Origin of the sequence: Pantoea sp. CCBC3-3-1, from assembly GCF_007981265.1 — a bacterium.
Classification (GTDB): Bacteria; Pseudomonadota; Gammaproteobacteria; order Enterobacterales; family Enterobacteriaceae; genus Erwinia.
This window is the reverse complement of sequence record NZ_CP034363.1, coordinates 575,270-632,200: the sequence shown is the minus strand read 5'-3', so window position 1 is coordinate 632,200 and position 56,931 is coordinate 575,270. Positions and strand designations below refer to the sequence as shown.

The 56,931-nt window shown below is 51.4% G+C and carries 53 protein-coding genes and 5 pseudogenes (2 of these 58 only partly in view); 33 read left to right on the top strand and 25 right to left on the bottom strand.

Translation table 11 applies throughout. From position 1 onward, the window contains the following. Window positions 1–359: the 5' portion of a phage virion morphogenesis protein gene (locus EHV07_RS02825; RefSeq protein ID WP_147194809.1), read on the bottom strand. 73 nt of this gene lie to the left of the window's left edge; the window shows 359 of its 432 coding nt (coding positions 1–359); the start codon lies at window positions 357–359; its stop codon lies beyond the left edge, outside the window. Between EHV07_RS02825 and EHV07_RS25105 the strand changes: the two are divergent. Both EHV07_RS25105 and EHV07_RS02815 read left to right on the top strand, forming a co-directional pair. After that, window positions 358–513: pseudogene (locus EHV07_RS25105) on the top strand (terminase); the annotation flags it as partial. The gene EHV07_RS02825 and the pseudogene EHV07_RS25105 sit on opposite strands and share 2 nt — an antisense overlap. Next, window positions 513–1,537: pseudogene (locus tag EHV07_RS02815) on the top strand (phage portal protein). The pseudogenes EHV07_RS25105 and EHV07_RS02815, both read left to right, overlap by 1 nt. A gap of 168 nt (window positions 1,538–1,705) precedes the next feature. Here the strand turns inward: EHV07_RS02815 and EHV07_RS02810 are convergent. The 6 genes from EHV07_RS02810 to EHV07_RS02785 all read right to left on the bottom strand — a co-directional run bounded on the left by EHV07_RS02810 (window position 1,706) and on the right by EHV07_RS02785 (window position 7,615). After that, a complete protein-coding gene (locus EHV07_RS02810; RefSeq protein ID WP_147194803.1) occupies window positions 1,706–2,449 on the bottom strand; it encodes a hypothetical protein in 744 nt (247 codons plus the stop codon). A 304-nt stretch (window positions 2,450–2,753) separates the two neighbouring features. Beyond that, window positions 2,754–3,104 (bottom strand): DUF1493 family protein, encoded by a 351-nt coding sequence (locus EHV07_RS02805; RefSeq protein ID WP_147194800.1) that lies wholly within the window; start codon window positions 3,102–3,104, stop codon window positions 2,754–2,756. After that, window positions 3,095–3,541, bottom strand: a complete 447-nt coding sequence (locus tag EHV07_RS02800; protein WP_147194798.1) for an STM2901 family protein — start codon at window positions 3,539–3,541, stop codon at window positions 3,095–3,097. The genes EHV07_RS02805 and EHV07_RS02800 overlap by 10 nt, the downstream gene beginning before the upstream one ends. 384 nt (window positions 3,542–3,925) lie before the next feature. Continuing rightward, a complete protein-coding gene (locus EHV07_RS02795) occupies window positions 3,926–5,893 on the bottom strand; it encodes an AAA family ATPase (protein ID WP_147194795.1) in 1,968 nt (655 codons plus the stop codon). 2 nt (window positions 5,894–5,895) lie between these two features. Beyond that, complete coding sequence (locus EHV07_RS02790; protein ID WP_254446300.1) at window positions 5,896–6,405, bottom strand: ABC-three component system middle component 4; 510 nt, start codon at window positions 6,403–6,405, stop codon at window positions 5,896–5,898. Further along, entirely contained in the window at window positions 6,398–7,615 is a 1,218-nt protein-coding gene (locus EHV07_RS02785) for an ABC-three component system protein (RefSeq protein WP_147194792.1), read from the bottom strand. The genes EHV07_RS02790 and EHV07_RS02785 overlap by 8 nt, the downstream gene beginning before the upstream one ends. Window positions 7,616–7,807: 192 nt before the next feature. Between EHV07_RS02785 and EHV07_RS02780 the strand changes: the two are divergent. Together EHV07_RS02780 and EHV07_RS02770 are read left to right on the top strand one after the other, a co-directional pair. Then, window positions 7,808–8,107: pseudogene (locus EHV07_RS02780) on the top strand (transposase); the annotation flags it as partial. Window positions 8,108–9,025: 918 nt separating this feature from the next. Beyond that, entirely contained in the window at window positions 9,026–9,736 is a 711-nt protein-coding gene (locus EHV07_RS02770; RefSeq protein ID WP_168199586.1) for a hypothetical protein, read from the top strand. A gap of 196 nt (window positions 9,737–9,932) precedes the next feature. On the opposite strand, the gene EHV07_RS02760 is transcribed toward EHV07_RS02770, so the two are convergent. The 6 genes and pseudogenes from EHV07_RS02760 to EHV07_RS02740 form a co-directional block, all read right to left on the bottom strand. Then, window positions 9,933–10,124, bottom strand: a complete 192-nt coding sequence (locus EHV07_RS02760; protein ID WP_147194785.1) for a hypothetical protein — start codon at window positions 10,122–10,124, stop codon at window positions 9,933–9,935. Window positions 10,125–10,362: 238 nt separating this feature from the next. After that, a pseudogene (locus EHV07_RS24825) lies at window positions 10,363–10,928 on the bottom strand (replication endonuclease); the annotation flags it as partial. Window positions 10,929–11,058: 130 nt separating this feature from the next. Next, on the bottom strand, window positions 11,059–11,250 hold the full coding sequence (locus EHV07_RS24820; RefSeq protein ID WP_254446299.1) for a hypothetical protein: 192 nt from the start codon (window positions 11,248–11,250) through the stop codon (window positions 11,059–11,061). Window positions 11,251–11,406: 156 nt separating this feature from the next. Further along, on the bottom strand, window positions 11,407–11,880 hold the full coding sequence (locus EHV07_RS02750; protein WP_147194779.1) for a DUF943 family protein: 474 nt from the start codon (window positions 11,878–11,880) through the stop codon (window positions 11,407–11,409). Then, window positions 11,870–12,745, bottom strand: a complete 876-nt coding sequence (locus EHV07_RS02745) for a YPO3983 family protein (protein WP_254446298.1) — start codon at window positions 12,743–12,745, stop codon at window positions 11,870–11,872. Before EHV07_RS02745 ends, EHV07_RS02750 begins: the two co-directional genes overlap by 11 nt. A 198-nt stretch (window positions 12,746–12,943) precedes the next feature. After that, a complete protein-coding gene (locus tag EHV07_RS02740; protein ID WP_371419661.1) occupies window positions 12,944–13,858 on the bottom strand; it encodes a LysR substrate-binding domain-containing protein in 915 nt (304 codons plus the stop codon). 152 nt (window positions 13,859–14,010) lie between these two features. Here EHV07_RS02740 and EHV07_RS02735 point away from each other — a divergent pair, with 152 nt between their 5' ends. The 3 genes from EHV07_RS02735 to EHV07_RS02725 all read left to right on the top strand — a co-directional run bounded on the left by EHV07_RS02735 (window position 14,011) and on the right by EHV07_RS02725 (window position 17,167). After that, the gene (locus tag EHV07_RS02735; protein ID WP_147194776.1) at window positions 14,011–15,093 is read left to right on the top strand and encodes a Gfo/Idh/MocA family protein; all 1,083 of its coding nucleotides are present in this window, start codon (window positions 14,011–14,013) and stop codon (window positions 15,091–15,093) included. A 144-nt stretch (window positions 15,094–15,237) separates the two neighbouring features. Then, window positions 15,238–15,570 (top strand): GNAT family N-acetyltransferase, encoded by a 333-nt coding sequence (locus tag EHV07_RS02730; RefSeq protein ID WP_147194773.1) that lies wholly within the window; start codon window positions 15,238–15,240, stop codon window positions 15,568–15,570. A 709-nt stretch (window positions 15,571–16,279) separates the two neighbouring features. Next, window positions 16,280–17,167 carry a LysR family transcriptional regulator gene (locus EHV07_RS02725; protein ID WP_147194770.1) on the top strand — a complete coding sequence of 296 codons (888 nt, stop codon included), beginning with the start codon at window positions 16,280–16,282 and terminating at the stop codon, window positions 17,165–17,167. Window positions 17,168–17,320: 153 nt separating this feature from the next. Here the strand turns inward: EHV07_RS02725 and EHV07_RS02720 are convergent, their stop codons facing one another. The 5 genes from EHV07_RS02720 to EHV07_RS02700 all read right to left on the bottom strand — a co-directional run bounded on the left by EHV07_RS02720 (window position 17,321) and on the right by EHV07_RS02700 (window position 21,334). Continuing rightward, window positions 17,321–18,535 carry an acyltransferase gene (locus EHV07_RS02720; RefSeq protein WP_147194767.1) on the bottom strand — a complete coding sequence of 405 codons (1,215 nt, stop codon included), beginning with the start codon at window positions 18,533–18,535 and terminating at the stop codon, window positions 17,321–17,323. A 166-nt stretch (window positions 18,536–18,701) separates the two neighbouring features. Next, window positions 18,702–19,541 carry an MBL fold metallo-hydrolase gene (locus EHV07_RS02715; RefSeq protein WP_147194764.1) on the bottom strand — a complete coding sequence of 280 codons (840 nt, stop codon included), beginning with the start codon at window positions 19,539–19,541 and terminating at the stop codon, window positions 18,702–18,704. Between the two features lie 10 nt (window positions 19,542–19,551). After that, window positions 19,552–19,878 carry a hypothetical protein gene (locus tag EHV07_RS02710; protein WP_147194761.1) on the bottom strand — a complete coding sequence of 109 codons (327 nt, stop codon included), beginning with the start codon at window positions 19,876–19,878 and terminating at the stop codon, window positions 19,552–19,554. Window positions 19,879–19,904: 26 nt separating this feature from the next. Next, complete coding sequence (locus tag EHV07_RS02705) at window positions 19,905–20,468, bottom strand: peptidylprolyl isomerase (protein ID WP_147194759.1); 564 nt, start codon at window positions 20,466–20,468, stop codon at window positions 19,905–19,907. A 92-nt stretch (window positions 20,469–20,560) separates the two neighbouring features. Next, window positions 20,561–21,334 carry an alpha/beta fold hydrolase gene (locus EHV07_RS02700; RefSeq protein WP_147194756.1) on the bottom strand — a complete coding sequence of 258 codons (774 nt, stop codon included), beginning with the start codon at window positions 21,332–21,334 and terminating at the stop codon, window positions 20,561–20,563. Between the two features lie 440 nt (window positions 21,335–21,774). On the opposite strand from EHV07_RS02700, the gene EHV07_RS02690 reads away from it, so the two are divergent. The 5 genes from EHV07_RS02690 (at window position 21,775) to EHV07_RS02670 (ending at window position 28,221) form a co-directional block, all read left to right on the top strand. Continuing rightward, window positions 21,775–23,202, top strand: coding sequence for a bifunctional 2-methylcitrate dehydratase/aconitate hydratase (locus tag EHV07_RS02690; RefSeq protein WP_147194749.1), 1,428 nt, complete (start codon window positions 21,775–21,777; stop codon window positions 23,200–23,202). Between the two features lie 48 nt (window positions 23,203–23,250). Then, window positions 23,251–24,393, top strand: a complete 1,143-nt coding sequence (locus EHV07_RS02685; protein WP_147194746.1) for a hypothetical protein — start codon at window positions 23,251–23,253, stop codon at window positions 24,391–24,393. Further along, the gene (locus EHV07_RS02680) at window positions 24,390–25,370 is read left to right on the top strand and encodes a hypothetical protein (RefSeq protein WP_147194743.1); all 981 of its coding nucleotides are present in this window, start codon (window positions 24,390–24,392) and stop codon (window positions 25,368–25,370) included. The genes EHV07_RS02685 and EHV07_RS02680 overlap by 4 nt, the downstream gene beginning before the upstream one ends. 28 nt (window positions 25,371–25,398) lie before the next feature. Further along, window positions 25,399–26,781, top strand: coding sequence for a DHA2 family efflux MFS transporter permease subunit (locus tag EHV07_RS02675; RefSeq protein ID WP_147194740.1), 1,383 nt, complete (start codon window positions 25,399–25,401; stop codon window positions 26,779–26,781). Window positions 26,782–27,012: 231 nt separating this feature from the next. Then, window positions 27,013–28,221: an FAD-dependent oxidoreductase gene (locus EHV07_RS02670; protein ID WP_147194737.1), complete on the top strand. Its 1,209-nt coding sequence runs from the start codon at window positions 27,013–27,015 to the stop codon at window positions 28,219–28,221. Between the two features lie 109 nt (window positions 28,222–28,330). Here the strand turns inward: EHV07_RS02670 and EHV07_RS02665 are convergent, their stop codons facing one another. From EHV07_RS02665 to EHV07_RS02655, 3 genes are all read right to left on the bottom strand, one after another. After that, window positions 28,331–29,440, bottom strand: coding sequence for an AI-2E family transporter (locus EHV07_RS02665; protein WP_147194734.1), 1,110 nt, complete (start codon window positions 29,438–29,440; stop codon window positions 28,331–28,333). 369 nt (window positions 29,441–29,809) lie between these two features. Further along, window positions 29,810–31,279, bottom strand: a complete 1,470-nt coding sequence (locus EHV07_RS02660) for a SulP family inorganic anion transporter (protein WP_147194731.1) — start codon at window positions 31,277–31,279, stop codon at window positions 29,810–29,812. Continuing rightward, complete coding sequence (locus EHV07_RS02655) at window positions 31,276–31,899, bottom strand: carbonic anhydrase (RefSeq protein ID WP_147194728.1); 624 nt, start codon at window positions 31,897–31,899, stop codon at window positions 31,276–31,278. Before EHV07_RS02655 ends, EHV07_RS02660 begins: the two co-directional genes overlap by 4 nt. An 886-nt stretch (window positions 31,900–32,785) precedes the next feature. Here EHV07_RS02655 and EHV07_RS02650 point away from each other — a divergent pair. The 4 genes from EHV07_RS02650 to aroQ are packed head-to-tail and all read left to right on the top strand — an operon-like array spanning window position 32,786 to window position 36,706. After that, window positions 32,786–34,165 carry an aromatic acid/H+ symport family MFS transporter gene (locus EHV07_RS02650; RefSeq protein WP_147194726.1) on the top strand — a complete coding sequence of 460 codons (1,380 nt, stop codon included), beginning with the start codon at window positions 32,786–32,788 and terminating at the stop codon, window positions 34,163–34,165. 15 nt (window positions 34,166–34,180) lie between these two features. Beyond that, window positions 34,181–35,440, top strand: a complete 1,260-nt coding sequence (locus tag EHV07_RS02645) for a gallate dioxygenase (protein ID WP_147194723.1) — start codon at window positions 34,181–34,183, stop codon at window positions 35,438–35,440. Next, entirely contained in the window at window positions 35,440–36,264 is an 825-nt protein-coding gene (locus EHV07_RS02640; RefSeq protein WP_147194720.1) for an amidohydrolase, read from the top strand. Before EHV07_RS02645 ends, EHV07_RS02640 begins: the two co-directional genes overlap by 1 nt. 10 nt (window positions 36,265–36,274) lie before the next feature. Beyond that, the gene (gene aroQ / locus EHV07_RS02635) at window positions 36,275–36,706 is read left to right on the top strand and encodes a type II 3-dehydroquinate dehydratase (protein ID WP_147194717.1); all 432 of its coding nucleotides are present in this window, start codon (window positions 36,275–36,277) and stop codon (window positions 36,704–36,706) included. A 69-nt stretch (window positions 36,707–36,775) separates the two neighbouring features. Here aroQ and EHV07_RS02630 read toward each other — a convergent pair whose 3' ends face one another. Continuing rightward, the gene (locus EHV07_RS02630) at window positions 36,776–38,014 is read right to left on the bottom strand and encodes a LysR family transcriptional regulator (RefSeq protein WP_147194715.1); all 1,239 of its coding nucleotides are present in this window, start codon (window positions 38,012–38,014) and stop codon (window positions 36,776–36,778) included. A gap of 127 nt (window positions 38,015–38,141) precedes the next feature. On the opposite strand from EHV07_RS02630, the gene galB reads away from it, so the two are divergent. The 12 genes from galB (at window position 38,142) to EHV07_RS02570 (ending at window position 49,191) form a co-directional block, all read left to right on the top strand. Next, on the top strand, window positions 38,142–38,879 hold the full coding sequence (gene galB / locus EHV07_RS02625) for a 4-oxalmesaconate hydratase (protein WP_147194712.1): 738 nt from the start codon (window positions 38,142–38,144) through the stop codon (window positions 38,877–38,879). Beyond that, window positions 38,876–39,589, top strand: a complete 714-nt coding sequence (locus tag EHV07_RS02620; protein WP_147194710.1) for a 4-carboxy-4-hydroxy-2-oxoadipate aldolase/oxaloacetate decarboxylase — start codon at window positions 38,876–38,878, stop codon at window positions 39,587–39,589. Before galB ends, EHV07_RS02620 begins: the two co-directional genes overlap by 4 nt. A gap of 1 nt (window position 39,590) precedes the next feature. Continuing rightward, complete coding sequence (locus EHV07_RS02615) at window positions 39,591–40,733, top strand: 4-oxalomesaconate tautomerase (protein WP_147194707.1); 1,143 nt, start codon at window positions 39,591–39,593, stop codon at window positions 40,731–40,733. A 15-nt stretch (window positions 40,734–40,748) separates the two neighbouring features. After that, window positions 40,749–41,633, top strand: a complete 885-nt coding sequence (locus EHV07_RS02610) for an NAD(P)-dependent oxidoreductase (protein ID WP_168199585.1) — start codon at window positions 40,749–40,751, stop codon at window positions 41,631–41,633. Between the two features lies 1 nt (window position 41,634). Continuing rightward, a complete protein-coding gene (locus EHV07_RS02605) occupies window positions 41,635–42,075 on the top strand; it encodes a heme-binding protein (RefSeq protein ID WP_147194704.1) in 441 nt (146 codons plus the stop codon). Between the two features lie 23 nt (window positions 42,076–42,098). Next, window positions 42,099–42,614 (top strand): sugar dehydrogenase complex small subunit, encoded by a 516-nt coding sequence (locus EHV07_RS02600; RefSeq protein WP_147194701.1) that lies wholly within the window; start codon window positions 42,099–42,101, stop codon window positions 42,612–42,614. Continuing rightward, window positions 42,607–44,220, top strand: a complete 1,614-nt coding sequence (locus tag EHV07_RS02595; protein ID WP_147194698.1) for a GMC family oxidoreductase — start codon at window positions 42,607–42,609, stop codon at window positions 44,218–44,220. Before EHV07_RS02600 ends, EHV07_RS02595 begins: the two co-directional genes overlap by 8 nt. Beyond that, window positions 44,217–45,512, top strand: a complete 1,296-nt coding sequence (locus tag EHV07_RS02590) for a cytochrome c (protein ID WP_147194696.1) — start codon at window positions 44,217–44,219, stop codon at window positions 45,510–45,512. Before EHV07_RS02595 ends, EHV07_RS02590 begins: the two co-directional genes overlap by 4 nt. 102 nt (window positions 45,513–45,614) lie before the next feature. Further along, window positions 45,615–45,869, top strand: a complete 255-nt coding sequence (locus tag EHV07_RS02585; RefSeq protein ID WP_147194693.1) for a type II toxin-antitoxin system Phd/YefM family antitoxin — start codon at window positions 45,615–45,617, stop codon at window positions 45,867–45,869. Beyond that, on the top strand, window positions 45,866–46,294 hold the full coding sequence (locus EHV07_RS02580) for a type II toxin-antitoxin system VapC family toxin (RefSeq protein ID WP_147194690.1): 429 nt from the start codon (window positions 45,866–45,868) through the stop codon (window positions 46,292–46,294). The genes EHV07_RS02585 and EHV07_RS02580 overlap by 4 nt, the downstream gene beginning before the upstream one ends. Window positions 46,295–46,413: 119 nt before the next feature. Continuing rightward, window positions 46,414–48,420 (top strand): NADPH-dependent 2,4-dienoyl-CoA reductase, encoded by a 2,007-nt coding sequence (locus tag EHV07_RS02575; protein WP_147194687.1) that lies wholly within the window; start codon window positions 46,414–46,416, stop codon window positions 48,418–48,420. A gap of 60 nt (window positions 48,421–48,480) precedes the next feature. Next, the gene (locus EHV07_RS02570; protein WP_147194683.1) at window positions 48,481–49,191 is read left to right on the top strand and encodes a polyphenol oxidase family protein; all 711 of its coding nucleotides are present in this window, start codon (window positions 48,481–48,483) and stop codon (window positions 49,189–49,191) included. 30 nt (window positions 49,192–49,221) lie between these two features. Here EHV07_RS02570 and rlmG read toward each other — a convergent pair whose 3' ends face one another. Continuing rightward, window positions 49,222–50,349 (bottom strand): 23S rRNA (guanine(1835)-N(2))-methyltransferase RlmG, encoded by a 1,128-nt coding sequence (gene rlmG, locus EHV07_RS02565; protein ID WP_147194680.1) that lies wholly within the window; start codon window positions 50,347–50,349, stop codon window positions 49,222–49,224. Between the two features lie 91 nt (window positions 50,350–50,440). Between rlmG and EHV07_RS24815 the strand changes: the two are divergent. After that, window positions 50,441–50,572, top strand: a pseudogene (locus EHV07_RS24815) (nucleoside triphosphatase NudI); the annotation flags it as partial. Window positions 50,573–50,699: 127 nt separating this feature from the next. On the opposite strand, the gene EHV07_RS02555 reads toward EHV07_RS24815, so the two are convergent. Continuing rightward, entirely contained in the window at window positions 50,700–51,203 is a 504-nt protein-coding gene (locus EHV07_RS02555) for a thioredoxin family protein (protein WP_147194677.1), read from the bottom strand. A gap of 190 nt (window positions 51,204–51,393) precedes the next feature. Between EHV07_RS02555 and EHV07_RS02550 the strand changes: the two genes are divergently transcribed. Beyond that, on the top strand, window positions 51,394–51,894 hold the full coding sequence (locus EHV07_RS02550) for a M48 family metallopeptidase (protein WP_147194674.1): 501 nt from the start codon (window positions 51,394–51,396) through the stop codon (window positions 51,892–51,894). A gap of 4 nt (window positions 51,895–51,898) precedes the next feature. Here EHV07_RS02550 and EHV07_RS02545 read toward each other — a convergent pair whose 3' ends face one another. Next, window positions 51,899–53,590, bottom strand: coding sequence for a chloride channel protein (locus tag EHV07_RS02545; protein WP_147194670.1), 1,692 nt, complete (start codon window positions 53,588–53,590; stop codon window positions 51,899–51,901). A gap of 185 nt (window positions 53,591–53,775) precedes the next feature. Between EHV07_RS02545 and EHV07_RS02540 the strand changes: the two genes are divergently transcribed. From EHV07_RS02540 to sstT, 3 genes are all read left to right on the top strand, one after another. Continuing rightward, window positions 53,776–54,771 carry a Gfo/Idh/MocA family protein gene (locus EHV07_RS02540; protein WP_147194667.1) on the top strand — a complete coding sequence of 332 codons (996 nt, stop codon included), beginning with the start codon at window positions 53,776–53,778 and terminating at the stop codon, window positions 54,769–54,771. Window positions 54,772–55,021: 250 nt separating this feature from the next. Next, window positions 55,022–55,990, top strand: a complete 969-nt coding sequence (locus EHV07_RS02535; protein ID WP_147194664.1) for a TerC family protein — start codon at window positions 55,022–55,024, stop codon at window positions 55,988–55,990. 187 nt (window positions 55,991–56,177) lie between these two features. Next, window positions 56,178–56,931, top strand: the 5' portion of a protein-coding gene (sstT, locus tag EHV07_RS02530) for a serine/threonine transporter SstT (protein ID WP_147200499.1). The gene runs 479 nt beyond the window's last position; 754 of the gene's 1,233 nt are visible here — the first part of the coding sequence; the start codon lies at window positions 56,178–56,180; its stop codon lies off the right edge, out of view.

Sequence of the window (56,931 nt, the reverse complement as noted above, 5' to 3'; positions counted from 1 at the left end):
ACTTCTTTCCCTCCACGGGCAGGACGGTCGCGCAGCCCGTAGTGATGTACGCGCGCCATGCGCTGCACGTTTCCGGTAAATTCCACCACGGCGTCGTCGGCGGTCCCTTTTGCCTTCATGTATTTGGCCGTGCGCAGCTTTGCAAACATCTCGCGCTTTATCCGGCCTTTCTTTTTACGCGCCGGTGCCTTGCGTGGTTTGAACGCCGCGCCTGCTGGCGCCTGCTGGCGCTTGATATTCTGCTGCTGCCCGGCGCGCAGGCGCTTTGCGATGGTGCGGGCCATTTCCTTACGTGCGGCCGGTGACAGATTGCCGATCAGCGCGTTTAACCTGGCGTCGAACGCCTCCAGCCCGTTCATGACCGCCAGCGGCAACCGCTCAACCTACGAGGCGAGCCGCAGCGAAGACGCCAGCCACGCGGACGTTGCCAGGGCAATCATGCACGCGCTGTTAAACGAACCGCTTACCGCTGCCAGCGGCGGGGCTAACCCTTCAATTCTGGAATTTTACTGATGAGCAAACGCAGCCGTAAGGCATTTAAAGCAGCACCGGCCGCGCCCCAGCAGGTCGAAGCATTTACGTTCGGCGAGCCGACGCCGGTAATGGACAAGCGCGATATTCTGGATTATGCCGAGTGCATCGGAAACGGGCGGTGGTATGAGCCGCCGGTCAGCTTTCACGGGCTGGCAAAAAGCCTACGCTCGGCGGTGCATCACAGCTCGCCGATTTACGTGAAACGAAACATTCTGGCCTCAACCTTTATCCCGCATCCGATGATGAGTCAGCAGGAGTTCAGCAAGTTTGCGCTGGATTATCTGGTATTCGGGAATGCGTTTGCCGAACTGCGCCGCAACAGCCTGGGCAGGCCGTTCAGGCTGGAAACCACCCCGGCCAAGTTTACCCGCAAGGGTGTGAAGGACGGCGAATACTGGTTTGTGAACGACTGGAAGGAGCCGCACCAGTTTATGCCCGGCAGCGTGTTTCACCTGATTGAGCCGGACATTAATCAGGAGCTTTACGGCCTACCGGAATACCTCAGCGCGCTGAACTCCGCCTGGCTGAATGAAGCGGCCACGCTGTTTCGCCGCAAGTACTATCAGAACGGCGCGCACGCGGGCTACATCCTGTATATGACCGACGCGGCGCAGAGTTCCAGCGACGTGGATCGGATGCGTCAGGCAATGCGCGACACGAAAGGCCTGGGCAATTTCCCAACCTGTTTATGTACGCGCCGAACGGCAAGCCGGACGGAATCAAAATCCTGCCGCTCAGCGAAGTGGCGACGAAAGACGATTTCTTTAACATCAAAAAGGCCAGCCGCGACGACCTGTTAAGCGCGCACCGCGTGCCGCCGCAAATGATGGGGATTATCCCGGACAACTCCGGCGGGTTCGGGGATGCGGTAAAGGCGTCGCAGGTGTTTGTACGAAATGAGCTGACGCCGTTGCAGGAGCGGATGAAAGAGATTAACGACTGGATGGGGGAAGAGGTGATCGCTTTTCGTTCCTACTCACTGGAAGTGACCATAACGAACTGAAAATGCATTTCTGACGGCCTGACAGTGCTACTGGTCAGGCCACGCTCATACTTGACAATCAGTTAAGAGCAAAACGGGCATTAAGCCGAGCTTTGGCGACATTTATTTAGTAGCATATCTTCTGTGCGTTGCTTTTTGGTCTTTCCCATTTAAAAGACTTTAATGCTTTTATAGTTTATCTACGTCTGCTATCACTGCTCGCACCCTTTTCAATCCTTCATCAGGATTTGCATACACGCCTTCGCGCTTGAGTATCTTTCCTGATGGTGTCATTACGACCCACAGGCAATTTTCTAATGGATCATCACTAGGAACTAATCTCGTAACTTCTTCATGTGAGGCTTTCAAAATAGCTATAACAAAATACTCATCTACAAGCTTCTTAGTAGTGTGATACTCCATAAAGTAGCCAAGAGAATATATAAGCTTGCTCAATTTAGGGTGGGTTTCGTCATAGATCACAGCAAAAACTAATTTCTGCGTTTTTTGAGCTTCCTTCAAAGCATCTTCCAAGCTTCGATGAGGAATAGATAAAAAGAATGAATCAGCATTAATCACACCTGTTGAACTTCTATCAAAAACTTCACTATTTACAGAAGCAGGATTGTTCGTTGCTGGTTTGGTTTGTTGAACTGGTACCTGAACCGTTTTGCTACGACTTTGTAAGCAATCGGTAAGTTCATCTTGCAGTTTTGCAACTGTGTCAGACTCATCTTTTTTGGCCTTCTCAAGACGTGCCGCATCATCACGCGCAGCCTCCAGACGCTCTTTGGTTATAGTGGCAATAGTTCCATAAACCAACTTACCTATAAAAAAACCAACCCCACCAAATGCCAGGGCATTGGTAACAAAGAAAACTGGATTGGCTGCAATAACATCCCAGTATTTACTAAATAATACAGCTAGATTCACTGTCGGCTCCGGCTCAGTTGTATTCAAAGTAGCTTAATCGAAGACAATGCATCAGTAAACCTAGCCTTCTTCTTCTACAGACTTAACAAGTCGAAGATTAGTGCTTAGATGCCTATCTTTATAAGAAATTCACATAGATTATTAATGCCCAGCTCAGCTAACCTGTCTACCGCATAAGAATTTTGAAAAAATTATTATATTTGGCAAGGGATGCTCCTGATGGCCAGGTCATTTTTCCACACAAAGGAACAGTAGCAGGTCGAGGGTGAGGTCTCATGCGTTTACCTTTTAGACGTTATGCCCATCAATAAATCCAGCGGCCCGCTTTAGCTGATTCTATCAGCATGCCAATTGTTAGCGGCTCAGCTCGTCGGTTCTCAACCTTAAGCTCCTTCGAGCGAAGGAAATTAGGGATAAGGCCTTTACTGGGCGGCCAGTATTTAAAAAAATCGAAATCTAATTTATCTACGTTAAACCGTGAAAAATACTCTTTCATAATTTCGTCACCAGTTTCCCTCGCCCACGGGTAATCGCCGGTAGAAAGGCTGGTTTCAAGAGTCAGGACAGGCTTTTTTTTTGCAAACAAAGGCTTCTGGTTATAGTTCTCTTCATACCAGCTCATCACACTGGCTGCGATATCATCTTTTAGTTCCATAGCTTATCATCGCCTCTGGCAATAGTGTTATAGCTGCGGGTTGCCTTCCAGGATATCTGAATAACGTCGCTCATAAGATATGCGATACCTAGCATAGGCACCCACCTTCCCACAAAAGCGCCAAGATTATTTACGTAGCTGAACCGTAGATGTTTGATGCTTTCGTTAGTCAAAGTAGGCCAACGACTCACCCGAACATTCAGCCACTGGCGAAGATTTCGGCTTAAAATGGATGTGCCATCAGTTGTGCCGCCAGGCTTTGTCCTGGTTGTAAGATGAGGCTGGCCAATTATCACTAATGCGAGCGTGGCGATATCTTTAACGCCGAATTGTTTCTGCGCTTCCTCCAGAAAAATCCAGAAAAAAAGCTCACCTGCCGAAAGGTTATGAAACCCTTTATAGAAGTAAGTTCCTTTAAGCTGTTCAGTAGTATCCATGCCATTCCCTTGATTTAGTTACTATGCAGATCTTAACAGTACCATAATATTCCTTAACGGTTCCAGATGCTTTCAACGGCATTTTGCGCAGTTTTTCATATTTCAGAATCCTGCTTGCTCTTTCTGCTTTCAACGCTTCTCAGCGCTTACAGGAGGTGCTCTGCCATACATGTTTACCTCTTCCGCGCGCAATGCTATCCCCGCCACGCCTGCCCGCTTTGTGTATCGCTTTTAATGCAGTTGCATACCCCCCTTTTAACGGCACCCAGCAAGGCACTGCGCAGTATTTAGGTCTGGGGTTTTGCATGCAATTTCATGAGAGCTAGGCATGCATGACCCAAGCTAAAAGAGAGAATACAATTTCTCTCTTTTTTCACTGGTAAATCAAATGTCATCAATTAGACCTAACGGTAATCCATCCTCACCAATCGAGCTATAATGAGCAACTATGTGTAAGAGTTCATTATCAGAAAAATAATTTGGTAAGTCATTATCAACTAAGATTATTTGGCATGGGGAGTTTTTTGCTTGAGCCTTTTTAACGGTATCTATTAACTGCGCATAGATATTTTGGTATTTCATAGGATCGGCCATGCCTTCGCTCTCATCTTCAAAACTAGGAGCTTCTCCGGTACTTTCATCTTTAGTTTGTTTACCTAAGTATTTCCCTACAGTATCGAAAATTAAAAACAAAGGATGATTAATATCATGATCCAAAGCATAATCCAGGATTGAAAGAAGGTAACCTATAGAGGATATAGTTCTAAGCCCTCCCGAAGTAATATTGTGATATTCCTTACCTCTGATTACAGGGATAAACTGACTTTCAGACATCTTTATCCCGATCCTATTTTTTATGTTAATACCTTTCAAATAACTATCGAATCTATCTCCTAACCCTTGCAAAATCCCTTGCATACTAGGTGCACTCGATTTCAAAACCTCAAGGCGCTCATTCAAAACTTCGATAGCTTTTAAAAGTTCTTGATGCTTTTCAAGCAAAGCCTCTTGCTGATTTCTTACCTTCAGATTCTTAACTAATTGCTCTCTGTTCTTTTCATTCTTTGAAATTTCTTTTATAAGCGCATCCCTTTGAGTCAGAAAGGGGGTAATCATTGATTGGCTTTCTTCATCAATCAATTCTCTAAGCTCGTTTAACTGCTCACTTAATTCTTTTTTATCAATAGTTTTATCTTTAAATTCTAATGACAACTCTGAAACCATATCATTGATATTTTTTCGACGCCGTGTTAGAGACACTAACTCCTCGTCTAGTTCTTTCTCCGTTGATATCTCAAATGGCAAGCTGACATCATCAACTTTAATTTGGCTATCACAAATAGGGCAAGAATAAACCTCTTCATCTAAAGAACCAATGCGCGAATTGGCTAGCTGTATAGCTTTTATTTTATTAATATCGTTATCATAATCATTTTTCAATCGAGAGTACTTCTCAATCTTGTCCTCTAGAACATCAATCCTTAATTTACAATCCTTGAACTTAAGTGAAATGAATTTATGTGCATCTTTCAATTGCGTATATTGCGTAGAACTCGCCTTCATAACCTTGTCAATCGAATTGAGATCATGAGAAAGCGCTTCCAAAACAGCGTCTAATTTATTTAGCTCCTCATCAATAGCCTCAATAGTTTCATAATTAGTCTCACGCAAAAACTCAGCTATTATTTCATATTTTTTATTTAATTCTTTTACCAACGCAGCCTTTGATGCTATTTCACTCTGCAGCCTAGTAATGCTTTCATCAAGAACATTAAACATGTACTTAAAGACTTCTTTAGTAAACGGATAAACTGCCCAGTTACCTAAACCTAAAAAGGACTTACTACCAATATCATCTTGATTTATATAGACATATTTATATATATTTCTGAAGCTTAACCTGCGCATTTTTGAGTTTGATTGAGAGGGAGAAACTTTGATTTCAACCTTTGGAAAATTAAGGCTATCAAGCAAAAATTCAGAAAAAATACCATCTGAATTATGTGTAGGACTGTAATTAGGTGCGTACTTTTTCGGGAAATGCTTATCTTTATCACTAAACTTACAACGATAGACTTCAATCAGTTTTTTGTTATCATAAATGTCACGTACTATAGTATAGGGCACATCATTTATAACTACCTCCAGTGAAGCATAATTAACGGAAGATTTTATTTCATCTGCTAAGTCTATCGAACTTGCACCTAAAAGATAATTAACAAACTCTAAAACACTAGACTTTCCTGTATCGGAGTCCCCATATATAACATTTAAGCCTTTATAGAAAGGAATGATGTAATTTTTACGCACACCCACAAGAATTAGCGAATTTATATTGAGATAAGACTTCATCACTACCCCTTAAAGACCTGATTAATTATAGAGTTTAACTTTGAAGCAGGAAAAGATTGCAATGGTAAAAGTGCTTTAGAAAGGATTCTTATTTCCTTGAAGAACCCCTCATCAAATCCCGCCGCAAAAGCCACGCCCTTTTCAGATAAAAATAACTTAACACTTTCCTCACTCTCTTTCTCAGCCAAGAGCAATCCAAAGCTAGAAAGTTTTTTTATGAGGCTCTTAACTTTCGCATTGTCAAACAAAACATCAACATTCGATGAAAAACTTTTCATTGTGTAAGTCAATTTCTTTTCTACGAAAACTGGTTTTTTCCCAGACAACTTAAGCGCTAAATCTATCTTAGAAGGATTCTTTAACAAATATATAAAAATCTGTAATTTATTTATATCAAGGCAAAGCTTTTTATTCTTGTTGTGCGACAAAATTGAAATTGCTACAGTAAGCATAGCTACGTTCAAACTATACTCTTCATCAAGGGGTATATATGGTAAATTAAATCTACTCATACTCACCTCGCCGCAATTTTTCTAGCTTATCCATATTAGTTTCTGAAGACCACACTATGTCTTTGTCATTACTGTTAGCTAACTGATGTAACATTCCTTTTTTATGAACTGTTTCAAGGCTCTTAAGAAGAGAGCTTAATGAGGTCTTATCCTCTTTACTGATCCTCGCATGAACAGTTGCTATAAATTTATCTGGCGAAACACTACTAGCAATATGCTGTTCATATTCCTCTTGGTAAATCTCCCTTATCTTTGAATATAAATGGCTTAAAATCAATTGATCGTGGTCACTTGTAAATACATTCCTTATTAACTCAGCATTGTAATAATATTCTTTTGCATGCATAGTTATATCCTGATGAATATCAGCAACGATCATTTTTAAAACAAAATACTCGTTGTTGTACTGTTGCTCATCAGTAAGACGCTCAATAAAAATTTTTTTGGGAGCTTGAGCATTTATAAAATGAATGAATTTTTTCACCGCAACAAAAACTGTAGACTGATTATTGTTAGGCTTACAAATAGAGCTATGGGACTCATTAACTGCAAATGAGTTTTTCCTCTCACTATCCATTGGTAACGCGCTTTTCTTGTCTACAACTGAATCATGCGCACCATAAATATATCTTGTAATTGGTACGTTATTGATGCAATTTAACCATTTTCTATTTAATTCATCCGTAGCATTGCTTAATAATTTGAGATCGACGAGCTGAGCATTTGAGGACACTAGCGAAGTTATATTCCCTAAAATTGCGCCAGAGTGAGGTACGGCTAATGAAATAAAACCGATTATTTTAGAATCTTCTTCATGCTCAATTTTTTTTAGTATTACGTTTTTTGATATCAACCCACCCATACTGTGAGCCACTATTATTATTCTTGAGTAACTGTCTAAGTTGATCTCTATTTCGGTATAAAGCAGCTCTGCTATTTCGTCTGTTGGCAGATTCTTTTCTATTTTATTTTTCCCTGAAAATATTCGAGCAAGAATACCTGATGTTTTTGCATAAGTTTGCGTAAATTTTGTGAAATAGTTAAAGCAGGCAATATCGAATACATTACTGATATCCTCATCTAGTGCTAAAAGTTTTGGGAATGATATGTCGGCATCAAAATCCCATGTATCCATACCACCTTTCAGCCCATGAACGAAGAGAATCAAACTGTCCTTTTTCTCTTCGCTTATCCATTCAACCATGCTCATATGCATACCTGTGAGTTAGTTCAAAATAGTCTAAGAAGGACAATGGCATCCCTCACAAAACCATATCATCATCTTCTCTTATCAATTTTTCAACTAACACTTACAGTAACGCATGTAAAATAAGGCCTGTATCAATTCTCGCACTATGGATTCGTTATGAAAAAGCAATGAGCTAGCAACTTTTTTGCCCTAACCTGCCACGCGCTCGATCAGTGGGCCTTTGAGCATGGAGTGGAGCTGCGACTTATCCAGCCCGGCAAGCCGACGCAGAACGGATTTATTGAGAGTTTTAACGGACGCTTTCGCGATGAATGCCTGAATGAACACTGGTTCAGCGACGTCAATCATGCCAGGAAAACCATCAGCGAATGGCGTCAGGATTATAACGAATGTCGCCCGCACTCCACGCTGAATTATCAGACGCCGTCTGAATTTGCAGCGAGCTGGAGAAAGGGTAATTCTGAGAGTGAAGGATTCGACATTACTAACTGAGCCTTGTATCTAATCCTGGGGAGCAGGTCATCATAATCAGATTATGGTCAGTATATTACAGTAAAGTTTATATAAGTGTTGAGTATGAATAACCATTTAAAATCATTTTCAAATCAAAAAAACAGGATATCAGACTAAGCATTATCAGCAATAAATACAATGTTTACAGTAACATGCAACGAATGCGTGAGGTCCAAAATCTTAATGAGGGTATGAATAATCGTAACTTGTTGAATTGCTTATGAATCATTGTTGGCTGACTTTTTTCAAGAGTTACGCTAGCTTTACTCTCTTAGCAGGTTCAATCTAAGCGCTCAGATTCAATTCTCCTATCTTCACTTACGGTGTCGGCCATACATGTTTGTGGCCTTAACATAGCCTGCCACATACATGTTTACCCCCTCCGCGCGCAATGCTATCCCCGCCACGCCTGCCCGCTTTGTGCAGCAATTATCATGCAGTTGCATCCAGCCACAGCAACCGCGCCAGAACAGCTCGGGAACATCAAAAATGAGGGGGCGGAATGCATGCAGAATAATGCACTCAATGCATGCATAGCTTTGATGAAGCTGATTATCGGTAATGCCAGGCTTCACTTACTCTCTGAGCGTGATCCTGAACGATAGATTTTGCTTACAGCGGAGACAGTGAGAAAAGCCAAGGCGACGGAAAAAAGGCCCAGAACAATTATTAGCGAGAGTAAAGGGTTCATCACTCCCCCTAAGCTCGTAAAATCACTCATCCTCGCGAGCTGTTCAGGCGTCAATATACGAAGAATGATCTCTGGTATAATTAGAAAGAAAATAATAACAACCGGTACATAAATCAGCGTTTTTTTTGCTTTTCTCATCTTCTTTCTTGCCCTTATTGGCCAACATGATCAAAAATTGGGTAAATGATACAACAAGGACCTAAGGTATGTCACAACCCTATTTGCAATTGAAGATGCAGGCTAATAAGCAATTAGCAATTGCATTAACAAATTCACTTAATGACATCCATGCAGATCATATATCTACTATTGAAAAAGTAAAGTTGGGTGGGCAGCGGCTTATCAATTATGGTTCATGCCTTGTCCCGAATGAATATTATCGTAGTTCATGCCGCGATACGTGGAGAGAGGACAGACGGTTAGTGCTTTCTTTAGGTGAGATATATAGAAGAAATGATGTAGCTCTGGATATGGTTGAAATTTACTTCCGTAAAACTTTAACAAGGCTTGGCAATGAAAAAAGCAATAATCTTGTGTCTCATATCCAAAAATTGTCAGGCAAAGCGGCAGAGCATGCATCTGCTAAAGCCAGTAAGCTGGCTCTATCCTTCACCATTGCCAACTTAGTGCTTGGCAGCGCCGACTTCAAAAAAAACCATATCAAACTTGTTAATTCTTTCTCAACATGGTTTGTGAACGCAACAACACTTTATGCCAAAGCACAAGTAGCCGCATCAGCCGCAAACAGGCTTAAATTTCAGGATTCTTCATATTATCAGGCTCTGTGCAAAGAAAACCTTGAAATGCTTTACTTTCTTATTGAACCCCAAATGTCTGAAATAATTTACCAGGTGAACTCTGGAGATAATAACGAAGAAAAAATCGCAGATGCTTTGTATGAGATTTTACGTAAATGAAGCGTGCAATTTTATGGTTAATCCAGTCATTTTTCTATTTGATACCTGCCGCAATCATTGTGGCAGGCGTGTATTTCTTTATACGGTTTATCCCGAGCTATGCAGCACTTCTTAGCTTATCATGGATAATCGTTGTTTCTTTCATATATATTAAATATAACAAATGGTATTAATAACATTCTGGCACCAGTAAGGCTTAATTTACAAACGAAACGGTCGAAAAAGCGACCGAAAATTGATTGTCAGATAACGTGTGATTAGCCGCGATTTCGGCGATTAAATTCAGCGCGATCTCTCTGTCCCGCTCTTTACAAACACCTTCCGTAGTCAGGCGCGCTATCAGCTCGACCCGCTCAATCATCACCCGTTCTTGTAAATCGTCTGCCATTTTTACCCTCCCCATCCCAAAATACTGCACATAAACACAGTTTGGTTTTTCTGACAAATTGTGAAAGGCTTTTTTACCTTACGATGGGCTTAATCTTACAAAACCCTTTCTGTAAAAATCATAGGCACCAACAGGTTATAGTGAAAGCGGCTCCCAATTTAGTCGGTCCGCTTAAAGCTATATGAGTGCCAATGCCACTCATGAGCTGGAAAAATTGCTATATCCCGTGCAGCAAAAACTACTGCCGCCAATGGTCATCCTCCTGTAATCGTCCGCTCCGGTAAAAAAGCCGCATTTTTGAACCTGCATCCAGGCTACAGCCACTTACCAGTAGCCTGATTTCCTCCTCACTACCCTCAAAACCCCTGGCTTTCAGTTCCAGCTCTAACCGTCGGCGCTGCGGCCGCGTACAGTTATTGACAGAACTCCAAGGGGCGGCAGAGCCGACAATGAAAATCAGCCTCCGCTGGCGCATCGGCCCGTTTGGCGACCTTTTCCCACTTAACCCGACGCGTGAAAACGTCAGAACCGGCAATGAAAGGCGAATAAATACCGTTAACGCGCCATTGCGTAACCGTCAATGTTCTTGGAAATGTACTTAGCGATGTAACCCGTCGCGCTGCCCTTAGTCGGGTCGATGGCTTCAGCATGAAAACGCGCCTTGCGTGCTTCAGGCGTGTTCATCTCGTGCGCATCTTCAGCATGCGCATAGCGGGCCATAATGTCGTACACGCGTTGTTTGTGCTCAGGCTCCATAAACAACAGCATATGCCAGTGCGGCGTACCGTCGTGATGCGGAACAATACCGGTAAGCGCTGTCATTTCAGCAATATAGCGATAAGCGGTCAGGGTAATGGCTTCTTCGTCAGCGTCATCGAGCAGAGTTACAGCCGTGATAAAGTCAGCAACGCTTTGGGTCATGAATGTGCCGACTTTATAAGCCATGACGTGCCAGCATGGGCAGGCGCTGTAGCTGCTTAATAAACGGCAACTCAAAGGTGGCAGATTCAGAAAGCTTGTAACGGTTTCGAACCCGTTGCAGGCGTGGCAATACATTCTTGCCGATAGTCGTATTGGCCCGGCGGCGACCCTGTTCTTCATTTCCCAGCAATTTGGCGTATTTCATCCCGGGGGCAGGTTAGTTGCTTTACTTTCCAATATAAGAGGGATAGTTCTTCACAAGGATATGCGGATGAAAAAGGCTATTCTCAGGAGAAAACAGCCTTAATGGAGTCCTGCTAAGATTGTACGTTTGATGCAGAATGAGGAACGCCTTATTTTTTTACTTAACCGTGAACTCACTCTTTAACTTAACTATTTCGCCATTTTTTTTCAGCTGGTATCTTCCATCCTCTACGGTGAAAACAGTCCCCAAATTAGTACTGTTACTAACAGAAAAAACAGCCTCCTTCTCAATACAATTAGCTGGCCCTTTCATATCTTCGAAGCAAAACCTATCATATTTACCCTCTTCTTCATAGCCATCGCCGAACAACCAAAAAATAATTGTAAAAGATCCATATGTTGCAGGCTTAGGAATTTTATACTGATTTTCCAGAGTATTTTTATTTTTTAGCCACCAGTTTATTTTACCTTTATCAGTATAGGGGAAGTTCCTTACTAAAACATAGCTGTGGTTGCCTTTTTCATGAACTGCTACAATTTTTACAGGACGAAAAGATGACCACAAAAAATATCCCGCCATAAAAAAGAATATAAGAAATATGATCATTATTTTTTTATTTTTAGTGTTCACTACGCTCTCCAGTAATTTCAATGGTGGTTTCCATATTGGTTATGAAGGGTTTAAAACCAATACTCTTGTATCTTTGCAAAACAAACCAAATTCGAAAAAAACGGAACTGGCTAAATTTTAATTTTAAGATATCCTCGCCATCCAAGCCAAAGTGGTCTTGAACCCGATAATGAACTATTGCCCGGTAACGATCATTATTAACTTTTAGAGATTTAATCGTAATGTGCGTGGCCCATGTATCATGGATAGTTATCCCCATCCCGTTAAAATTATCCTGAAACCTGTCAAATTTTGGCAGTCTGCCTTCACTGATAGCTTTGCATAACTCAGCTTTTCTAGCTAACGGATAACATTTATTCTCCCAGTCAATATGGTTTTTAAAGGCATCTGATAATCGTAGTCGTGTACTATTCTCTGCCGATCTATCATTTAATATTTGACTCTTCAAAGCGTTATCCAAATACATACTGGAGAAAGGTGCACCTTCGCCATTCTGCATATGAGTAATCATCTTTTTGATCAAAGATTTATATGGCCCGTAGAGAGAGAAGGATTGTGAAAGATGGCGAAACTCATCAAATAAAATTTCGGCGCATTGCTGACGGCTAATTTTTTCGCCCTCTCCACGAGAACCGTAAAACATCGACTGTGGCTGGCTGAACGGAGTGATTTTCGTCAGTGAGTAAGGATTCGCTCGGGTGGAAACATCGACCAGATGAAACTGTGTTTTCAACTGTGATTCAGAGAGATCGCCGCAGAGCATATCGCTGGCGCTGTAATCATCCATCCGTTTTTGAGTTGCGAAAATGGTACAGGGGAACTGTAAGGCTGACACGGTATCGCTTCCTTGTGCGTAATGATCCATTTATTTGTACAAACCCTGACCAATCATACTCCGCAAAAAATGCCTGTAAATACCGCATGTCCGGTGAGCAAAAATTGAGACTTCTGCCCGGGCAGCCAGATAATGCCTGACAGCTTTATTTCATCTTCAATATTACTCGTTCAGGCTGGAAACCGCCCCGGCCAGGAGGGCGTCGGCGCAAAGAGCATCGGTTTTTAATTATTTGCGGCTTTTTTCTTTCACCATAAAATGATCAAACATGCCTGCAATATGATCGACGAATGCACGCACCTTTGGCGTCATCTGTCGGGTACTCGGCCAGAGAATATGGAAAGTGGTGGTGTGAGTAATATAACTGTTTAGTACAGTTCTTAGCTCACCGGAATTAATAGCATTTTTTACCGAGTAATCCGGCAGGCAGGCAATGCCACGCCCCTCTTTGACCATAAACAGCAGAGCCTCAAGGCTATTGCATATCATCGTTGACGGGATAACCGGCCCCCCTGCCGCGGCGGTGGGCTTAAACGGCCAGAACGCGATTTTGCCGGTACTGGGGAAGCGATAGTGCAGGCAGGCATGAGCCGTCAGTTCGTCCGGCCGCTCGGGTACGCCATGGCGTCTGAAATACGCCGCTGAACCAACGATACAGAGACGAAATGAACCCAGCTTTCTGGAAATTAGCCTTGAATCCGTCAGTTCACCACCGCGTATAACAATATCCATTCCTTCTTCAATCACATCCGTTATTCTGTCCGAGAAATCCAGGTCAAGTTCGATTTCCGGATAGCACGTCATAAATGATGAAATTATGGGCAGTATGAGTCCGTCCGCAAAGGGCAATCCAATGCGAAGCCGGCCTCTCGGCTGCTGCGTCATAGCCGACAGCTCATCCTCCGCCGCCTTTATTTCACTGAAAATACGCTGGCATCGCTCAAGAAAAACCTCACCCTCTGAGGTTAGATGCACCGAACGGGTACTGCGCTGAAAAAGACGTACACCCAGTCGCTCCTCCAGGCGAGATATGCTCTTACTCACCGCCGAAGATGAAATACCTTTTGCCCGCCCGGTCGCAATAAAACTCCTTGTCTGCGCCACGTGCGTGAATATCTCCAGCCCATTCATTTTTTCCATCATTGTTTTTAGCCTGATGATTGCTGACAAATATGTCACTGGTGTTATGCCAGCCACCCCGCTTAATGACAAGCGGATATCCGCTTATGATGATCCCCTTACGTGGAGCCGCAGGCCACTCCAACGTTCCGATAAACGAGTAAAGGAGAAGCATCATGAGCAGCAAAATTCGTGTAGGTATTATTGGTACAGGCAGCTGGGCGAGATACGGCCACATTCCGGCTCTGCAGTCGCTGCAAGATTTTGAGGTTGTGGCGCTGGCCGGACGCAATAAAGAAAAGGTTGAGAAGTATGCCACACAGTTCGGCATCGGTCATGCCTATGGCAGCCCGGAAGAGCTGCTGGCTAATCCTGATATAGACCTGGCCGTGGTGCTGGCACCGACACCTGAACATGGCCGTCTGGCAAAAGCGGTTATTGCAGCAGGAAAGGACGTTTACAGTGAATGGCCACTCTCCACCACCACGGCAGAGTCAGAGGAGATCCTCGCACTGGCGCGTGAGAAAGGTGTTAAGCATATCGTCGGTTTGCAGCGTCGCTTTTCGCCCAGTTCCCGTTACTGGCACGATCTGGTCAGGCAGGGTACGGTCGGGAAAATCAGGGCGGTACGTATGTCAGTGGGCGTAGACGCGTTTGGCGAAGTGATGCCGGAGTTTGCAAAATGGGCGCTGGATGCAGCTAACTTCACCGAGGTGTTGTCTATTTACGGCGGCCATTTTCACGATATGCTGTTCCATGGCATCGGTTTCCCGGAAAAACTCATGGCAGTGAGTGTTAACCAGTTTCCGGTTACCACCATTGCAGAAACCGGTGAGAAAGTGCCGTATTCCAGTCCGAATGAAGTGATGGTTATCGGTACGCTCGCAGGTGGCGGACTGTTCTCAGTTCAGCTTGAGGGTGGTCAGAAACACCGAACGGGTTTGCAGATTGATATCACCGGCACTGAAGGCGTGCTTCGAATTACCAATGCGCGAGGATTTGAGAATAAGGATGACAACGCGATAGCGGTAATGCGTAATGGCGTGGAAACATTTGAAAATCTGCCTGTTCCGGCGGAATATGCGTCCCTGCCGGTTTCCCATCTTGATGCCAGCTCCCAGGATGTCGCCTATCTCTACGCGGCCTATGCTCGCGATAAGGCAACAGGTTCGAATAAAGCGACAACCTTTGATGATGCATTGCGTCAGCATCAGCTTATCGACCAGATCACCGCATCGTCTGCCCAGTTTTTCAGCTAAACGCGCGCCAGTAGCCAGGCAAAGTAGTCAAAAACCTTGCGTATACTGGCGCTGGCCATGTGCCAGAATCCTCAGGCAGACGCCATTGTGTAGCGAACAAGTCTTATGGTAATTTGCGGGTAATTAAACGTTTAGAATATAAACATGATAACAGTCGAAGTTGCTAAACCCGCTCAATTCCCGACATTACTGGAAGTCTGGGAATCATCTGTGCGCGCTACACACTTTTTTTTACGGGAGCAGGATATTCAGGAGCTGCGCTCAACGTTGCTTAATGAGTATTTTCCTAACCTAAATATTAGGGTCGCACGTCTTTGTAGTAACGGTTTGATCGTTGGTTTTATGGGAGTGAGTGAAAACCGCATTGAGATGCTCTTTGTAAATGGCTTTGTCATTACGGGCCGCTCTGAACTTGATGGTCAGGGCAGGCAATATCCTTTATTGCATATGAAACTGCTGAAAACATTATCCTGTTAGAAATTTTTACGTCTGTATTCCTCTCTTAGCGGACGCTATCAGAAATCAGGGGGAAAATGCATGCAGAATAATGCATTCAATGCATGCATAGCGACCACGCCGTCCTCATACGCAGCAGGCCGCACCGTGTTTTACACAGGGTAAGCACGTCGTTACCCGTCTGGAATTCAAACCAGTAATGCGGAACCGTACCGCAATAATCTGCTATTCAGCGCAATATGCTTTACGTATGCCACGCTTAAGCGAAAATATTTACACGCCGAAAACTCCAGAAAGATGAGTAATTCTGTTATAGGGGATGATTAAACGGAGTATGCCTGTGCCAAAAAATCTCTATTAATTAGTGGGCCGACTTGACGATTAGAAGCCTCAAAACACCGGCTTTTCCTTTGCCAGGGCAGATAAGTTACCTTCTGAGGCCGTCGGAACAAAAACTTGTTACCAGACGTTCCGCAAGAATTTTAAACTGTAAAGAAACGTAGTTAAATGTAAATAAATCGATTATCATATAAAAATCACTTACACATTGGCTGGACGTTAAACGTATGTTAAATATATATCCGCCCTAAGATAGCTCTTTATGTCAGTTGAATCAGCGCTATTTCTATTGCAAAAGTTAGCAAATAAAATAATCGAAACGGCCTAATTCATTAAAAAATCTTATGTATTATTTTGTGACGATGAACTGATTTTTAGCATGAGGTATCGAATGAAGTTAAGTGAACTTCTTGCGTTCGTAACGGTTGTGGATACAGGGAATATAACCCAGGCCGCCGAGCGGTTGAATCGAGTGCAATCAAGCATTTCCCACCGAATCAGAAGCCTTGAAGATAATCTGGATGTCACCCTGCTGGACCGAAAAACCGATGGCTGCTCACTGACTGCACAAGGCCAGATACTCTACGATTATGCGGTTAAGATATTAAATCTCGCAGATGACTGCAAAAAAAACATATTGCACTACAGCAGCAGTCAGATGAACATGCGGATTGGCATAATCGAATGCTTACCTGCCTACATCGTCAGTTCAATGATTGATTTAGGTTACGATCTTGGCTGGAATATCGACGTTTCGATTGGCAATACCATCAGCCTGCTCGATGCGTTTGATCGAAACGAATATGACGCGGTGATCATCGGGGCCGGTTTCTCAAACGTACAACATACACGGGCAACATTATTATCAAGTGAACTGGTACTCATCACAGAGAAAAACTTTCCAACAATAAAGGATATATCCAGTCTGGATGGCGAGGTTTTTATGCTTAGCAGCAAAAAATGTGCAACCTCGACCCGTAACTATACCTCTCTGTTTAAAGAGGGCCATATAATCCCGAAGCGGATTGTCGAATGCGGTTCTTACCCCGTGCTGTTTTCAAGCGTTGCTGCGGGCAAAGGCGTCTCCCTGGTATTGCGCTGTTCGATCGGTAGCGAGGTACAGAGCAAGATTAAAATCCATGAACTGTTCGGCCAGTACAATGATTTCAAGATTGAGCTTGTTTATCGTACCGGTTGTCCCAACCTGGACAGCACAAAATTCAGAGGCTTGATAACCTCCATTTTTCAGGATCCCCGTCTGCATAATATCGGTGATTAAATCCTTTTTTCCCTGTTTCCAAAGCGTATATAGCCAGCCGGCCCCTCTACTGAACCAGCAGGGAGTTTGAGAGCATGTATCTGATACATGCCCTACTGCCTTAATAAGTTCCCTGTTATCTCATCAGTATGCTCTTACTCTCGTTTTTACTGATTATGAAGGTTTCTGCATAATGACCAGTCCTTTCGTTCTGAACTTATTCAGAATTAACTTCATCATGGGCACCTCAAAGTACTTATACATAAAAGATGCGAGAGAGACTGACAGCACCAACGCAACGACGATAAGCCCGATGCCTTCCGCCAGGCTAAACTTTCTTCCGGCTGTGAGGTTTAAAAAATAGAACAGCACTAAAAAGTGAACCATATAGAATGCATAAGATATTTCTCCCAGCCACACGGACGTCGGGTTATTTAACACCGTCTTTTTGTTTTCCAAATCATTACCCGCCATGGAAATGATTAGCAGGCATACGGGAATAATGAAAACTACGCTCATGCTGAACTGGTAGGGAATATACATCGACCCGACGTAAGTTACAGCCAGCAAGGCAAGCGAAGCTGTTTTTCTGAGTACAAGAGCCCGTCCATTGATTAACAACCTTGCGGCAAACATACCGGCAAGAAATTCAAATATTCGTGCCGGCGGGAAAATATACGAAACCCAAAAATGCTGCTGGGAAATCGGAAAGGCCCCCATCATATGATTCGGCTCAACCCAGAGGTAAATAGCGGTCTGAACCAACAGAGAGGCTACGGTAATAGCGGATAATCCGAATAAATCGAACTTTTCCGGTATTGCTTTCATTATTCTGAAAAGGAAAGGAAAGGAGAGATAAAACATGGCTTCGATGCAAAGTGACCAGCTGGGCCGGTTACCCACAAAAAAGTAATGCACGTCATCAAACCAGGTGTTCAATAGCAGCAGGTTCGAGGACCAGAGTTTATATTGGTACAAGCTGGTCGCACCAATAATGAACGCTATTACCCAAGTCAGACAGTGAGTAGGATAAATTTTGGCAAATCGCCGCAGGTAGAAATCGCCTGGAGTATCGTTATCTTTCGCGGACCATACCATAATAAATCCGCTGAGTATGAAGAAATATGAAACGCCGAGCCAGCCCGCTTTACCCACCATCACCGTAAATATATGTTGTGTAGTAGGATCTGAAAACGGCGCGAGATCGCTGGGCAGCGATGAATGAAATAAAAAAACTAAAAACGCGGCCCAGAACCTGCTCCCCGTTAGCGAAGGAAGCTTAGGCAGCCTGGGTAAGTTCCGCGTGGCTAATGATGGATCTTCACTAAAATTGTTTATGTCGCCGCGAACGGCGTCAACACCTGTTTCTCTATTAAGCGCAGAATTCATTATATTCCCCATGAAGACAGTATTGACATACAAAATATATTCTGAGAGATAGCGATACGCAGAAAAATCAGTGAAGGCAAAGCAACATAATCAAAAATCTCGGTATTTATTGCCTTGCCATTCGATAAGTAAATTATTTTTTAGAGCATAATGCTCTGTGCAATTTTTATTCTTTGATATTTACAACCCCATATCCTGATTTCCATTTTTCAATATGGCCGAATCCCTGCTCTCCAAAATGCATGCCACCGACAAGTACACGGTCTGAACTGACCATATCGAGCACGCGAGAACGGGTTTCTGCCGCCACCTGAGCGTCATAATCAAAGGCGATTGTCACTTCCGGCTTCAGCAGTTGAATATGTGGGAAATGGACAATATCGCCCCAAATAAGCAGGCTTTCTTTACTGCCTTCAATTCTGTAGCCCGTATGGCCTGGCGTATGGCCTTTTAGCGGAGTAGCAAAAATACCAGGAAGCACTTCACCTTTCCCGCACGGACGGAGATTCTCCTGATACTTTTTGAATATGCTTCTTGCCAGAAGGAAATTCCCCTTAACCCGATCGGCTACCGCCGCAAAGTTTTTATCATCCTCGAGGTAGCGATACTCATCGTTATTGATGACCAGCTCGGCATTGCTAAATACCGCCTCGCCTTCTGCATTGAGTAAGCCGCCAATATGATCGGGATGAGCATGCGTCAGAAGCACCGCGTCAATATTACCGGGTTCCAGGCCCATTTTCGCCAGGTTAGCAACCAACCCGCCGCCCCAGCCCTTAATACCACCGGCTCCGCTGTCAATCAGAATGTTTTTGCCGTTGCGACGTACCAGAAAAGTATTGATATGCACATCATTAAGACCGTTTACCTGCGCGTCGCTCTGAATTTTTTCGCACTCCGCTTCATTGACATTAGAAAGCATTCCGAAGTCAACGTGCAGATATCCGTCGCTTACTGCAGTAACCGACATATCACCGAGATCGATTGTTGGAAATGTAGTACTCATAGTGTGTTCCTTAGTTCTTTGCATAAATGTTATTTAATTCATACGAGAAACAGCGGATTCTCGCGACGACTCCTATTTTTTCCCTAATCAACAAATCGACCTGCGACAAAAATTCTTCCAACACCGGCACGGTACGAAAATTTTCCTGCCTTAGCCTTGCTTCAAAGTATACCGGTGTACCAAAACCTATCTCAGCGGTAAGGTAACTAATATGAATATTGTTTTCTTTCGCTTTCAATATCTTCATAGCGATAGTGGCTAACGAGGTTGAAAATTCTGCAAAGGCATTGTCGTTGAGCCGATAGCCTGCGGATGTGTAGAGGGTAATACTGGGCATCTTGCCTCGCTCCTGCGAATGAATATTTACGCTGCGTTAATCGTGGTTAACCGCATACTTTTTATAATGTCAGGATTGACCACCGTACCGATTTCAGCATTTCCACGGCGGAGTTGATCAATCAGCTCCATGCCGCGCGTTACTTTGCCAAAAGCCGTATAACGTTGATCCATAAAGCGCGATCTGGCGGATGTAATAAAAAACTGATGGCTGGCGCTGTGTAGATGTCTGGATCTCGCCATACCCAAGGTTCCGCGTTCGAACGGCAGGCTGTTCAATTCTGCCGCCAGCTTCGGTAACCTTAAATAATCCAGGCCCACCTCTTTTACCGGGTTACCTGTTTGCGCCATAAAGCCTTCAATGACTCGCGCAAAGGGCATGCCGTCATAGAACTTAGCCTGCACCAGCGCTTTAATACGTTCCACATGGTTGGGAGCCAGCTCGGGAAACAAGCTAATAATCACTGTCCCACTGCTCAGCTTCATCTCAATGAGGTCCTGTTGGTCATTTGTCCGGTTAAATATCCCAGGCAAGATCAGCGCACCGGCGCACAGGCCCAGGCCGCCGCCAATAAATTTCCGACGATTCATCAGTTTTACTCCAATCGCACGACAGGATCTTTATCCTCTGCCGGGCTTAATTTGCTCATTAACTGCGCTCGTACATCCCTCAGGAAGGCTTATCAGTGCGCATCAATGAACGAAAGGATTTCATGCGTAAGCGCATCAGGCTGCTCGAAATTGGGTAAATGCGCCGCTCCAGGTATGATATGCAGCTCGGCATGCCACTTTTCCGCCAGGCTCCGCGCGTAATCCTGTGGCGTGAGCTGATCATCGGCTCCCCTCACCACAACCGCTTTTACTCGTGGAAAAGTCATGTTTGTCAGATCGGTATCGGCGATGGCATAGGAGCATCCTGCGAAGGCTTCAACGGTGGTACGACGTAGCATCTGCTTCAGACCGTCTGCCTCTGGCGTGTCGATAAACTTCGGCGTGACCCATTTACTTAAAATGCCCATTTCGAGATGTTCAACACCGTGGTGAAAAACATCTTCAGCCCTGGCTCGCCAAAGCGACGGCGGAGCGGCATTAACCAGGGAAGTATCGACGATCACCATTCCCAGCACCCGTTTGGGTATCTTGAATCCGAGCCACTGCGCTATGGTTCCTCCAATTGAAACCCCTGCAACATAGAACGCATTGATATGCAGGTGATCGAGCGCGGCTACGACATCGTCGGCCAAATCGGACATGGAAAATGGCAGAGCATCAATTGCGCTTAATCCATGTCCGCGGATATCCAGGCGCACCACGCGATAGCGCTCGGTTAACCGCGGCATTTGCAAATCCCACAGGTGTAAATCCGTTCCCAGTGAATGAAGAAGTACCAACGTTTTCGCATTTTCTGGCCCCTGCACGTCGACGTACTGAGTTAATTTAAGCGGCCGAATAAACATTCAACACTCCCCATTTTTATTTTTTTCTTCTGTATCGCCAATTCCATCGCTTGCGCTATTTTAACCAGCAATCTTTACTGATGTAGGCGGTGAATTCTGTCAGGCCACAGGACTATGCTGGCGCTTCTATTAATAGAGCAATCGCCGTTTTCTCTCTAATGGATAATTTCGATGCCGCTATCGAAATTATTGAATCCTGTTCATAAACCCTCGGTTGAAAAACGTTTATTTTTCAGAATATCGCCAGAACATTCATATTTTCGATGAGTGCCTCGATTTTATTCGCTGGCGTTTTATTAACATGAAAAATAACATCTGGCGAACAAGACCCGGAGATTAACCGCAGGGCAGCACTGTTGATTTCCCTTCTCTGCATATATCCGTAGCGGGTCGCTGTTACTTATTTTTCCGAAAATTTATTTTAGCTTATGGGATAAATTATGGCGCAGGCCGAATTTGATAAGGTAATGGTTGAACTGGTTGATTATGCCTATGAGCAGTCAATCTTTGATGATGAGACTTTACGCCTGGCGCGGTTTTGCCTGCTGGATTCTACAGGCTGCGCGATTGCCGCCTCCAGCGATGGTGACTGTTTAAAACTGATGCGTAGCGCGCAATTCAGCAAGAGCAGCGAGGGTGTTCCTGTTATGGGGACCGCGTTAAAGTTGGGACCGATCGAGGCAGCCTTTCAGACAGGTTCGATGATCCGCTGGCTTGAATATAACGACACCTGGCTGGCGCAGGAGTGGGGACATCCGTCCGATAACCTGGGCGCTATCCTGGCAGCCGCAGCATGGCGTAGCCTGGCTGATGATAGCCAGCCGGAACCAGATATGGCAGCCGTACTGAACACGATGATTCGCGCCTATGAGATTCATGGGGTGCTCTGCCTGTCGAACTGTTTTAACGCGTTGGGCATCGATCATGTCGTGCTGGTCAAGCTGGCCTCGGCGATCGCCTCTGCTCAACTGCTCGGCCTGTCAAAAGACCAGGCGTTAAGCGCCCTTTCCAACGCCATTATTGATGGCCATTCCCTCCGAACCTACCGGCATGCGCCAAATGCAGGCACGCGCAAGTCCTGGGCAGCGGGTGACGCGACGGCACGCGGGCTGCAACTGGCGCTGTTCGCCCAAAGTGGCGAAATGGGCTATCCAACCGCGCTTACCGTCAGCCGGTGGGGGTTCGATGATGCAGTTTTACGCGGCAAGCCCTTTAATCTGTCGCGCAAGCTGTCAGATTTTGTCATCAAAAATATCCTGTTCAAGGTTCCCAATCCTGCTGAGTACCATGCGCAGACCGCCGTAGAAGCGGCCATTAACCTGCGCGAGCGGATAGTCGCCGCCGGATTCTCACCTGAAAGCATTGAATATGTCCGGGTGGAAACGACGCGGCCGGCAATGCAGATTATTGATAAGTCAGGGCCGCTGAAAAACGCCGCCGATCGCGATCACTGCCTTCAGTATATGGTTGCTGTTGGCCTGCAAACCGGCAATCTCTCCGTTCAGGATTTTCACGAACCGCTCGCCTCCGATCCACAGCTGGATGCACTGCGCATGAAGATTACCTGCACTGAGCGACCTTCCTTTACCGAAAGCTACTACGACCCGGAAAAACGCGCCATTCCCAATGCGCTCTACCTGAAATGTCACGGCATGACGGAAGAGATCGCTGAAACCATCGAATATCCGCTCGGTCATGTCCGTCGTCGTGAAGAGTGTTTCGAGGCGCTATTGGCTAAATTCCATTTGAATCTTTCAAACAGCCCGCTGCGCGACCATTCATCGGCCCTGTCCCACACCCTGGTTTCAGAGTCGAAGCTGGATGCGATGCCTGTTACCGACTTCCTGAAGATGTTCTGCTGGCTGTAGATCGCATTAAAAACAACGATATCTGTTAATTTAGCTCGAGGTGATGAAGTGAAAAAAGCAATACTGGTTGGTTGTGGTGCAGAGATCGGCGCAAACCTGCTGATTCAGAACGATCCGGCAAAAGATGGTTTCGCTATTCAAACGGTAGTGACAAATCCACCTTCTTTAGATAAGCATTATCCTGATCTGCGCCCTATTGATGGCATTGTTGCTCGCCTGGCAATGGCACATCCCGGCATGCAGTCCCGTATCGACATTATCAGTAGCGACACGCTTAATATCGACGGTCGCGAAGTTTACTTCTTCTTTGGCGATCTGGCCAAAGAACGTCCATCACAAATTGGCCGCTTCGACATTGGCTTTATCGCCACCAGCAAGCTGGATATGGACAGGAACAGCCCTGTTGCCCGCAATATGCTGGAGCTCGCCGATGTGGTGCTGGGCGTTGCAGAGGCGAACGAGCTGCCGAGTATCTACGGCTGTCTGGAAGATTTGACCCGCGATGATATTGGCACTATTCAGCGCAAGGTGGTCGATTCCGGCATGTATTGTCTCGGATCCTGCCAGACAAATGGGATGCATGCCTCGCTGCGTGTCATAACCGAGGCGCTAAGGGCCATTCATTGCAACGCCTCGCACATTGTCTCGGTAGAAACCGATATCGTGCATCCTGATACGCCTAACGGCGTGCTCGGCACGCGATCTTTTGAGGGGCGCATGCAGGATGCACGCGACAATCTCCGTCCAAGCTTCTCACAAATCGCCATGAGCCAGGAAAAGGTGATGCCGTGGGCGCCATTAGTGAATACCGTGTCGTTACGCGCCCCTGTGCATGCGCCCGGCTATCAGATTAACCGTTTTATCGTCAAGGACAGCGGTGCGTTGAGCCTCGGCCTTATCGAGGCGGCGATCGCGCGCGTGAGCGAAACGCATCCGCATGTTGTCAGGGCATCCCAAACGCCTTTGGGTAGCCGTGCCTATGCCTGGGAGCGCAGATGCTCAACTATCCTCACCGATAAGAATCACCTGCTCATTCTCCGTCCGGCCTGGCTGGCAAACCAGAACTTGAGTGAGATTATCGTTCAGTCGTTCGTGAACAATACGGTTGGCTATAGCGCCGTTGTTCGCGCAGTCGCACGCAGCATCGCGCTTGGCCTACCCGTCGCCACTTTTCAGGAGATTGAAAAATGACCCGCTCCCATACGGTTGATCTTTTGAGTTCAGGCTTTGTCGTTAAGACGGCCAGTTCCGCCATGTTCAACGGCAAATTGAAAGCCGAAGTCGATCAAATACGCGCGCTACACGATATCTATCCGGATCTGATGGTTCCGATCCTGCATGACGGACAGGCTGCGGGACGGCAGTTCTATATTCTTGAAAAGATCGACGCCCTTCCTCTGTCAAATATTGTGTTTGACGATCGGCGGCCACTGGCTGAACGCAGGATGATCGTTATCAATGCGTTGGAAAACGTCCAGCGAGCCATCGGCATGGAGATGGATAACCAGCAGGCTACGTTCGACGATATGCCAGCAAGATTACGGGAAGAGTGGGAAGGCACGCGTTTCGCACACGACCTGTTCGATAAACCGATCCTGCTTAACGGCGCGAAATTCAATAAAACCGCGCGTGAAATCTTTGAAAAGTCGCTGGAGCTGGCTCAAACCGAAAAATTCAGATCGGTGGAAAAAGCCCACTTCAATTTTCACTTTGGCAATGTGCTCTACAACGAAGAACACGCCCAAACCCGCTTTATCGATCCTGATTTTTCGGTGCGGGGGCTTGATCCGCTTTTCGGCTTCTCCCGATTCGCCTTTTCGTTCTGGCACGAACTTGCCGCCGAAGTGAAGGATGCGGTGAAAATGGTGCCGATGGCTGACGCATTGATGTTCGTGCTGGCGAAACCCGACTACGGCAATATTCTCGGCGGTATCCCGGAACTGGGAGGAATTGCCGGCCTGCTGCCGCTGATGGGAGAAAGTATGCGGAATCGGTTCTACGTGCTCACCACCTACTGCTTCCTGAGAAGTATCCGTATCAACGGCAGTAAAAATCTCTGGAAAGTACCACGCTCCCCGGTAGTAGCCAGCCCCGAAGAGGTGCTGATGCTGGGCCTGGTGGCTTACCTTGAAGGGGCGAATGTAGAGACTGAAAGCCTCTGTGCGTAATTCCCATCCACTATAGGACGTTAAGGATATGTCGTTGGTAAGCAGCAGTACCCTGGAACAAGGATTCGAGACACCAAGACGCTATCTGGCGGCAGCGGCTATTTTAATCGGCGTTATTATGGCCGCGCTCGACAGCTCCATCGTTAATATTTCCCTGCCCTCTATCGCCGCTGCCTTACAGGTGGATTCAGCGTCTGTTATCTGGGTTACCAACGGCTATCAGGTTGCCAGCGCGGCGGCGATGTTGATTTGTGCCTCGTTGGGTTCCCGGATTGGGGAACGGCGCTTCTACACGGCGGGGATGATACTGTTTACGCTGGCGTCGCTGGGCTGTAGCCTCTCTTCAACCTTCGGCGTCCTGGTGGCGATGCGGGTGCTCCAGGGGATAAGCTATGCCGTTATGATCAGCGTCGGACTGGGCCTCTACCGGGTTATCTTTCCGCCAAGTACGTTGGGCACGATATTAGGGCTGAACGCGCTGGCGTTTGCGGTGGGGACAGCCATTGGGCCTGCGCTGGGCGGCCTGATCATCTCTTACCTCTCCTGGCCCTGGCTATTCTATATCAATCTCCCGCTGGGCGCGCTTGCCATTGTGTTCTCGTTTGTCTCTTTGGGCGTGGATACCGAACGGGAAAAAGGCTTTGACTGGGGAGGTGCCGTTACTTCAGCCGCCGCATTAGGTCTGATGGTTGTCGCTGTCGATCAAATCGGACGCTGGGATAGTCGCACGCTCGTGCTGTGCGGCATCGCGTCGGTAGTGCTGATCGCCATCTTTGTTAACGCACAGAGGCGTTCAAAGCATCCACTGCTGCCTCTTGATATATTTCATTCCCGGCGATATACCTTTGCGGTGATCTCTTCCCTCTCAATGTTTGTGGCGCAGGGGATGGCGCTGGTCGGTTTGCCGTTTGTTTTGCAGCATGCCTTCCACTATTCCGTGCTGGAAGCCGCGTTTATCTTCACCCCGTGGCCGATTGCCGTTGCCATCTGTGCTCCGCTCGCTGGAAAACTCTCTAACCGTTTAAATGCGACTCAGATCTCCACCGTCGGCGTGGTGATTTTCTGCGTGGGCCTGGGATCGCTGGCTTTGCTGCCGGAAGCTGCAACGGTCAATGATTTCCTTTGGCGGGTAGCCGTCTGCGGGATCGGCTATGGGCTGTTCCTGCCGCCAAATAATAAAGAGATGTTTTCGAATGTCGCAGCGAATCGCACGGTAACGGCCTCTGGTGTTTTGTCGACGGCCAGGACTGCCGGACAATCGATCGGAGCGGCATTGGTGGCGATGGTGATTGCCCTGCTGAACGGGCTGAACAGTCATGCAGGTATGCAGTTCGCCGTCTGGGTGTTTGGACTGGCCTGCCTGATATCAGCGCTATCGGCCTTCTCCAGCATGCTGCGCCTGCAGCGATAAACGTTCAGCCACTTCTCTTCACGCATAATCAAAAGCTGTCGCTACCGATCCCAGTAGCGACAGCACCGCCAGAGTGGCGGAAAACCTGACAGCACTGCTCAAGTAAAATCACTAAGACCGGCTCTCTTTAAAGGTCTGCCGCCCACCGGGTTTTCTTTTCCAGGACATTTGATCTTCTTCCCGGCAAATGATAACTATTATCAACTATGCATTTTTGTCCAGGCGGTTTCAATGAGTCAGAGCAGTACCACTTCCCCTTCTTCCTGCTGCATCGTGGGCGCAGGCCCGGCCGGGCTTATGCTGGGTTATCTGCTGGCGCGCAACGGTATTCCGGTAACGGTGTTGGAAAAGCATGCGGATTTCCTGCGGGATTTTCGGGGCGATACGATTCATCCTTCCACGCTGGAGATTATCTGGCGGCTGGGGTTTCTGGATGAGTTCCTGACATTGCCGCATCAGAAAGCCGAAAGGCTGTTTGGCGAAATCGACGGGAAAGAGGCCACAATGGCCGATTTCACCCATCTTCCCACCCACTGCAAGTACATCGCTTTTATGCCGCAGTGGGATTTCCTTAATTTTATCAGCGCTAAAGCCGCGTTGCTGCCGGGCTTTACGCTTATTCATAACGCGCAGGTGGATGGGCTGATCGAGGAACAGGGGAAAGTATGCGGCGTAAAAGCCACCGTTAACGGCGAGCCGCAGGAAATTCGCAGCGAGCTGGTAATTGGCTGTGATGGCCGTCACTCCGCCGTTCGCCAGCATGCAGGTTTAACCGTTCAGAACTTTGGCGCGCCTCGTGATGTGCTGTGGCTGAAGGTGGCTAAACTGCCCGACGATCCGGAGTGGTCGATGGGGCATCGTGGGCCGAAGAAGAATTTCATTATGATCGATCGGGGAGATTACTGGCAGTGTGGTTACTCCATCCCGAAAGAGAGCCTTAACGTGCTGAAGCAGGCTGGATTGTCTGCTTTTTTACAGCAGGTTGCCGCTGCCTCGCCCTTTAGCGCCGGGCGACTTCAGGCCGATATTACCGATTGGGATCGGGTTAAGCTGCTGGTCATCCGCATCGATCGTTTGCAGCAGTGGGCGAAGCCTGGTCTGCTATGCATTGGCGATGCGGCTCATGCGATGTCGCCTATCGGTGGCGTCGGCGTTAACCTGGCGATTCAGGATGCGGTAGCGACCGCAAACCTGCTTTCAGCACCGTTGAAAAAAGGCACCCTGACGCTGAAAGATCTGCAAAAAGTGCAGAAGCGCCGTGCCTTCCCAACCTGGGCGACACAAACACTGCAAATCATGATTAGCAAAGCCGGACAGAAGAAGCGCAGCAAGCCGCCAGGCAGTATGGAACTGTGGCTACGTCGAAGGAAGTTTCTGCCGTTCCTGTTTGGTCGCCTGATAGGGATGGGTTTTTATCGCGAAATCCCAAAAGGGCTATAAAAAAAGCGGCCCCGAGGCCGCTTGAGGTTGTTGACATAGTGCTGGCGCAAGGAACCCGCTTTGAGTTTGTCAGCAGTCTGAAACGACTCTGAGGCCGCAGGGTGATGAATCAGACGCCCGGCGGCGTTTTCCCTTCCTCAATAAACTCTTCATCTATCTCATCGCTGTTGCCCTGATGATCCCGCCCGGAAAGCAGGTTCCAGCAGGCAATAAACATGGCGGCAATCAGTGGACCAATCACGAAACCATTGATGCCGTAGACTTCCATGCCGCCCAGCGTTGAAATCAGGATCAGATAGTCCGGCATTTTCGTGTCCTTTCCGACCAGCAGCGGTCGCAGGATGTTATCCACCAGCCCGATAACCACGACGAAAAAGCCCACAAGGAAAAACCCTTTCCACAGCATACCCGAGAAGAAAAAGTAAGCGGCGACAGGCACCCAGATAATGGCTGAACCGACAGCGGGGATCAGCGACAGGAAGCCGATAAGCGCGCCCCACAGCAGATTGCCCTCGATGCCGGTGAAGTGAAATGCCAGGCCGCCAAGCACGCCCTGGACCACCGCTACCACCACCGTTCCTTTTACCGTCGCTCGCGATACGGCGGCGAATTTCACCAGCAGATGATGCTTAACATACCGGGTTAACGGCAGGCTACGCAGGATAACGTTGACCAGCCACGCGCCATCTTTTAACAGGAAAAACAGCAAATAGAGCATGATGCCAAAGCCGAGCGCGAAGCCCAGGCTGCTTTTACCAATCAGGAATATGCTGCCGGCAAAATATTGTCCGCCCTGAAGCGCCACCTGCGACAGCTTTTGCTGGATACGCGGCGCAGTATCAAGCTGATGCTCGGCAAGAGAGTGGCGAGCCCAGCGCGGCAGGTGCTGCATCACATCGGCTAACATCCCCGGCAGCTGGGTATTATTGTTTTGCAACTTGGTGTAAACCGCATTCAGCTCTATCGCCAGCGAAGACGCGACCGCCGCCAGCGGCGTGATCACCAGCAGGCAAATCACCACCACGGTCAGGAACGAGGCCAGTCCGTTGCGCTCTCCCATGTACTGACGAAGCTTGTTCTTCATCGGATGGAAAATCACTGCCAGAATGGCTGCCCACAGCACTGCGGAGTAGTACGGCCTTAAAATATCAAGAAAAGCCAGAGTAGTTATAAACAGGATCAGGATAAAAAATCCCTTTGTCAGGCCGTTGAATCTCATCTTCTTCCCTCAAAAACTGCAATTTTGCTCCCGTAGCATAGAACGCATCGCCGCTTTTGCAATACCAGGGAAGGGTGCTCATGGATCATGGCACAGCAGGGCAAATTTTGGCGCCTTCACTGGCTTCCTCCTCCGTTGCTTTTCAGCAGGTAAAAGGCTACCTTTATGTTGCCAGGCATAAGGGTTGGCCTCACGTTGATTTATTTCAGGTGGGGCCTTTCTCTTTTCATCCCTTGCCTGGGCTCAGGACCAAAAGATCCAGAGCACCCGGCACGCAGTCTATTCCGTTCCGCTTCTTTCTTCATCGCCAGATAACAAAAATGCGTGCGTGCTCCAGCCTTTTACCACCAGGCACTGCGCTCAGGCCAATTATACCGGCCACTGGTTCAGCACAATGCCTCGCTGACTCGCGCCCTCGCCGAAATCCTTCAATACCGCTTTAACATCGGGATCCAGATATTCCGCGTTGTCGTGATCGACGATCACCACGCTATTTTCCGGGATCTCGGCCAGCAATCCTTTCAGGCGAGGATTGTGCATAAACGTCAGGTTCTGCTGAAAACGCAGCACATAGTGGTCGTCATAGCGCGTCAGCATCAGCGCGTTGTGATGGCTTTTATAAATACTGAACAGCACCTGCGTTACCAGACCAATCCCGATCCCTGCCAGCATGCCAAACACCAGGATACCGCCGATGGTGGCGAGGAACGGCACCAGCTGCTGTGCACCATGGCGGGCATGCTCAACAAACAGTCTTGGCGTGGCAAGCTTATAGCCGGTGTAAAGCAGTACCGCTGCCAGGCTGGCGAGCGGAATTGCGTTCAGTAAATTGCTGAAGTAAAGCCCACAAACCAGCAGCAGCACGCCGTGGATCAGGATGGAGATCTTACTCTGCGCGCCCGCGCTAACGTTTACCGAGCTGCGTACAATCACCGCCGTAATGGGTAAACCGCCCAAAAAACCGCTTACCAGATTGCCAATCCCCTGCGCGCGCATCTCTTTATCAGGTGAAGGCGGCGGATTTTGCGGACGAAGCTTTTTCAGCGCTTCCTGGCTCAGCAGCGTTTCAAGACTGGCCACAATTGCCAGCGTCACCGCGACCATATAGACCGCCGGATTTTGCCAGGCCGCCCAGTTCGGCGTTTGCAGCTCGCCGGTCAGCGCCTGCAGGCTGTCGAACGCAGGCAGTGAAATACGCGGCAAGTGACTGACCAGTTCAGGAAACAGGCGGTCACCAAGCACCGTCGCCATACAGCCAAACAACACGGCCACCAGCGGGCCGGGGATCCAGCCCAGCACCCTGCTCTTCTTCACGGCGCGGGTTCCCCAGGCCCATAAAATTAACAGACCAGCACCGGAGACGACGATTGCAGAGATCGAAATGCTGAACGCGCCAGCAATGGCCAGTCCGTCCACCTCATTCTCTTCGCCCGCGCCAAACGCTACCGGGATTTGCTGAATAATCAGCAAAATACCGATTGCCGCCAGCATCCCTTTGATCACCGTTCCCGGCACCAGAGTGATAAAGCGCCCGGCACGGACAGCGCCCAGTAAAAATTGCAGCACGCCCGCAATAATCAGCGCCAGCAGCAGCGCAGAAAACGATCCCAGTGTTTCAATGGCGCCGGTAACGATAGTGACCAGTCCTGCGGCCGGGCCGCTAACAGCAAACTTTGACGGGCTGAAGGTGGTCACCACCAGGCCACCGATTACACCGGTTAGCAGCCCGACAAAGGGTGGAAGCCCGCTGGCCTGCGCGATGCCCAGACAGAGCGGCAGCGCGACCAGAAAGACCACAAGACCGGCAGGAATATCCTTACGAAGGGTGGACAGATTCATGGTGAAGTTACCTCTGCATTTTGCTGGATAAGCTCTTTCAGATGCCCGGTTTGCAGGTCATACACACAACCGAAAACATCCAGTTCCACGCCTGCCTGCCACGCTTTCTTCACCGGCTCAGTCCCCACCAGATGCGCGAACTGCGCCAGCACGTTGACCTCAACCAGCTGGTTAAGGCGCGCCGTTTCATCCATGGACTGAGCTGCTGCAAGCCCGGTTGCCAGCGCCTCACGCAGTTGGGTAATACGCCGGGCAAGCGGCGAAATTTCATCTGCCAGCGGAAGCGTGGGTAGTGCAATAGCCGCCTGGACGCCGCCGCAGCCGTAGTGGCCGCATAACACAATGCGTGAAACCTTGAGATATTCCAGGGCGTATTGCAGTACGCTCATAAAATTATCGTCATGGCTGGCGACCATATTGGCGATATTGCGATGTACAAACAGTTCACCGGGATGCGAACCGGTCAGCACTTCGGCAGGGACACGGCTGTCTGAACAGCCAATCCATAATGAATGCGGCTGCTGTGAAAGCACATTTTTTTGGAAGTATTGAGAATTGCGTTGGCGGCACTGCAAGGCCCAACTGCGGTTTTTCGCTAACAGGGGTTTTAGGGTCGTCAAAGTACAGTCTCTCTTTCAGTCCGTCAGGAATAGTCCAAAGCGCCAGAAATAAATGACAGGTAGTGTTAAAGATGAGGGAACGCCTCAACATCAGTATGTACATAACTGCTGTAATAAGTTCTAACATTTTTAACACCAAATAAATAATAAGATTAATCCTGGCATTAAGCAGAATAAGTAATGTAATTTTTCTTAAATTAACTTCCCTGAAAGTCGTTTTTTTGGCAGTACCGCCAGGAGTTTTATTTTTATACAAAACATCATTAAAATCATAGAGTTAAATTCAAATGAATTGAGAATAATAATTAAGCATAAGAAATAGCTATTGTTTAACCTGATAATAAATTCAGGACTCACGTCTCTTTATTTGCTGCTCTCTGCAATGGAAATTTAAAAACCTTGTCCTGACAGGGTTATATTTTGCTTTATTTCGCAATGGACAAATAAGGCAGATAGTAATAACGCCATTTATCAATAATCGTCAGAAATAACTGGAAATATTTTAACATCTTTACAAATTAATTTCAGGCAGCCCTCTCCGTTCAGTACCTTATAAATCTGTTTACCCACTCTCCTTGCTGACCTGTACGCGTTTATCGCTGCCTGCCAACGCGCAGTCCCGGTCAACGTCAGAAAGAACGATATGCCTCACACAATAAACAAAACTCATGGCTCTATAACCATTTTATGGCAGACAAAGTGCGGGGTGCCGCCTAACTTGGTTATGGCATTGAAAATATTATTTTATATAAGATGCTGTTTTGAAATGAAAAAACAAAGAGCACTTACCTTCAATAATTATAAAAACATCGTCAGTCAATCCGGGATGGGTTGATTTTTTTTTAAGCCGATCACGGATTAATAAAAAAAACAGAGAGCGTACCCTATGAGCAATCGCGACGTTGTCGACGTAAAGGCATGGATCGATTCCCGTTCCATCTCGACCAGACAATGGCTGATCCTGGCCCTGAGCTTCATCATCATCCTTTTTGACGGCTACGATGCCGCCGTGATGGGATTTATCGCCCCGGCGCTGATTGAAGACTGGGGGATCTCCCGGGCTGAAATGGGGCCAATCCTGGGCGCGGCGATGTTTGGCGTTGCCATTGGCGCACTGGTTGCCGGTCCCTGGTCAGATAAGCTGGGTCGTAAGAAAATCCTGCTGCTTTCCATCGCCTGCTTTGCCTGCTTCAGCCTCGCCAGCGCCTTTGCCCGTTCGCCCGTCGAGATGGCGCTGTTACGCTTTCTGACCGGTTTGGGGCTGGGCGCCGTCATGCCCAACTGCGTTACGCTGGTGTCAGAATATATGCCAGAACGTCGACGCAGCCTGATGATCACCCTGATGTACAGCGGCTTTAATATCGGTTCCGGCCTTGGCGGGTTTATTGCTGCCGGGATGGTGCCCCACTTTGGCTGGCAGTCGGTTTTACTGTTTGGCGGCGCCATCCCGCTACTGATGCTACCGCTGCTGGTTTGGCTCCTGCCCGAGTCGGCGATGTATATGGTGGTGCGCAACGTCAGCCGGGAGAAAATAGCCATCACGCTGAATCGTCTGGGCGGCCAGTTTACGGCAGCAACCGCCTTCGTGCTTTCCGCGCCGATCGTGCCTAAAAAAGCCCAGGTGCTGCAACTGTTCAGCCGTGGCTATGCGGGCGGTACGCTGGTGTTGTGGCTGACCTATTTTATGGGCCTGTTTGTTATCTATCTGCTGAACGGCTGGCTGCCGACGATTATGCGTTCCGGCGGCGTTTCACTGGAACGGGCGGCTATCGTCGCCGGGCTGTTTCAGCTTGGCGGCACCGTTGGCGGCCTGATGGTCGGCGGCCTGATGGATCGCCTGAAGGCGAAATATGTTATCGGCGCATTTTATCTTGCTGGCTGCCTGTGCCTGCTTTCACAAGGCATTTGGGGCTTTGGTCCTACCGTGCTGGCGGCGCTGGTCTTTGTCAGCGGCCTCTGTATTAACGGCGCGCAAACCGGCCTGCAAGCGTTCTCTCCCGCCTTTTACCCGACAGAAATGCGCGCCACCGGCGTCTGCTGGATGCACGGCATCGGCCGTAGCGGCGCCATCCTCAGCTCGTCGCTGGGTGGCGTACTGCTGGGCGTGTTCCCGGGACAAACCAGCATTTTTATCATTTTGTCGCTGCCTGCTTTGTTAGCAGCGCTTTCTATTACTCAACATCAACACGCGCAGGTTACCCGACAGATCAAAGGCGTGGAGCTTAACGATCTGCCTGCCCTGTCGCGCACGATGAATAACCGATAAGTGAAGAGGTCTGAAATGGCAAAAATTATAGGCGGACTGGCGGTATCACATACCCCGACCATCGGCTTTGCGGTCGACCATAACAAGCAGCAGGAAGGTGCCTGGGCGCCGATTTTTGATGGTTTTGCGCCGATGCAGCGCTGGCTGGAGGAGAAAAAACCCGACGTGCTGGTTTACGTGTTTAACGATCACGTGACGTCCTTCTTTTTCGATCACTACTCGGCTTTCACGCTGGGCATTGATGACAGCTATGCGGTTGCCGATGAGGGCGGCGGCCCGCGCGATTTGCCGCCGATCAAAGGCCATGCTGAGCTTTCTCAACATATTGGTGCCAGCCTGATGGCCGACGAATTTGATATGTCCTTCTTCCAGGATAAACCCTTGGATCACGGCCTGTTCTCGCCGCTCTCGGCGCTGCTGCCTTGCGAAAACGGCTGGCCGATGCAGGTAGTGCCTTTGCAGATTGGCGTGCTGCAATTCCCGATCCCCAGCGCCCGTCGCTGCTACAAGCTGGGCCAGGCGCTGCGGCGTGCGGTAGAGAGTTTTCCGCAGGATCTTAAGGTTGCTATCGTAGCCACCGGCGGCGTATCTCATCAGGTGCACGGCGAGCGCTGCGGCTTTAATAATCCCGAATGGGATGCGCAGTTTGTCGACATGCTGGTTAACGATCCCGAGCGCCTGACGGAAATCACCCTGGCAGAGTACGCCACGCTTGGCGGCCTTGAAGGCGCAGAGGTGATCATGTGGCTGGTGATGCGCGGCGCGCTGTCGGCCAACGTTGAGAAACTTCATCAGGCTTACTATCTGCCTTCCATGACCGGCATCGCCACGCTGATCCTCGAAAATCAGGCCCGGGAAGCGCCGTTCGACGTTCAGCAGCGTCAGCGGGACAAGATCAATTTGCAGCTTAGCGGCGTGGAAAAACTGCCCGGCACCTATCCCTTTACGCAGGCGCGCAGCCTGAAAGCGCTGCGGATCAATCGCTTCCTGCACAACATGATCCAGCCCGCCTGGCGCGAGCGTTTCCGTCAGGATCCTGCTGGCTTATATGAAGAGGCAAAGCTCACCGAAGAAGAGCGTCGGCTGCTTAGCGAACTGGACTGGCGTGGCATGATCCATTATGGCGTCAGCTTTTTCCTGTTGGAAAAACTGGGTGCGGTGGTCGGCGTCTCCAACCTGCACATCTACTCGGCGATGCGCGGTCTGTCGCTGGAAGAGTTCCAGAAAACGCGTAATCAGCAGGTGCTCTATTCCGTCGCGGGGAAATCAGCCTGATGAATGATTTTCCCGTTATCGACTGCCATCATCACGTCTTCGATCCGGCGCGCTTTCCTTACGATGCCTCCAGCAGCTATCAGCCGGCGGGCCACGAGCTGGCGACGCCGGCCGGTTATCGTGCGGCGATGGAAGCCTACAACATTCGCCATTCGCTGATTGTCGGGCCAACCTCGGCTTACAACACCGATAACCGCTGTTTGCTGGACACGCTGCAACAGGGCCAGGGACGGCATAAAGGCATTGCCGTCACCCGCTTCGACGTCGACAGCGAGACGCTGGCAACGCTGAAAAGCCAGGGGGTGGTCGGCATCGCTTTTAATGTCGCCATGCTTGGCACCGCGCCTTTTCTTCAGCTGGATGGACTGATGGGCCGCCTGGCAGAACTGGATATGTTCGCGCAGGTTCAGGTGCAGGACGACCAGCTGCTGGCGTTGATGCCGCTGCTGAAACGCACGCGCACCAGGCTGCTGTTCGACCACAGCGGCCGTCCTGAGGTCAATGCCGGGCTGGATCAGCCCGCGTTTCAGGCTCTGCTTTCACTGGCCGGTCAGCAGCGCACCTTCGTCAAGCTTTCCGGGCTGGCGAAATTTTCCCGCCAGGCTTATCCGTGGCGCGATGCCCAGCCTTATCTTCTGGCGCTGCTGGAAGCCTTCGGGGCTGAAAACTGCATGTGGGGATCCGACTGGCCGTTTCTGCGCGCCACTGAAAGGATGGAGATGGGCACCCAACTGATGCTGATGGAGAAGCTGATCCCTGAGATGAACACGCGTCGCCAGGTGATGTGGGAGACGCCGTATCGCCTTTTTGGCTTTGATGACTGAGGAGAGACCAATGAAAACTGTTTTTGTCCTGAACGGGCCAAACCTGAATTTACTGGGTACGCGGGAGCCGCAAACCTACGGCAGCGATACGCTGGCCACGGTAGAGCAACTATGCCGGGCCACCGCTGCTGAACTGGATATCGCTATCGACTTCCGCCAGACCAACCACGAAGGCGAAATGATCGACTGGATCCAGCAGGCGCGCCATCAGGCGCAGGCGCTGGTGATCAACCCCGCCGCCTGGACCCACACTTCAGTCGCTATCCGCGATGCGGTAACGGGCGTTGCTCTGCCGCTGTGGGAAGTACACATTACTAACGTGCATAAGCGCGAACCGTTCCGCCATCACTCTTACCTTTCGGATGTGGCGCAAGGGGTGATCTGCGGTTATGGCATTCGCGGCTATCGCTATGCGCTGATGGAGGCCGCCAGGGTGGAATAACATTTCAGCCCTTTTATGACGGCGTGCCGGGAGAATGACAGCAGCCGTTGGCTTCCCGCAGGCGATCTGTTATTCAAAGCGGCCTTCTGCCTGGCAGACCTCGCGCAGAAAGCCAATCAGCGCGTCTGCGGCAGGAGAATGCAGACAGCCGGTGCGGTAGCTCAGGCCGATAGGACGGTTTGTATTGGGCAGCGGGATCGGCAGCGCGATCAGCTCGCCCGAAGCCAGCTCCACTTCCAGCTGATGGCGGGACACGGCTGCCAGCATATCTGAGTCACGCAGCAGGCCACGCACCAAAGCCAGGTCGCCGCTCTCGATGACCGGATCGGGCGCGGGGATCCCCATGGCGACGAAGCAGTTATTCAGCAGGCTGCGCGCGGGCGTGGCGGAACGAGGCAGCACCCAACGCGCCTGGGGCAATGCCTGCATAATGTCGGCCTTTTTTGCCAGCGGATGATCGCGCCTCGCCACCAGCACCATCTCTTCCGAGAACAGCGTCTCGCTGCTGATGTCTCTGATATCCAGGGTGTTACGCAGCGCGCCAAAAATAAAATCGATATCGCCCGAGCGCATTTCCGCAGCCAGCATGCCCCAGGCACTTTCGCTGGTGACGACTTTGATCCCCGGATAGCGTTCGGTCAGCCGGACAATGGCCTGAGGCAACAGGCGCGTCCGTCCCAGCGGCAGCGCGCCCACTCTGACCGTGCCCGTCAGGATCCCCTTTCTGGCCGCAATATCAGCCGGGATATGGCGCAGCTCGTTCAGCGCCCTGCGGATCCCAGGTTCAATCTCCCGTCCGGCAAGCGAAGGCACCATACCGTGCGGCGTGCGTTCCAGCAGCGCGACTCCCGCCCCGTTTTCCAACACTTTTAGCGCGGCACTGACCGCAGGCTGGCTTAGCCCAAGCTGCATAGCGACCGACTGCATATGGCGCGTCTGGCAAAGCGTGATAAAAATTTGCAGCCGCCGGACGTTATAAAGCCACAGCGGTTCCGCTTCGGCCTTATCGCTACTTTTGGCTAACAGGCGGGCCAGCTGATGCGGGATCAGATGCAACTCTTCCATCGCCCTTTTGGCGCGCGGCAAAATGCAGTTGCCGAGATCGGTCAAACGCATGCCGCCTGCGTGACGCTCGAACAGCGGTACCGCCAAAGTGAGTTCCAGATCACGAATTGCACGGGTTACCGCAGACTGAGTACGAAATAATTCATCGGCCGCTTTCGACACGCTTCCCTGACTGACAACTTGCACAAACGCCCTGATTTGCATCAGGTTTACCAGCTCACTTCGGGTGATTTCCTGCGGCATTTCGCGCCCTTTTTAAAGCTTGATCTGACCCGCACTATAAATAAAACGCATACCTGCTGCAAACAAATGAATTATCGCCAGAACGCCCTGAGTGCCAGCATGAAAAAAAACGCAAAGGAACCTGAAAATGACTGCAAACTCTGAAAAAACCGCGCTGGTGGTCAGTGCTCACTCTGCCGATTTCGTCTGGCGTGCAGGCGGTGCTATCGCGCTGCATCAGCAGCAGGGCTATAGCGTTCACGTCGTCTGCCTCTCGTTTGGCGAACGTGGCGAATCCGCCAAACTGTGGCGCAAAGGCAACATGACGGAAGAAAAAGTCAAAGAAGCGCGCCGTAGCGAAGCACTGGCCGCCGCTGAAATCCTCGGTGCCAGCATCGAATTTTTTGATATGGGTGATTACCCGCTGCGTGCCGATAAAGAGGCGCTGTTCCGCCTGGCGGACGTCTACCGCCGCATCCAGCCGCACTTTGTGCTCAGCCACTCGCTGCATGATCCTTATAACTACGATCACCCGATGGCAACGCATCTGGCGCAGGAAGCACGCATCATTGCCCAGGCCGAAGGCTATCGTCCCGGCGAAAAAATTGTTGCCGCGCCGCCGGTCTACTGCTTTGAGCCGCACCAGCCTGAACAGTGCAACTGGAAGCCGGACGTGCTGCTGGATATTACCAGCGTGTGGGATAAAAAATACGCCGCCATCCAGTGCATGGCCGGTCAGGAACACCTGTGGGAATACTACACCCGCGTTGCCCAACAGCGAGGCGTTCAGGCCAAACGCAACGTCGGCATCACTGCCGCGCGCGACATCGTTTATGGCGAAGGCTATCAAAGCATCTTCCCACGCGTGACGGAGGATCTGGCATGAGTCAGCTCGGTAAAAAAGGCGTGGTGGTGCGCAATATCCAGCGTGCCGCAGCACGGGACATCGCCTCGCTGGCGGCTTCTGGTGTGGCAACCGTTCATGAAGCCCAGGGGCGAAAAGGCCTGCTCGATCCCGCTATCCGTCCGGTTCAGCAGGATAAGGGTATCGCGGGCAGCGCGGTCACCGTGCTGCTGGCACCTGGCGACAACTGGATGTTTCACGTTGCCGTGGAACAGTGTCAGCCGGGCGATATTCTGGTGGCCGTGCCCACTTCTCCCTGTGTGGACGGCTTCTTCGGCGATCTGCTGGCGACTTCCTTGCAGGCTCGCGGCGTTATCGGGCTGATTGCCGATCACGGTGTGAGAGATTCGCGGACGCTGCGGGAGATGGGCTTTGCCGTCTGGTCACGGGCGATTTACGCCCAGGGAACGGTAAAGGAGACGCTCGGATCGGTCAACGTGCCGGTGATTTGCGCGGGCCAGCTGGTTAATCCTGGCGATGTGATCGTCGCGGATGACGACGGCGTGGTCGTGGTGGCGCGCGCCGAAGCTGCCCGCGTAGCCGAGAGCGCCCGCCAGCGTGAAGAGCTGGAAGAGAGCAAGCGTGCGCGGATGGCGGCGGGCGAGCTGGGTCTGGATATTTATCAGATGCGGCCGCGCCTGGCGGAAAAAGGCTTGCGCTATGTGGACAGCGCCGACGATCTGGAGAACTGATATGCGCCAGCGCCGCATTCCCTGCCTGTTGATGCGCGGGGGAACCTCAAAAGCCGCCTGCTTCCTGGCGGAAGATTTGCCAGAAGATCGGGATCTGCGCGATCGCGTTTTGCTGGCGGTGATGGGATCGCCGGACAGTCGCCAGATCGACGGCCTGGGCGGTGCCGATCCGCTGACCAGTAAAGTCGCGATCGTGCGCCGCTCTGCCCGCCCGGATGCCGATGTCGATTATCTGTTCGCTCAGGTCAACGTCGATCGGGCCAGCGTGGATTACGGGCAAAACTGCGGCAACATCCTCGCGGCAGTTGGCCCGTTCGCGCTGGAGCGTGGCCTGATTGCGGCTACCGATCCGCAGACCAGCGTGCGGATCTTTATGGAAAACACCGGGCAGATCGCAATCGCTCAGGTTGCCACGCCGCTGGGCCAGGTGGATTACGACGGCGACCTGAAAATCGATGGCGTGCCGGGAACGGCGGCGGAAGTGCTGCTGAACTTCAGCGATATTGCCGGTTCCAGCTGCGGCGCGTTGCTGCCCACCGGTCAGGTTCGCGATCGTTTTGACGGCATCGACGTGACCTGCATCGACAACGGCATGCCGGTGGTGCTGGTGCGGGCTGCCGATCTGGGACGCAGCGGTTATGAAACCCGCGAAGAGCTGGATGCCGATCGGCAGCTTAAAGATCGTCTGGAAGCGATCCGCCTTCAGGCCGGGCCGTTGATGAATCTGGGTGATGTCAGCCAGCGCACCGTACCTAAGATGACGCTGCTGGCCGAACCCCGGGCGGGTGGAACGATCGGCAGCCGCACTTTTATTCCGCATCGCTGCCACGCTTCGATAGGCGTACTGGGCGCGGTTAGCGTTGCCAGCGCCTGCCTGCTGGCGGGAAGCGTGGCGGACGGGCTGGCAAACGTCACCGACGCGCTGTCGCAACGTCTGAGCGTGGAGCATCCCACCGGCGAATTCAGCGTGCTGCTAAGGCGTAACGAGCAGCACGCGCTGACCGGCGCAGGATTGCTGCGTACGGCGCGGCTGATTTTTGCTGGCGAAGTGATGATCCCGGCCGCAGTCTGGCCAGCCACCATCGGTGAACAGAACGCCCAGCTGGCGGGCTACCACTTTGAGGTGACCCTCCCTTCCTCGTAAATAAGGATTACTGCCATGATAAATATCTCTTTTATCGGCTTCGGCGAAGCGGGCGGCATTCTTGCCCGTGATCTGGCGGCTCATGCAACAGTGACCGTTTGGGACCGCAAACTGCTTAACGCTGAAACCCGTCAGGAAATGGAACAGAAAGCAGCGGCGTCGGGCGTTCGCCTCGCTCGTTCGCTCGACGAAGCCTTGCAAAACGCCAGCCTGATTTTCTCGACGGTAACGGCTTCTGAAGCGCTGAACGTGGCGCTGACCGCCGCGTCCAATCTGAAAGCCGGACAAACCTTTCTGGATCTGAACTCGGTTGCGCCCGCCACCAAGCTGGCAGCGGCAGAGATCGTGGAAGCCGCAGGCGCGGCCTATATCGACGTTGCGGTGATGGCACCGGTGCCGCCTCAGCGTTTGCAAACCCCGCTGCTGCTTGGCGGCACGACGGCCGAAACGATCGACGGACAGCTGCGTGAACTGGGTTTCAACAGTCAGTATCGCAGCCGCGACGTCGGCGAAGCCTCGGCGATTAAAATGTGCCGCAGCGTGATGATCAAAGGACTGGAAGCGCTGACCACAGAATGCCTGAGCGCCGCCCGTCAGTATGGCGTTGAGCAGGCGGTGCTGGATTCTCTGCACGCCAGTTTCCCCTCGCTGGGCTGGAATACGACGCTGCCGGACTACCTGATTAGCCGGGTGGCCGAACATGGACAGCGACGCGCTGAAGAGATGCGTGAAGTGGTGCAAACATTGCAGGACGTTAACGTTTCGCCAGCAATGAGCCTGGGCATTGTCGCCACACAGCAGGGACTGGTGGATGCCATTGCCCTGCGCGGGCTGCATTATCAACAGCTGAAGCCGTTTGTCTGGCAGCAGGCGCTGGAACGCATTTATCCGAAGGAGTGATATGAAATTTCGTTTCGCTTTACTGCTGGCTGCCGCCGCTCAATGTAGCGCGGCAACCCCTGATACGGCGCAAACCGGCCGGATCATCAGTCAGGTAAAAAGCCAGCTTTCCGCCGCCAACAGCACTGGCTGCGTGGCCGTCGTTGACAGCAGCGGCCTGCTGCTGGCCTTCCAGCGTTTTGATAACGCGCCGCCCGGCTGTGTGCAGGCTTCGATCGGCAAAGCCCGCACCTCGGCGCTTTACCGCACGCCAACGCTGAAATTTATGCAACGGCTGCAAAAGGGTGAAACCAGCGTGCTGGCTATCCCTCAGGCGGTCGCCCTCGGTGGCGGCTTTCCCCTTACCCTCCACGGTGAAGTTGTCGGCGCAGTAGGCGTCAGTACACCCAAACAGGAACTGGACAATTCGGCGTCAGAATCCGCAGCTGCCACGCTGAACTGACCCGCCTTCACAAGGATCCCTTCATGTCACTTACACGTCGCCGGCTTTTAGCCGGCTCGGCGGGGCTTTTTGCCGCCAGCATCGCCGCCCGGTGGCTGCCCGTTTTCGCTTATGCGCCACCGGCTGAGGCCATCAGCGTGCCGGCGCACTTTATGACTCTCTCGCAGATGCTGACCGGCATGGCGCAGCCCGATCCGTTACTGGCCCGGCGTCTTTACAGCTGGCTGCATCTGCAATTTGACGATCCCGACGGGGATATACAGCGCCTGAGCGCCCTGCTCACCAGTCAGCCAGATCTTCAGGGAAACGCGCTGCTGGCGGTTATCGCTCAGCAGTCATCCGCTCTGCGCGACCTCTACCAGGCGCTGATCTCCGGCTGGTATCTTGGCGTGGTGAACGTTGCTCAGCCTGAGTGTCTCGCCTTTGAAAATATCGTTAGCTACCGGCTGGTCAAAACGTCGCTGCTGCCGCCCAGCTATGCGCCAGGCGAACCCGACTTCTGGATCCGTCCGCCTCATCAGGAGAACTCGCATGCCTGAGTCACTAAGCGCAGACGTCATTGTGATTGGCGCAGGGATTGCCGGTTCGCTCGCCGCCTTGAAAATGGCGCTGGCTGGCGTGTCGGTGCTGATGCTGGAATCCGGCCCGGAAATCAAGCGCGATGAAGCGGTGGAATATTTTCGCAATTCGCCGTTTAAAGGCGATTTTACCGAGCCCTATCCACCGCAGCCCTGGGCACCGCAGCCGAAATTTATCCCTACTGATAACAACTATCTGATTCAGAAAGGCCCGGATCCCTATCGGGCGCAATATTTACGCGGCACCGGCGGCACAACCTGGCACTGGGCTGGCCAGGCTTTTCGCCTGTTGCCTAACGATATGCGCATCAACACGCTGTACGGCATCGGTCGCGACTGGCCGCTTAGCTATGCCCAGTTGGAGCCTTATTACTGCGAGGCGGAGTATCAAATGGGCGTATCCGGCGACAGCGATCTGGACTCGCCGCGCTCGCGGCCTTATCCGCTGCCCGGCATTCCGCTGCCCTGGGGTTTTGAGCAGATCAAGCGACGCCTGGCCTCTTCGGGCTACGATGTGGGTATTGGCCCTCAGGCGCGCAACAGCCAGCCGTATGACGGGCGTCCGGCCTGCTGCGGTAACAACAACTGCATGCCAGTGTGCCCGATTGACGCGCAGTATCACGGCGGCATTTCTGCCCGCAAGGCTTTGGATGCTGGGGTAAAAATTATCGCTAACGCCGTGGTTTATCGTATTGAGGCGGACGATCGCGGCGTTATCCAGGCCGTTCATTTTCTGGATCGCAACAAAACCAGCCATCGCGTAACGGGCAAGCAGTTTGTTCTTACCGCTAACGGCATCGAAAGCCCCAAAATTTTGCTGCTTTCCACCAGCGAGCGGTTTCCCCACGGGCTGGCTAACAGCTCGGGCATGGTAGGTCGCAACCTGATGGATCATCCGGGTTCTTCCGTTGAGTTCTATGCTGATGAACCGGTCTGGTTTGGTCGGGGTCCGATGCGGCCCGGCAGCATCAATAACATGCGAGACGGTGCTTTCAGGGCTGAACGTTCGGCGCTGCGGATCGATCTGGCGAATACCTCTCCGGTGCGTTATCTCACCGAACGTCTGGTGCGAAGCGGCTATTACGGCAAAGCGCTGAACGACAAACTGGCGTGGCAGGCCGCCCATTTTGTGCAGCTCAAATGCCTGCTGGAGATGCTGCCAGAACCGGAGAACCGCGTGGTGCTCAGCAAAACGGCAAAAGATGCCTGGGGCATTCCCAAACTGGAGGTTTATTACCGTTTTCCAGAGTATGTGCATCGGGGTTACGACCAGTCGGTGCAGGATTTCCAGCGCATCGTCAGCAAAATGGGCGGCACCGAAGCGATCTACAGCAAACGAGGTAGTTACGATAACAATCAGCATATTACCGGCACGATGATCATGGGCAGAGAGGCGCATAACTCCGTGGTAGATGCCGACTGCCGCACGCACGATCATCCCAACCTGTTTATTGCCGGAACGGGCATCATGCCTTCCGCCTCTACCGTGAACTCCACGCTGACCGGCACGGCGCTGGCGCTGCTGATGGCGGACCGCGTGCTGGCAAGCCTGGGAGTGAACACATGAAAATGTTAATGCTGTTGCTCTGCGCACTGACCGCAGGCTGCGGGTTACCGGTGCACGCTGACCAGACGCAAATCCAGCGGGGAAAATATCTGGCTACGGCGGCGGACTGCGCGGCCTGCCATACGGCGACCAACGGTAAACCTTTTGGCGGTGGCTTTGCAGTGAGTACGCCATTCGGGCAGATTTACGGCAGCAATATCTCTGCCGACCGGCAGTACGGCATTGGCAGCTGGAGCGAAGAAGAGTTTGTGGCGGCCGTGCGGGAAGGAACGGGTAAAGACGGCAAACAGCTTTATCCCGCCATGCCGTATGACTCATTCAGCCAAATGCGGCGTGAGGATGTACTGGCAATCCGCGCTTATTTGTTATCCCTGCCCGGCGTGCATGAACCTTCGCCAGAAACCCGGCTGCCGTTTCCTTTTAATCAGCGCTGGGGGCTGCGTTTCTGGAAATGGCTGAACCTCGATCAGGGTGAGATCCACTCGGATCCCAGCCAGAGCGCAGAATGGAATAATGGCCGCTATCTGGTGGAAGCGCTGGCGCACTGCGGCACCTGCCATACACCGCGCAATCTGACTAAAGGCATGGATCGCGATCGGCCGCTGGCGGGCGGCGATCTTGGCGGCTGGATCGCCTGGAATATCACGCCTGACCAGCATGCCGGCATTGGCAGCTGGAGTGAAAACCAGCTGGTCGACTACATGAAAACCGGTTTCGTCGCCGGTCAGGATAGCGCTTCAGGGCCGATGGCCGAAGCGATAGAGCACAGCCTGCAATATCTTCCTGAGCAGGATCTGCGTGATATCGTGCGCTACCTGCGTACCGTTAAGCCCGCCAGCGACAGCACCCAGAGCAAGCCTCGCAACCAGTGGGGTGAAGCGGGTTCGCTGGCCACGCTGCGGGGAACGAAACAGGCCGATGCTGGCGCCGTCGTTTTTGCCGGAAGCTGCGCCAGCTGCCATGGCGCGGAGGGCGGCGGCTCCGGGCAGGGTTTTAGCGCTTACCCGTCGCTTTACAGCCATACAACGACCGGCGCCAGCGACAGCCGCAATCTGGTTTCTGTGGTGCTGAACGGCGTTCATCGTCGAATGGCTGAGGGCGAAATCTTTATGCCGCCTTTTGCGCCTGAACTGAGCGATCGGCAGGTGGCCGACGTCAGTAATTACGTGAGCCGTCAGTTCGGCAACCCCTCTGCCGCCAGCGTGACCGCGAAACAGGTCGCTGAATTGCGCAAGGCCGCGAAGCTGGCCTCGCCGCCGGTTTATGGTCAGGGTGAGAGTGCGATGCGTTAAACATTGCCGGGTTGAAGTGATTGATTTACCCTCAATGGCTGTTGAATTTTTATTCGTTCGGCGTATTATGTAGATATGTACCTACATAACAAGGAGACGGCGATGACCATCACCACTCTCTCCAGCCGCACCTTTAATCAGCAAGTCTCGCAGGCGAAGAAACTAGCTGAAAGCGGGCCAGTCTATATTACGGATCGCGGTGAGCCAGCCCATGTATTGCTCACCTTTGCCGACTACAAAAAGCTAACCGGTTCACAACGTAATATTCAGGATGCGCTGGCGATGCCGGGTGTGGCTGAACTTGATTTTGAACCAGAACGTGGAAACATCGGATTCAGGGACGTGGATTTTTCATGAGATATTTGCTCGACACCAATGTGATATCTGAATTACGTAAGGCAAGGACGCCGAAGATGGACGTCCATGTTGCTCAGTGGACAGAGACGGTAGAAGCGGGAGACATGTTTGTCTCTGCCATCACCCTGATGGAAATAGAGAAAGGCATTCTCCAGGTCTCACGCCGGGACAGCTCTCAAGGCAACATGCTGCGCAACTGGTTTGAATCGGCCGTATTGCGGGAGTTTGCTGGTCGCGTCCTGCCTTTCGATACTGAAACGGCCTTGTACTGCGCAAGCCTGCATGTGCCGGATCATCGTTCAGCCAACGATGCGATGATCGCTGCAACGGCTTACCGTCACGGGATGATCGTGGTGACGCGCAACACGCAGGATTTCGAAGGTCTGGGCGTAAAGGTGCTCAATCCGTGGGGCTGGATCCAGTAGCGATTCACGCATCACGGAAGAATTCCTGGCGCTGCATCACACTCCCGCATTCACAACTTTCCGCCCGCCTTTTTCACCGCTACAGTGAAACTCATCCGACCACTTATTCGCGGGCTGCTATGGGCGTTTCTCTGTTTTCTCCCCTCGATCTGGGTTTCACCCAGCTGAAAAATCGCGTGCTGATGGGCTCGATGCATACCGGGCTGGAAGAACACGCTGATGGCGCACGTCGCCTTGCAGCCTTCTACGCCGAACGCGCCGCTGCGGGCGTGGCGCTGATTGTCACCGGCGGCATTGCGCCTTCACCGGAAGGTGTGGTGATGGCGGGTGCTTCCGTGTTGAGTTGTCGGGAGCAGCTGGAACCTCATCGCCAGGTCACCGATGACGTGCATCAGGCAGGCGGCAAAATTGCCATGCAGATCCTCCACGCAGGCCGCTACAGCTACCAGCCTTCGCTGGTTGCGCCCTCCCCGCTTCAGGCTCCAATCAATCCGTTTACGCCTAACGTTTTAAACCATGAAGATATTCTGGCGCTGATCGCTGATTTCGCCCGCTGCGCCGCGCTGGCGAGGGAGGCGGGCTATGACGGCGTGGAAATTATGGGTTCCGAAGGTTATCTGATAAATCAGTTTCTCGCCGCCAGAACCAATCAGCGCAGCGATCAATGGGGTGGAGACGAAGTGCGCCGGATGCGCTTTGCCGTTGAGGTCGTTCGGGCAGTACGGGAAGCGGTGGGCCGCGAATTTATTATTATTTACCGGCTTTCGATGCTGGATCTGGTTGAACAGGGCAATACGCTGCCGCAAACGTTGCGGCTGGCACTGGCTATTGAGCAGGCGGGCGTCACGCTGATCAATACCGGTATTGGCTGGCATGAAGCCCGTATCCCGACCATCGCCACCTCGGTGCCGCGTGGCGCTTTTGGCTGGGTGACAAAGCAGCTCAAAGCGCATTTACATGTTCCGTTAATTACCACCAACCGTATCAATCATCCTGACGTGGCGCAGGCTCTGCTCGATGATGGCTGCGCCGATATGATTTCGATGGCGCGGCCTTTTCTGGCCGATGCGCAGTTTGTGCAAAAGGCGCAGACTGGTCGTAGCGATGAGATCAATACCTGCATCGGCTGTAATCAGGCCTGCCTCGACCAGATATTTGCTGGCAAGATCACCTCTTGCCTGGTCAATCCCCGCGCCTGCCATGAAACAGAAATCGTCATGACGCCAGCCCGGCCAAAAAACATCGCGGTGGTTGGGGCCGGGCCTGCCGGACTGGCCTTTGCCGTCAACGCGGCCGCGCGTGGTCATCAGATTACGCTGTTCGATCGCGCGTCTGTGATCGGCGGGCAATTCAATCTGGCGCGCCAGATCCCCGGCAAAGAAGAGTTTAGTGAGACGCTGCGCTACTTTTCGCGTCAGCTGGCAATCCACAACGTGGTGCTGCATTTGAACCAGACGGTAAGCGCTGCCGATCTGGCTGAATTTGACGACGTGGTGCTGGCGACGGGTGTCTTACCACGCACGCCGGAGATTACCGGCATCGATCATCCCAGCGTGCTCAGCTATCTCGATATTTTGCGTGATAAAAAACCGGTCGGCCAGCGCGTGGCCATTATCGGCGCGGGCGGGATTGGTTTTGATGTCGCCGAGTATCTCAGCCAGCATGGCGAATCCACCAGCCTGAACATCGCTGCCTTCTGCCAGGAGTGGGGCATCGATCAAACCTTACAACAGCCTGGCGGCCTGGTGCCGCCTGAACCGCCCAAACCCGTGCGTCAGATCTGGCTGCTCCAGCGCAAGCCCGGCAAACCGGGTGCCGGACTGGGAAAAACCACTGGCTGGATCCATCGTGCCAGTCTGCAAATGCGCCAGGTGCAGATGTGGGGCGGCGTGCAATACCTGAAGATCGACGATCGGGGACTGCATATTTGGCGCGAAGGCCAGCCTGCGGTACTGAAAGTGGATAACGTAGTCATTTGCGCAGGTCAGGAGCCGAATCGCCAACTGGCGGCAGCGCTAACCGCTAACGGAAAAAGGGTGCATATAATTGGCGGTGCCGACGTGGCGCAGGAGTTGGATGCCCGTCGGGCGATAGCACAAGGTACACGGCTGGCACTGACGATATAACGGTAGCTCGGTGGCAATGGTAGACTGCTTTCAGCCGACCGCTGAATAAAGGAAACACGCATGCTGACCTGGACTTCCTCCCTGCTCTCCGCCCCCGACTGGCTCGATCATCGCTTCCTGCCCGCCGGTGAGCAGCCGCCGGAAACAAGCATTTATAATCATCAGCGCCACAGCGCCCGCGTGCTGCTGGACAGTGAAGCCCTGCCGGTAAAAAGCCAGCAGGCCGATGGACTAATCGCCAGCGGCACCCGTCCCGTGGCGGTTTACACCGCCGACTGCCTGCCGGTGCTGATTGCCGATACGCGCACGCAACAGGTGGCTGCTGTGCATGCCGGGCTGAACGGCGCGCTCGGCGGCGTGTTGATCAACGCCATTCACCAGCTGTGCAGCCGTGGCGCTACGCCAGACAGCCTGCTGATCGCTATCGGCCCGTCAATTGGCTGCTGCTGTTACGAGTTGGGCGAAGATCGTCTCGCTGAGATTCGTCAGCAAAACCCTGCCAATGTGACGCCACTGCTGGCCTGCTCAACCCAGCAGAGCGTCAATCCACAGGCCGTCCGGCCCCAGGCGATCGCTACCACGCAGGGAATATGGTTTGATTTACCGCTGCTGGCAAAACGTATGGCGATACGGGAAGGCGTGCCGGAAGCGCAAATCGAACTGAGCGGCATCTGCACCTATTGCATGGCGGAAGAACAGGCGAGCTATCGCCGCAACAGCCATTTCAGGCATGGCTATCAGCAGCGATTTTCGTGGATAAAGCGGCGATAGGCGCCGCATCAGCAGGATGCGGCGGTAGAATTAGCGTAATTTGACTGAACGCAGGATCACAAATTTCTGGTTAGAGGCGACGGTGGTGCAGTTGCCAAACAGCTTCTTCATTTTGCGATAGTAATCCAGATGGCGGTTGCCGACGATGCGCAGCTCGCCACCGTATTGCAGGCAGCGACGCGCATCGCGGAACATCTGCCAGGCAATGTGATCGGTCAGGGTGTTCTGCTGGTGGAACGGCGGGTTACAAAGTACCGCATGCAGGCGATCGGACGGGAAGCCCGCCAGCGAGTTGTTAACCGCAAAGTGGCTGCGCTCAACATCCTGCGGACGGTTTACCTCTACATTCATCCGGCTGCTGGCAACGGCCATCCAGGACTCATCAATAAAGTGCACCTCGGCGGCAGGGTTCTGTTCCAGCGCCAGCAGGCCGATGATGCCGTTGCCGCAGCCCAGGTCGACGATTTCGCCTTCAATGTTTTCCGGCAGATTATCCATAAAGAAACGCGCACCGACGTCCAGGCCACTACGGGCAAACACGTTGGCATGGTTATGAATGTGATAATCGGTGCCGTCCAGCGGCCATGAGAAGGTCTCAGGCGCATCAGCCAGTTCAGGCAGCGCCGGCGTACAGTAAATCAGACGGGCTTTTTTCACTGCCAGCGAGGTGGTGGTTTTACCGAGTACGCGCTCGAACAGTTGCAGCGTGGAAGTATGAATATCCTTCGCTTTGCCAGCGGCAATAACCTGTGTTTCCGGGGTGACAACAGCGCGCAGCGCACGCAGCTGTTGTTCCAGCAGCGCCAGCGTCTTAGGGATCTTGATCAGCACGCGAGCAGGCGCAACAGGCAGCGGTGCGAGGCTGTCGATGAAGTGCACGTCGCCTTCGTCCATGCCGTTATTCATCAGGTTCTGCTGCGTCGCCTGCTGGCTGATCCACGAGTCGCTGATGCTGTAGAGATCTTCTCCCACCAGCGCGCAGGCCAACGCGCCGAAGGTGTCATTAAAAATTAACGTCGGCCCGTTGGCTGGCGTATCGGCAATCTGTCTGAGCAGATATTCGTCGGCGGCATCCCACGCCTGCAACGGGCTTTCTTCGCGCATCTGGGGAAAACGATGCAGCGTCAGCGTGCGGTGGCTCAGTTCGAGTTGGCTCATGGGATCTCCGGCTTGGTAAAATTCCCGCGATTTATCCCCTAAAACGGCCCGACAGTAAACGTTTTTCTTACAACTGGCCGGTTGCCGCTATGTTAGTGCTAATCGGAATATTATGTTTAACGAAGAATTTCAGGAAGTTATTTGGGTATCGCCTGAAACCATGAAGAATATGGATTTAAATGAGGCGACTCGGGTCACCTTTACCCAAAAAGGATTCATTTAATATGCAATTCTCGATAAAAATCACGTATGATTCACCGCTGAATATTACGGATCGGCAGTAATGCGTTGCAGATAACGGCCGCCCACGGCAGCTTAATTCAGCGATGCCGTGGCTGCCATCACGCCGATTAAGCCGCTGCTGATTGCTGAATGACGGCGAGGATATCTTTCACGGTTTCGCCCAGCAGCTCGCCTTGCCGATAGCGTTGCAGAACCTCGTCATCGCCATTGATAACCGCCTGCGGCCTTTCAACAAAAGTGCCAAGCAGTTCAAAATCTGCATTAAGGATGGCGGTAAAAGGCACCGGTATTTTTTCCAGCTGCAGCGCCGCCATCAGGCTACGTTCAGCACGACTTTTGCTGATGATCGCCTGCTGGATTGTGGGCTGTAGCTCGCTGAGAAACTGCATGGCCGTAACGTTGCGCTGGCAGTCCGGGCACCAAAGCTCTGCGGCGGTAAGCAGATAATAATTACCCTGAACAGCCCGCACCTCTTCTTTCAGGGACTCGGGCAGTGATGCCAGTTTAGTGCGAGCCTCTTCCACCGCCTTGATTTCCCCAGCAAGGCCGGTGGTGGCGAATGCGTTAAAGCTCGCTCCCGCGCTGAACAACTCTTTAAAATTAATCATCATGATTCTCTCGTCTGGGCGCTCTGCCGGAATAGCTGACAGTATGCGAAAAGGCACCCATGCTTGCAATCAGATACCCGCACCACGGCGCTTAAGCGGGAACACGGATGAAGGTTAGCCGATCGCCTCATGCGCATGGTAAAATTCCGGTTTTGCTGCCGGTAATCGGCACAACGCAATGTAAGGGCCGTCCGTGTCTTTTTTGTATTTACAGGGTTATCCGGAGTCACTGCTCTCTCAGGTGCAGCAGCTGATCGATCAGCAGCGGCTGGGTGAAGTGCTGCAAAAGCGTTATCCCGACAGCCACAATATTACCAGCGATAAAGCGCTATATGACTATGCGCTGGACTTGAAGAACCAGTGCCTGCGCAACGCGCCGCCGCTGAATAAAGTGATTTACGACAGCAAAATCAAAGTGATGAAGCACGCGCTGGGTCTGCATACCGCGATTTCCCGCGTGCAGGGCGGCAAGCTGAAGGCGAAAGCAGAAATTCGCGTGGCGACCATCTTTAAGCAAGCGCCAGAAGCGTTTTTACGAATGATCGTGGTACATGAACTGGCGCATATTAAAGAGAAAGATCATAACAAAGCCTTTTATCAGCTCTGCTGCCATATGGAACCGCAATATCATCAGCTGGAGTTCGATACGCGTCTGTGGCTAACCGAGCAGGCATTGCGCGGTAAAGAAGCCTGACATATCACAGGAAATCCTTCGCTTTCTGAATCAGGCTGGTTTTGGTCAGTGCCCCCAGATATTTCCGCTCGTGAGGATTGTTCAGTACCGGCAGCCGCTCCAGCGTGCCGCGGGCGAAGGCTTCCCAGCCTTCCGTAATCGTCTGATTAGCAAAAATAGTGGGAAAAGCAGCATCCGTCACGCAGCTGACCGGCGAATCCAGGGTGATCTCTTTATCCAGCACTTTGCGCGAGATATCGTGGATAGAAGCCGCGCCTAAAAACTGGCCAGTTTCGCTAATGACATAGACAAAGCGTTCACGCTTTAGCGAGCTGACCGCCAGCGCTTTACCGACAGAGTCGTCCGGCATCAGCGCGGCACCGGAGACGATAAACTGCGAAATAATGCCGTTATCAAAATCGAATTTAGCATCGGAGCGGCTAAAGTGATTTTTGATTACCGGATACGTGCTGCTGGATTGCAGGCGGTAAACGGTCATCGAAGCCAGTACGCAGGCAATCATTGTTGGAAACAGCAGGCTGCTGTTCAGCGTCATTTCCAGCACCATCAGCATCGCCATTAGCGGCGCCTGACTCACCGAGGCCAGCACCGCGCCCATGCCTACCGCAGCAAAAATAACCGCGTTGCCCACCGGGAATCCCGCATGGCTGGCGAGCGTTGCCACCAGCACGCCCAGCACCGCGCCAATCAGCAACGAAGGCGTAAACAGGCCGCCGACCGCATTGGAGCCAACGGAAACGGCTGTCGCTATCATCTTCAAGGCCAGCAAGATCAACAGCCCTTTCAGGACGAAGCCACCGGCCATGATTTCCACAATCACTTCGTAACCGTTGCCCAGCACGTTAGTCGTTGCAATAGCCAGTATGCCCACCAGCACGCCGCCCCCCCCCAGCCGCAGCGGCAGGCTTTTAAGCCTGGCAAAACGTTTTCGGCTCTGGGCAATCAGCCAAATCATCGCCCAACCAATCAAACCAGCCAGCAGGCCAATCACCACAGTCAGTGCGATCGTGCCCGGCGTTAGCTCAAACTGCGCATGCGAAAACGGATAAATAGCCGAACGGTAGCCCAGCGTCCACATGGTCAATACCGCAACGCCCGAGGAGATAATGAGCGGGATCAGCCGTTGCAGAGCCGAGATGCCAAACGCGATCTCCGCGACGAAAATCGCTGACGCCAGCGGTGCATGATAGACCGATGAAAGGCCAGCCGCCGCGGCCATTGCCACAACATCGGTGTTCTTCAGCGGCAGATTTTTGAAGCACAGCCGCCCCATCAGGCTGCCGCACAGCGCGGAAAGCTGCACCATTGGCCCTTCACGCCCAATGGAAGCGCCGCTGCTGATGCTGGCAATTGAGGAGAGCGCGCGGAATAACGAGGTTTTGGTTGGCACCGCATCCAGTCGGGCGTTGATCACTTCCAGATAATCGGTGCGCACCGTCTCTTTTTGCTCAATCGCGGTAGCATAGCGCAGAAAGAAGCCGGCAATCAGCCCACCGATACCGACAATGAGCGGCCAGAAGTACCACGGATAAACGCCGATCGCCTGAGTCACATCCTGTCGAGTGCCAAACACCAGTGAGTTAATCAGTTCAATGACCCGCCGGAATCCCAGCGTTACCAGCGAAGCGGCAAAACCGGTCGGGATCGCGACCAGAATGCTGGTCCAGTTGAGTGCATGTTTACTGCCACTATTCATTGTGTTCGTTTACCCCGAAAACGGCCTGTCTGTGCTTAGCGTGCGAGAAGATGCGTTAAAAATCAAATAGTCAGTGCATCGTTTTTTTTAGCATTGCCCCTCTCTCCTCACATGCTACTCTGATATTTCATGCCGTGAGTCAGAACGGCCTTCGTTTTAGCTATTCTTAGCCTGTGGAACCCACAATGATTCGCTTCGCTGTCGTAGGAACTAACTGGATTACCCGCCAGTTTGTCGATGCCGCACATGAAACTGGCAAAATGAAATTGACGGCTGTCTATTCGCGTACGCTGGAACAGGCTCAGGCCTTCAGCAGTGATTATCCGGTAGCGCATCTTTTTACTTCGCTGGAGCAGCTGGCGCAGTCTGACGATGTCGATGCGGTTTACATCGCCAGCCCTAACGCGCTGCATTGCCAGCAGACGCTGCTGTTTTTACAGCATCAGAAGCATGTGATTTGCGAAAAACCGCTGGCATCGAACAGCCGGGAAGTTGAAGCGATGATTGCCTGCGCGCGCGACAATCAACAGGTTCTGTTTGAAGCCTTTAAAACCGCCAGTCTGCCTAATTTTTTGATCCTACAGCAGTCGCTGCCAAAAGTGGGAAAATTGCGTAAGGTTGTCTTTAACTACTGCCAGTATTCTTCCCGCTATTCACGCTATCTGGCCGGCGAAAATCCCAATACGTTTAACCCTGCCTGGTCGAATGGCTCCATTATGGACATCGGCTTTTATTGTCTGGCCACGGCGATCGCCCTCTGGGGCGAACCGTATGCCGTTAGCGCGACGGCATCGTTGCTCGCCAGCGGCGTTGACGGGCACGGTACAGTCGTCATGGACTACGGCGATTTCGACGTCACGCTGCTTCATTCAAAAATCAGTCAGTCAGAAATTCCGAGTGAAATTCAGGGCGAAGAAGGCTCGCTGGTTATTGAGCAGATTGCCGAGTGTCAGGGTATTCGCTTTGTGCCACGTGGCGCAAAACCGCAGGATCTGAGCCAGCCGCAGCATATCAATCCGTTGCTGTATGAGGCAGAAGCTTTTGTCCGGCTGGTGGAAAACAATGAGGTGAATCATCCTGGCCTCACCACCAGCCGCTCGACGGCAAAACTGCTGACGGAGATCCGTCGCCAGACCGGCGTGGTTTTCCCGGCAGATGAGTTACCTCATCCCGTAGTGTAAATATTTCTAAATATGACTGAACAGCATTGACCCGCTTCCCTGTTGCGCTTATCTTCAGCGCAGCAAAGGGGAGTAACTTCATTGCCGGTTAGTCGTCATTACGGTGCGTCAGCACCCGGTTACCGGGCAGCCAGGATCCCATCCTGTGTTGTAAGTGAGACCTTGCCGGGAGGCGAGGTTTGCATACAGCAACAATACTGTGGCTAACGTCTTCCAACGTTGGCCATTTTATTTTGTACAGGATACCGTTATGAATAGTGTCGGCACGCCGTTACTCTGGGGCAGCTTCGCTGTTGTCGTACTGATTATGCTGGCGATCGATCTGCTTTTGCAGGGTCGTCGTGGTGCGCAAACCATGTCTCTTAAACAGGCCGCCTTCTGGTCGCTGGTCTGGATTTCCCTCTCGCTTCTGTTTGCTGCGGGTCTGTGGTGGTATCTGCAAGGTACTGTCGGGCCGGAAGTAGCCCATACCCAAACGCTGGCCTTCCTTACGGGTTACGTGCTGGAAAAAGCGCTGGCCGTTGATAACGTGTTCGTCTGGCTGATGCTGTTCAGCTACTTCTCCGTTCCGGCGGCGCTACAGCGGCGCGTGCTGATCTACGGCGTGCTCGGTGCCATTGTCCTGCGTACTATCATGATCTTTGCCGGAAGCTGGCTGGTTTCCGAGTTCAGCTGGATCCTTTATCTGTTCGGCGCGTTCCTGCTGTTCACCGGCGTCAAAATGGCGATGGCGGGCGAAGAAGGCGAAGGGGCCGTTGGCGAGAAACCCGTGGTGCGCTGGCTGCGTAAGCATCTGCGCATGACCGACACGTTGGACGGTGAGAAATTCTTTGTTCGCCGCAATGGTCTGCTGTATGCCACGCCGCTGATGCTGGTGCTGATCATGGTCGAACTGAGCGATGTGATTTTCGCCGTCGACAGTATTCCGGCTATTTTTGCCGTCACCACCGATCCTTTTATCGTACTGACCTCGAACCTGTTCGCTATTCTGGGCCTGCGTGCGATGTACTTCCTGCTGGCTAACGTGGCCGAACGTTTCTCTATGCTGAAATATGGCCTGGCCGTGGTGCTGGTGTTTATCGGCTTCAAAATGCTGATTGTCGATTTCTATCATATTCCGGTTGCGATTTCGTTAAGCGTCGTCGGTGGTATTCTGGCGTTGACGCTGCTGATTAACGCATGGGTGAACCATCGTAACGACCAGCGTAAAGGCCATTAATAAGTTTTTTACTGCATTACAACCTTAACCCCGGTAACGGCGCAGTTAGCCGTTATCGGGCATTTTTCGCTTCCCCTGACATCACATTTCCTTATACTGCCTGCGCAAACACGGAAATGCCGCTATGTTCAGCGCAGTCGACGCTGACGCGCATTCACATCACTTTCACATCTGGTTTTATATGAGTATGGAAAAGAGTCGTTCCGGGCTGTTCCAGCGCCTGATGCAGGCAGGTCTGGTTACCCAAATTATGATTGGCCTTGTTGCTGGCGTTGCGCTGGCCTGGTTTTCAAAAGAAAGCGCGTTGTCTGTCGGCCTGCTCGGTACGCTATTTGTTAGCGCCCTGAAAGCCGTCGCGCCTCTGCTGGTATTGGTGCTGGTGATTGCTTCTATCGCTAACCACCAGCACGGACAAAAAACCAATATCCGTCCTATCGTCATTCTTTATCTGCTGAGCACTTTCTTTGCTGCAATCGTCGCCGTCGTCTTTAGCCATCTTTTGCCACAAACGCTAACGCTGACCGCTGCCAATAACGAGATCGCGCCGCCGTCAGGCATTTTGGCCGTGCTGAACGGACTGCTGATGAGTATGGTTTCTAATCCGATTGATGCGCTGATGCATGCCAACTATATCGGCATTCTGGTGTGGGCAATTGGTCTGGGTTTTGCTTTTCGACACAGCAGTGACACGACGCGTGCTTTCCTGAACGATGCCTCTAATGCAGTCACTTATCTGGTACGGATTGTGATTCGCTTCGCACCGATTGGTATCTTCGGCCTGGTCTCCTCGATTCTGGCCTCAACTGGCTTTTCCGCGCTGTGGGAATATGCCCATCTGCTCGGCCTGCTGCTGGGTTGTATGCTGCTGATGGCGCTGGTCGTTAACCCGATTTTAGTGTACTGGAAAATTCGCCGTAATCCTTATCCGCTGGTGTTTACCT

Excerpts from the sequence above, each read along its gene's own strand:
- EHV07_RS02805 (WP_147194800.1), bottom strand. The coding sequence starts at position 3,104 with ATGGAACTAAAAGATGATATCGCAGCCAGTGTGATGAGCTGGTATGAA.
- EHV07_RS02800 (WP_147194798.1), bottom strand. The coding sequence starts at position 3,541 with ATGGATACTACTGAACAGCTTAAAGGAACTTACTTCTATAAAGGGTTT.
- EHV07_RS02795 (WP_147194795.1), bottom strand. The coding sequence starts at position 5,893 with ATGAAGTCTTATCTCAATATAAATTCGCTAATTCTTGTGGGTGTGCGT.
- EHV07_RS02790 (WP_254446300.1), bottom strand. The coding sequence starts at position 6,405 with ATGAGTAGATTTAATTTACCATATATACCCCTTGATGAAGAGTATAGT.
- EHV07_RS02785 (WP_147194792.1), bottom strand. The coding sequence starts at position 7,615 with ATGAGCATGGTTGAATGGATAAGCGAAGAGAAAAAGGACAGTTTGATT.
- EHV07_RS02770 (WP_168199586.1), top strand. The coding sequence starts at position 9,026 with ATGTCACAACCCTATTTGCAATTGAAGATGCAGGCTAATAAGCAATTA.
- EHV07_RS02760 (WP_147194785.1), bottom strand. The coding sequence starts at position 10,124 with ATGGCAGACGATTTACAAGAACGGGTGATGATTGAGCGGGTCGAGCTG.
- EHV07_RS24820 (WP_254446299.1), bottom strand. The coding sequence starts at position 11,250 with ATGAAATACGCCAAATTGCTGGGAAATGAAGAACAGGGTCGCCGCCGG.
- EHV07_RS02745 (WP_254446298.1), bottom strand. The coding sequence starts at position 12,745 with ATGGATCATTACGCACAAGGAAGCGATACCGTGTCAGCCTTACAGTTC.
- EHV07_RS02740 (WP_371419661.1), bottom strand. The coding sequence starts at position 13,858 with ATGATGGAAAAAATGAATGGGCTGGAGATATTCACGCACGTGGCGCAG.
- EHV07_RS02735 (WP_147194776.1), top strand. The coding sequence starts at position 14,011 with ATGAGCAGCAAAATTCGTGTAGGTATTATTGGTACAGGCAGCTGGGCG.
- EHV07_RS02730 (WP_147194773.1), top strand. The coding sequence starts at position 15,238 with ATGATAACAGTCGAAGTTGCTAAACCCGCTCAATTCCCGACATTACTG.
- EHV07_RS02725 (WP_147194770.1), top strand. The coding sequence starts at position 16,280 with ATGAAGTTAAGTGAACTTCTTGCGTTCGTAACGGTTGTGGATACAGGG.
- EHV07_RS02720 (WP_147194767.1), bottom strand. The coding sequence starts at position 18,535 with ATGAATTCTGCGCTTAATAGAGAAACAGGTGTTGACGCCGTTCGCGGC.
- EHV07_RS02715 (WP_147194764.1), bottom strand. The coding sequence starts at position 19,541 with ATGAGTACTACATTTCCAACAATCGATCTCGGTGATATGTCGGTTACT.
- EHV07_RS02710 (WP_147194761.1), bottom strand. The coding sequence starts at position 19,878 with ATGCCCAGTATTACCCTCTACACATCCGCAGGCTATCGGCTCAACGAC.
- EHV07_RS02705 (WP_147194759.1), bottom strand. The coding sequence starts at position 20,468 with ATGAATCGTCGGAAATTTATTGGCGGCGGCCTGGGCCTGTGCGCCGGT.
- EHV07_RS02700 (WP_147194756.1), bottom strand. The coding sequence starts at position 21,334 with ATGTTTATTCGGCCGCTTAAATTAACTCAGTACGTCGACGTGCAGGGG.
- EHV07_RS02690 (WP_147194749.1), top strand. The coding sequence starts at position 21,775 with ATGGCGCAGGCCGAATTTGATAAGGTAATGGTTGAACTGGTTGATTAT.
- EHV07_RS02680 (WP_147194743.1), top strand. The coding sequence starts at position 24,390 with ATGACCCGCTCCCATACGGTTGATCTTTTGAGTTCAGGCTTTGTCGTT.
- EHV07_RS02675 (WP_147194740.1), top strand. The coding sequence starts at position 25,399 with ATGTCGTTGGTAAGCAGCAGTACCCTGGAACAAGGATTCGAGACACCA.
- EHV07_RS02670 (WP_147194737.1), top strand. The coding sequence starts at position 27,013 with ATGAGTCAGAGCAGTACCACTTCCCCTTCTTCCTGCTGCATCGTGGGC.
- EHV07_RS02665 (WP_147194734.1), bottom strand. The coding sequence starts at position 29,440 with ATGAGATTCAACGGCCTGACAAAGGGATTTTTTATCCTGATCCTGTTT.
- EHV07_RS02660 (WP_147194731.1), bottom strand. The coding sequence starts at position 31,279 with ATGAATCTGTCCACCCTTCGTAAGGATATTCCTGCCGGTCTTGTGGTC.
- EHV07_RS02650 (WP_147194726.1), top strand. The coding sequence starts at position 32,786 with ATGAGCAATCGCGACGTTGTCGACGTAAAGGCATGGATCGATTCCCGT.
- EHV07_RS02645 (WP_147194723.1), top strand. The coding sequence starts at position 34,181 with ATGGCAAAAATTATAGGCGGACTGGCGGTATCACATACCCCGACCATC.
- EHV07_RS02640 (WP_147194720.1), top strand. The coding sequence starts at position 35,440 with ATGAATGATTTTCCCGTTATCGACTGCCATCATCACGTCTTCGATCCG.
- aroQ (WP_147194717.1), top strand. The coding sequence starts at position 36,275 with ATGAAAACTGTTTTTGTCCTGAACGGGCCAAACCTGAATTTACTGGGT.
- EHV07_RS02630 (WP_147194715.1), bottom strand. The coding sequence starts at position 38,014 with ATGCCGCAGGAAATCACCCGAAGTGAGCTGGTAAACCTGATGCAAATC.
- galB (WP_147194712.1), top strand. The coding sequence starts at position 38,142 with ATGACTGCAAACTCTGAAAAAACCGCGCTGGTGGTCAGTGCTCACTCT.
- EHV07_RS02620 (WP_147194710.1), top strand. The coding sequence starts at position 38,876 with ATGAGTCAGCTCGGTAAAAAAGGCGTGGTGGTGCGCAATATCCAGCGT.
- EHV07_RS02615 (WP_147194707.1), top strand. The coding sequence starts at position 39,591 with ATGCGCCAGCGCCGCATTCCCTGCCTGTTGATGCGCGGGGGAACCTCA.
- EHV07_RS02610 (WP_168199585.1), top strand. The coding sequence starts at position 40,749 with ATGATAAATATCTCTTTTATCGGCTTCGGCGAAGCGGGCGGCATTCTT.
- EHV07_RS02605 (WP_147194704.1), top strand. The coding sequence starts at position 41,635 with ATGAAATTTCGTTTCGCTTTACTGCTGGCTGCCGCCGCTCAATGTAGC.
- EHV07_RS02600 (WP_147194701.1), top strand. The coding sequence starts at position 42,099 with ATGTCACTTACACGTCGCCGGCTTTTAGCCGGCTCGGCGGGGCTTTTT.
- EHV07_RS02595 (WP_147194698.1), top strand. The coding sequence starts at position 42,607 with ATGCCTGAGTCACTAAGCGCAGACGTCATTGTGATTGGCGCAGGGATT.
- EHV07_RS02590 (WP_147194696.1), top strand. The coding sequence starts at position 44,217 with ATGAAAATGTTAATGCTGTTGCTCTGCGCACTGACCGCAGGCTGCGGG.
- EHV07_RS02585 (WP_147194693.1), top strand. The coding sequence starts at position 45,615 with ATGACCATCACCACTCTCTCCAGCCGCACCTTTAATCAGCAAGTCTCG.
- EHV07_RS02580 (WP_147194690.1), top strand. The coding sequence starts at position 45,866 with ATGAGATATTTGCTCGACACCAATGTGATATCTGAATTACGTAAGGCA.
- EHV07_RS02575 (WP_147194687.1), top strand. The coding sequence starts at position 46,414 with ATGGGCGTTTCTCTGTTTTCTCCCCTCGATCTGGGTTTCACCCAGCTG.
- EHV07_RS02570 (WP_147194683.1), top strand. The coding sequence starts at position 48,481 with ATGCTGACCTGGACTTCCTCCCTGCTCTCCGCCCCCGACTGGCTCGAT.
- rlmG (WP_147194680.1), bottom strand. The coding sequence starts at position 50,349 with ATGAGCCAACTCGAACTGAGCCACCGCACGCTGACGCTGCATCGTTTT.
- EHV07_RS02555 (WP_147194677.1), bottom strand. The coding sequence starts at position 51,203 with ATGATGATTAATTTTAAAGAGTTGTTCAGCGCGGGAGCGAGCTTTAAC.
- EHV07_RS02545 (WP_147194670.1), bottom strand. The coding sequence starts at position 53,590 with ATGAATAGTGGCAGTAAACATGCACTCAACTGGACCAGCATTCTGGTC.
- EHV07_RS02540 (WP_147194667.1), top strand. The coding sequence starts at position 53,776 with ATGATTCGCTTCGCTGTCGTAGGAACTAACTGGATTACCCGCCAGTTT.
- EHV07_RS02535 (WP_147194664.1), top strand. The coding sequence starts at position 55,022 with ATGAATAGTGTCGGCACGCCGTTACTCTGGGGCAGCTTCGCTGTTGTC.